This is a genomic window from Streptomyces sp. SolWspMP-5a-2, assembly GCF_900091845.1.
Taxonomy (GTDB): domain Bacteria; phylum Actinomycetota; class Actinomycetes; order Streptomycetales; family Streptomycetaceae; genus Streptomyces; species Streptomyces doudnae.
The window spans coordinates 1-57,490 of record NZ_FMCI01000266.1; the positions used below are offsets into that span (position 1 = coordinate 1).

Below are 57,490 nucleotides of genomic sequence, written 5' to 3' on the forward strand. Positions count from 1 at the left end.
GCGTCGAGGCCCGCGTAGTCGAGCGTGTCGCCCTCGCAGACGACGGCGGGGGCGTCCGGGGGCGCCGGCCGGGCGGAAGCGGGGCGCGGGCGGGGCGTCCTGTCCGGCGTCCGCGACGAGCCGGGCGCGTTCGGCGGCCGACAGCAGCGGGGCCTCGTCGACGCGGGTGCCGGGGTGGTCGACCAGGGTCTCCAGGAGGCGGCCGACGTGGTGGGCGAAGCGGGTGGCGGTGGCGGGTTCGAAGAGGTCGGCGGCGTACTCGACGTTGAGCGCGAACCCGCCGGGCCGTACGACGAAGGTGGCGGTCAGGTCGAACTTGGCGGAGCCCCAGGGGAGTTCGAAGGCGGTGGCGTCGAGTCCCGGGAGCCCGGCGCCGCCGGTGGAGGCGTCCTGGACGTCGACCATGACCTGGAAGAGCGGGTTGCGGGACAGGTCGCGTTCGGGGCGCAGCCGTTCCACGACCTTCTCGAAGGGCACCTCCTGGTGGTCGAAGGCGCCCAGGACGGCGTCCCGCGCCCGGTCCACGAGCGTGCCGAGGGTCGGCCGCCCGGACAGGTCGGTGCGCAGGGCGACGGTGTTGACGAAGAAGCCGATCAGCGGCTCCAGTTCGAGGCGGGCGCGGCCGGCGACGGGGGTGCCGACGGTGATGTCGGTCTGCCCCGACCAGCGGGCCAGGGTCGCCTGGGCGGCGGCGAGCAGCACCATGAAGCGGGTGGCGCCCCGGGATCCGGCGTGGGCGTCGACGCGGTCGAGGAGGGCGGTGGGCAGGGGGACCTCGACGGCGCCGCCGCGCCCGGTGAAGACGGCGGGCCGGGGCCGGTCGGTGGGCAGTTCCAGGACCGGTGCGGCCCTCAGCGTCTCTTCCCAGTAGGCGAGTTGGGGCTCCAGGGCACCCGCGTCGGCGCGGTCGCGCTGCCAGACGGCGAAGTCGCCGTACTGGACGGGCAGCGGGGGCGGCGCGGCGGCGGTGCCGGTGCGGCGGGCGTGGTAGTGGAGGGCGAGTTCGTCGAGCAGGACGCCCTTGGACCAGCCGTCGGTGACGGCGTGGTGCAGGGCGAGCAGCACGACGTGGTCGTCGTCGGCGAGTTCCCACACCCCGGCCCGCAGCAGCGGGGGCCGGTCGAGGTCGAAGGGGCGGGCCGCGTGCGCCCCGGCCAGCTCCCGCACGGCGTCCAGGCGGCTCTGCTCGTCGGGCGCCCCGGGCGCGGTCCGCCACAGCAGCGGGACGGGCAGGGGGTCGCAGATCCGCTGGGCGGGGCGTCCCTCGGACTCGACCAGCGCGGTGCGCAGCACCTCGTGGCGGGCGACGAGGTCGTCCAGGGCCTGCTGCCAGGCGGCGCGGTCGAGGCCGCCGCGCACCCGCCAGCAGTAGTGGAGCAGGTAGGAGTCGCCGCGGTCGGAGGCACGGTCGAGGAACCAGAGGCGTTCCTGGGCGAAGGACAGGGGCAGCGGGCCGCCGCGGTCGACGGGCAGCACCTCGGCGCTGCCGGTGACGCGGGCGGCACTGACCCGGGGGGCGAAGCCGCGGACGGTGGGGTTCTCGAACACGGAGCGCAGTTCGATCTCGCGGCCGAGGCGCTGGGCGATCCGGGAGACGGCCATGGTGGCGAGCAGGGAGTGGCCGCCGAGGTCGAAGAAGCTGTCGTCGATGCCGATCCGGTCCAGGCCGAGGACGTCGGCCCAGACCTCGGCGACGATCCGCTCGGTCTCGTCGCGGGGCGCGGTGTGGGCGGGGTCGGCGGCGGAGCGGGCGTGCGCGGGGTCGGGCAGGGCGGAGCGGTCGAGCTTGCCGGAGACGCCGACCGGCAGGGCGTCCAGGACGACGAACTCCGACGGCACCGCGTGCTGCGGCAGATGGCGGGCGCACCAGGCGCGCAGGGCGGCCCGGTCGGGCGGGGTGGTCGCGTCGGGCGCGGGGACGGCGTAGCCGACGAGGCTGCGTCCGGTGGCGCGGTCGGGGCGGGCCGCGGCGGTGGCGACCAGCGGGCAGGCCCGCAACACGCTCTCCACCTCGCCGAGTTCGATGCGGAAGCCGCGGATCTTGACCTGGTCGTCGTCGCGGCCGAGGAACTCCAGGTCGCCGCCCGCGGTCCAGCGGACCAGGTCGCCGGTGCGGTAACGGCGGCTGCCCGGTGGGCCGTCGGGGTCGGGCACGAAGCGTTCGGCGGTCAGGGCGGGCCGGTTGAGGTAGCCGCGCGCCACCTCCGTTCCCCCGATGAGGAGTTCACCGCCGACGCCGACCGGGACGGGTTCGCCGTCGGCGCCGACGACCCGCACCCGCCGGTCGCCGAGCGGGCGTCCGATGGGGACGGTCCCGGCGGGCGGGTCGTCGGCGTCGTAGGTGGTGGCGGTGATGGTGGTCTCGGTGGGGCCGTAGGCGTTGCAGACCCGGACCCAGGGCACGGCGGCGCGCCAGGCGGCGAGGGTGTCGGGCGGCACGGCCTCGCCGCCGAGGACCAGCAGCCGCAGCGGGGCGAGGGCGGCGGCCTGGCGGCGGTCGAGGGAGAGGGTCAGCTCCGACCAGTAGGTGGGCGGCACGTTGACGACGGTCAGGGCGTGCCGCCGGACGATCTCGGGGACCTGGGTGGGCAGCCAGGGCTCGTCGGGGCGCATGACGACGGTGGCTCCGGCGCCGAGGGCGGGCAGCACCTGGTCGAGGGAGGCGTCGAAGGCGAAGGACGCGAAGGCCAGCACCCGGTCGGCGGCGGTGATGCCGAGCCGCCGGCGGACGGCGGCGACGTGCGAGGCGAGGGCCGCGTGCTCGACGCCGACCGCCTTCGGTCGGCCGGTGGACCCGGAGGTGAAGATGACGTGGGCCAGTTCGCGGGGGTCGGGGCGGTGGCGCGGGCCGTCCGGGTCGGGGACGACGGTGGTCACGTCGAGGGTGAGCGGGGCGAGCCCGTCGGCGTCGGGGGCCGTCGCCCGGTCGGTGAGGACGCAGGCGAGGCGGGCCTCCTCGGCCATGAACCGCAGCCGCTCGGCGGGGAGTTCGGGGTCGAGGGGGACATAGGCGCCCCCGGCCCGCCAGATGCCGTCCAGCGCGGCGACCGACCACAGGGAGCGGCGCAGCAGGACGCCCACCGGGGCGCCGGGCGGGAGCCCGGCGGCGCGCAGCGCGGTGGCGAGTCCGCCGGTCATGGCGTCGAGTTCCGCGTAGGTGACGCTGTCGGCCCCGCAGTGCAGGGCCGTCGCGCCGGGCGCCCCGCGGAAGGTGACCTGCGGTGGCGGCGTGTCCGTGCGGTCGGGCGCGCGGTGCCAGGCCGGGAGGGGGTCGCCGCGGTGGCCGGGCCGGGCGGGCAGGGCGCGGGCCAGGTCGCGCACGGGGGTGTCGGGGTCGGCGAGGACGGCCCGCAGCAGGGCGACGTAGGCGTCGGCGAAGGCGCGCATGGTGGCGGTGTCGAAGAGGGCGGTGGCGTACTGCAGGAGGGCGGCGACGCTGCCGTCGGTGCGCAGGGTCAGGTCGAGGAAGACGTCCAACGGGGTCTCGGCGAGCGGCGGTTCGACGAGGGAGACGTCGAGGCCGTCCATCAGGACCGGTCGGAGCGGGGTGTTGAGGAGGGTGAACGACGCCTGCGCCAGGGGGTGCCTGGAGAGGTCGCGGGAGCCGCCGAGGGCGCCGACCACGAGGTCGAAGGGGGCCTCGGCGTGCGCGAGGTCCACCGGCACCCGGGCACGGACCCGGTCCAGGAGCGCGCTGAAGCCGGGGGCCTCGGACAGGTCGGTGCGCAGGACGACGGTGTTGACGAGCGGTCCGATCAGGTCGGCGGCGCCGCGCGGGGCGCGTTCGGCGAGGGTGCTGCACACGGCGACGTCGGTGCGGCCCGCCCAGTGGCCCAGGAGCGCCTGGTAGGCGGTGAGCAGCAGCAGGTAGCGGGTGACCCGGCGGGAGCGGGCGAAGGTGTCGACGTCGGCGACCAGGTCGGCGGGCAGGTCGAAGCGGACGACATCCCCGGCGCCGTCCCAGACGCGCGGCCGGGGCCGGTCGGTGGGCAGGTCGAGCGGAGTGAGTCCGGTGAGGCGCTCGCGCCAGTGGCCGAGCAGCCGCTCCAGGCGGGCGCCGGACAGCCGCCGGGTCTGGGCGTCGGCGAGGTCGGCGTACCGGACGGCGGGCGGCGCGACGCTCTCGCCCCGGTACCCGGCGGCGAGTTCGCTCAGCAGGACGCCCCAGGACCAGCCGTCGACGGCGATGTGGTGCACCTCGACCAGCAGCAGGTGCTCGTCGGGGGCGACCCGGGCGAGGACGGCCCGCATCGGGTGCTGGGCCGACAGGTCGACGGGGCGGCCGAGGTACCGGGCGAAGAGGTCGTCGGGGCCGGTGGCCGCGGTGCGCTCCAGGACCGTCGCCGCGGGGGTGTCGACGACCGGGACCGGTTCGCCGTCGACGGCGGTGAACCGGGTCCGCAGCACCTCGTGGCGGGCGGCGATCCCGGCCAGCGAGCGCTCCAGGCGGTCGGCGTCCAGGTGTCCGCGCAGGCGCAGGACCAGCGGCAGCATCGATCCGGTGGAGGAACCGGCCAGTTGGTCCAGGAACCACAGCCGGCGCTGCGCGAAGGATGCCGTGCGGGTGTCGACGTCGGTCGGTGCCCCCTCCGGGGCCGGGCCTGCTGTCACTGTGGGCCTCCAAGCCGTGTTTTGCAGCAGCCTGCCGTCGGCGGGGCGGGTGGCCATAGGGAAGAAGACGCAGCACCACGAGCAGTCCCGGCTGCCGTACCGGCGGCACACCCGCCCGCCCGCACCAGCAGCCCGGCCTCCCACCCGCGTCCCCGGGCCCGTGTCCCGGCCCGGAGGACGACCCCGGGAACAGGAACTGGGACGGTGGCCCACCGCCCGTCGCCCCTCGCCTCCGGCCCCTCGCCCCTCGCCCCTCGCCCCCGGGCCAAGGTGGCGAGGCGCCGGGGACCAAGGTGCCGGGGACCGGGGACCGGGGACCGGGGACCGTAAACCCTGGACCGGAAGCCCCGGGCCACGGACCGGCGCCCCCGTCTCCTACGGGACCAGCACCACCCGGCCGAAGACCTCGCCCGCGTCCATCGCCCGGTGCGCCCGCGCGGCCTCCGTCAGCGGGAGCACCTCGTGCACCACGGCGGTCAGTTCGCCGCGCACCGCCGCCGCGAACTGCGCGGACCGCACGGCCCGCCGGTCGGCCGGGGAGACGGTGTCCAGGCTGAACGTGGCGAAGGACAGCGAGGAGCGGAAGGCGGCCATCAGCCGGGTGCCGAAGTCGGCGGGCGGCTGCCCCCCGACCGCGCCGACGGCGACCAGCCGGCCGCCCGGCCGCAGCCGGTCGAGGAACGACGGCAGCCCGTCCCCGGCCACGATGTCCAGGACGACGTCGTACCCGGCGGGCGTCTCCGGGCCGCCCTCCCCCGCACGGTCGAGCACCACCGTCGCGCCGAGCGCGCGCAGCCGCTCACCGCGCTCCGCCGACGACGTGGTGACCGCCACCGCGGAGGCGCCGCCGCGCGCGGCGAGCTGCACCGCCATGACGCCGATGCCGCCCGCGGCGCCCCGCACCAGGACCGCGTCACCGGGGGCGAAGCGGGCGTGGGCGAGGCCGAAGTGGGCCACCGCGCCCGAGCCGCCGAGCGTCACCGCGTCGACGGCGGAGAGCCCCGGCGGCAGCGGCAGGACGTCGGCCGCCGAGGCGAGGGCCCGCTCCGTGCAGCCGCCGCCGGTGCCGGTGAACCCCCACACCCGGCGCCCGGTCAGGGCGGGGTCGACACCGGCGCCGACCGCGTCGACGGTGCCCGCCACCTCGCTGCCGGGGACGTGCCCCTCGGTGAACCCGTAGGCGGCGAGGGCGCCGCTGCGGATCAGGGTGTCGGCGCCGCCGACGCCGATCGCCTCGGTGACGATCCGCACCTGCCCCGGGCCGGGTACGGGGACCGGCACGTCGACGACGGCCAGCCCGCCGGGGTCGCCGTACCGCTGGATCACGATCGCCCGCATGTCCGTCTCCTGTCTCCTGGCTCGCGCTTCCGGGGCGCCGCCGGTCCCCCGCCGCCGGGCTGTGGCGCCCACGTCCCGGACGCTAACGGACGCCCCCGTCCGCTTCGCTAAAGTGAGAGCGGTGACCGATCATCTGCCTCAGGCCCTGCGCTCCGACGCCCGGGACAACCGCGCCCGCGTCCTGGACGCGGCCCGCGCCCTGTTCTCCACCGAGGGCCTGGACGTGCCCATGCGGGAGATCGCCCGGCGCGCCGGGGTCGGACCCGCCACCCTGTACCGCCGCTTCCCCACCAAGCAGGCGCTGGTGACGGAGGCGTTCGAGGACCAGCTACGGGCGTGCCGGACGGTGGTGGACGAGGCGTCCGCCGATCCCGACGCCTGGCGCGGCTTCTGCCTGGTGATCGAGCGGATCTGTGAACTGCACGCCCGCGACCGGGGGTTCACGGAGGCGTTCGTGTCGGCCTTCCCGGGGGCGCGGGACATCGCGGCGGAGCGGGCGCGCACCGTGCGGGCGGTCGCCGAGCTGGCCCGGCGCGCGCAGGCGACCGGACGGCTGCGGGCGGACTTCGTGCTGGACGACCTGATCCTGGTGCTCATGGCCAACCGGGGCATCCACGCCGCGTCGCCCGCCCACCAGGTCATGGCGTCACGGCGGTTCGCGACGCTGCTCATCCAGGCGTTCGCGGCGGGCCCCGGGACCGCGCCGCTGCCCCCGGCGGCACCGCTGACGACACCGGCGCCCCGGCGGGCCGACCACTGATCCCGTGCCCGCCCGGCAGGCCGGGGGCCGGGCGGGTGACGGTGGCCGGGGTGGTGTCCGGTCAGCGGTCCCCGGTGCCGAACAGCCGTCGCGCCAGCGGGTCCCCGTCCAGGAACTCCGCGAGCGCCCGCCGGTCGGGGGCGGTGGCGGGACCCCGGCGGGCGACCGCGTAGGCGGCCGCCGCGTTGGCGCCGGACGCCGCCGTCACCGGGTCGTGGCCCTGGCCGATCAACGCCAGGAAGGCGCCGACGTGCGCGTCGCCCGCGCCGTTGCTGTCGACGGCGTCCACCGGGAACCCCGGCACGTGGACGGGAGGCTCGCCGGGCGGGGCGAGCCAGCAGCCGTCCTTGTCCGCGCGGACGACGGCGCCCGCTCCCGGCGCGAGCCGGTCGCGCAGCGCGGTCACCGCGGCGCGCGGGTCGCCGAGGCCGGTCAGCAGGCGGGCCTCGCGGGCGTTGGCGCTGAGCCAGTCGGTGCGGGCGAGGACCGGCGCGAGGACCGTCCCGGGGATGTCGGCCACCAGCGGCGCCGGGTCGAAGCAGACGGTCACGCCGGCGGGCAGCGACGCCGTGAGGTCGGCGAGGAGCGGGCCGTTGCCGGGCAGCACCAGGGCGTATCCGGAGAGCTGGAGCAGGTCGCCGGGGCGCAGGCGCGCGGCGAGGACGTCGGTGTCGGCGCGGGTCAGGGTGGCCTCGACGCCGAAGCTGGTGACGAAGGTGCGCTCCCCCTCGCCGTCGACCAGGGCCACGGTGAACCCGGTGTCGCCGTCGGTGCGGGGCGCCAGCAGGGTCGTGACGTGTTCGGCGGCCAGGGCGGCGCGGACCAGGTCGCCGTGGGGTCCGGTGCCGTGCGGGCCCGCGAAGACCGCTTCGGTGCCCAGGCGGCGCGCGGCGACCAGGGTGTTGAAGCCGCCGCCCGCGGTGGTGCCGGTGTGGGTGCCGATGACGTCGCCGCCGCGTTCGGGCAGCGCGGGGACCTCGATCACCACGTCGGCGATGACGTTCCCGGCGAGCACGAGCCGTCCGCTCATCGTCCGGCCTCCTGGAGGGTGGTCGGGGTGGCCGTGCCGCCGTCCCGGCCCGGGGCGCCCGCGCGGGGGCCGAACAGCGCGTACACGGCGGCTCCGACGGCCATGGCGACGGCCCAGCCGAGCCCGTTGACGCCGAACCAGGTGTCCGCGAGGGGGCCCGCGAACCAGACGTCGGTGGCGCTGGTGGCGGCCTTGGTGAACAGCAGTCCGGCCACGATCGCGGCGGCCCAGCCGATCACGGCGGGCAGGTGGAAGCCGCCCGCGTACCAGTAGCGGCTGGTGCGGGTGGTGTCCATGAGCGCCTCGGGGTCGTAGTCGCGTCCGCGCAGCGAGTCGACGGCGATCACGCCGATCCACGCCGAGATGGGGACGGCGAGCAGGGTGAGGAAGGTGGAGAAGGGGCCGTAGAAGTCGTCGGCGATCAGCATGAAGTAGATGCCGCCCGCGAACATGAGCACCACATCCAGGGCGACCGCGAGGGCGCGCGGCACCCGCAGGCCCAGCGTGATCATCGTCAGCCCGGCGGAGTAGGTGGACAGGTGGTTGGACATCAGCAGCCCGCCGAAGGCCGCGATCAGGTAGGGGATCGCCATCCAGGACGGCAGCATCGCGTTGATCGCGGCGACCGGGTCGGAGGCGGTGGCGAGACTCGCGTCGCCCGCGGCGAGCAGCGAGCCGAGGGAGATGAGCAGCACCAGCGGGATGCCCGCGCCGAACGCGGAGGCGACGACCAGGCGTCGGCCGGGGATCGCGCGGGGCAGGTAACGGGCGTAGTCGGCGCCCGCGTTGGCCCACCCGATGCCGGTGCCGGCGGCGATGAACCCGATGCCCGCGATCACGCCGGTGGTCGGTCCTGCGCTGGTGTGCAGGACCGTGGACCAGTCGACGGTCGCGACCAGGAAGCCCATCACGATCAGGTTCAGGACGCCGAAGACGACGGTGGCCCACTTGTTGATCCACATGATGGTGGCGTGGCCGAGTCCGCTGATCAGCAGCGTGCAGACGATGAAGACCAGCAGGCAGACGAGGGTGAGCACGGTGTTCTGGGTGACGCCGAACGCGGTGTCGAGCAGCGCCAGCAGCGCGTAGGCGGCGGTGGTCGTGGTGATCGTCTCCCAGCCGACCCGGCTCATCCAGGTGATCAGGGTCGGTCCCGCGTTGCCCCGCTGCCCGAAGACCGAGCGGGAGAGGGTGAGCGCGGGGGCGCCGCCCTTCTTGCCCGCCATGCTGAGGGCTCCCACCAGCGCGAAGGATCCGAAGGAGCCGACCAGCGCGACGAGCGCGGCCTGCCAGATGTTCAGTCCGCGGAAGGCGACCAGGGTCGCGCCGAGCGGCAGCCCGAGGATGCTGATGTTGGCGGCGAACCAGGTCCAGAACATCTGGCCTGCCTGGCCGTGCCGTTCGCTGTCGGGGACCGGTTCGATCCCCCGGGTCTCGATGGCACCGACGCGATCGTTCGTCTTCGAGACGGTCATGACGGAACCTCCTTGCGGGTGCGGGTGCGGGATGGGGACGGCGGGGCGATCGGGCGGTGCGTGGGGCTCTGTGGGGAGTGGTGTGGTTCAGCGCAGGGCGAGGAGCCGGGTGGTGAGGGGTTCGAGGTCGAGGGCGTTGACGGTGCGCAGGGTCTCGACGGCGTCGGCGGGCAGCCCCGCGAGGCCGGTGACCGAGCCCGCGACGGCACCGGCGATCGCGCCGATGGTGTCGCTGTCGCCGCCGAGGTTGGCGGCGAGCAGGGCGGCCCGCCAGGGGTCGCCGTCCGCGACGGCGAGCACCGCGAAGGCGGCGGGCACCGACTCCTGGCTGGCCACGCTGGTGCCGACGAGGGCGCAGATCCGGTCCAGGGCCTCGGCCTCGGGGAGGTCGCGCACCAGCTCGCCCGCCCAGGCGACGCGGGAGGCGATGTCGGCCCCGGCGATCCAGTGCCCGCGCCGGGCACCGGCCCGCGCGGCGGTGACGGCGGCCTCGACGGCGTCGTCGAGGGTGCCGCCGCCGACACCGGTGGAGACGGCGGCGGCGACCGCGGCCGCGCCCGCGATGCCGAGGGTGGTGTCGTGGGTGACCTGGCAGGACTCCGCGACCCGGTCGAGGAAGGTGTCGAGCGGCGCGGCCGGGAAGGCGATGCCGACGGGGGTGACGCGCATGGCGGCGCCGTTGGTGGTGCCGTTGCGGCCCGCCTCCCGGGGCGGGACCCCGCGGGCCACCGCGTCGAGGGCGGCCTTGGTGGAGGGGCCGAGGAGGTCGAAGGAGCCCTTGGCCTTCATCTCCTTCTCCCAGTCGAGCAGTTCGTGGGCCAGCCGCAGCGGGTCGATGCGGCCGTTCCCCTCGTCGAGGAGCCTGCCCACGATGACGGCCTGGTCGGTGTCGTCGGTGACGGACCCGGCGGGCATGCCCGCGCTGACCGGGTTGTCGGGGCGGGCGGGTTCGAAGCCGGTGACGGTGCCGTAGACGCGGACGACGTCCTCGCGGGACATCACCTGCGTGGGCATGCCGAGGGCGTCGCCGAGGGCGAGTCCGTAGAAAGCGCCCAGGGCGCGGTCGAGTCGGTCGTTCACGGTCGGCCTCCTCGGCCCGAGCGGACGTGCAGTTCGAATCTGGCGGGGTCGAGCAGGCTGCTGACGTGCTCGACGACCGAGCCGTCGGCGGCGCGGTAGACCTGAGCGAGGCGCAGGAAGGACTCGCCGTGCGGACGGTGCAGGATCGCGGCCTCGGCCCGGTCGAGCCCGCGGACCGACACGACGCCTTCGCCCGAGTCGGTGATCCGGCCCGCCGCGACCAGCGCCTGGTTGAGGGAGCCGCCGTCGAGCCCGCGCGCGGGCAGTCCGGCGAGGGCGTCGGTGACGGGGACCCTGCTGTGTTCCAGGGAGACGCCCTGCCCGTCGGGGAGGCGTCTGACCCGGTCCAGGGCGAGGAACGCGGTGGAGGCGAGCCCCAGCGAGGCGGCCAGCTCCGGGTCGGCCGTCTCCTCGAAGCGGAGCGTCTCGGTGGTCAGCTCGGTGCCCTGCGCGGCCAGCGCCCGGGTCCAGCCGAGGCGGTTGTCGAGCGGCGTGCCGTCGAAGGTGACGAAGGAGCCGATCCCGGCGTGGGTGGCGATCAGCCCCTCCTCGCCGAGGACCTGGAGGGCCTGCCGCAGGGTGGTGCGACTGACCCCGAACCGCTGGGTGAGCGCGTGCTCCCCCGGGAGTCTGGCCCCGTCGGAATGGACCCCGGAACGAATCTCGTCGGCGAGCACGCGGGCGATGCGATGATGCTTGTGTACCTGTCCAGGCATGTCTAGACAGTAGGTGAACACGTTTCCGCGGTCCAGAGCCAGCGGGAAACTTTCCGGCCGGGCCGGACGAATCAACCGCCCCCGCGGGCCCCCACCCCGCGCACCACACGCGGGGACGCCGAGCCCGCACCGCCGGAGAGGCGATCAACAAACCGCAGGGCAGACGGCCCGACCCTCGTCGGCACCGCCGCCGCTCTCATCCGCTTCCGGGGACTCGCCAAGGACGTCGGCTGAACGTGATCCGTGAAGCACGACGTCGATCGGCGGGGCCAACAGCCGGCCTTCTTCTTTTCAGCGAGTACGCCATCCCGCTTCACCGCCGACGCGACACCGCCAACTCGATGAGACAGCGCTTGACCACCCGCCCGCCATAGCGTCCGTCGATCAGGCTCGCGACGCATTCCAGCAACCCGTTCCTGGCGGTTTCCGGAAGGGCTCGGTGGCCGGAATAGGTCTGCAGCAGTTCCAGGTACTCCGATGTCGCGTAGGTGAGGTCGCGCTCGTGGCGGCGGAATTCCGTGGGGCCGAACGCGCCGCTCCGCTCGACCTCCAGGGCGTGGTCCGAGCCGTCGACGTCGGCGGCTCGCGGCGGCCGCACCCCCGGCGGTGTCTCCGGATCGAAACGCTCGTAGCAGCGCTGGACCTCCACGAAGAACTCCTCGGTGCCGCCGCTGACATGCTGGGTGCGCACCACCGCGAGCGCCCCGTCCGTCCGCAGCGCCTCGGCGGCCTTCGCCGTCCGCACCGCCGGGTCGATCCAGTGGAACGCGGTCGCCGCGAGGACGACGTCGAACGGTTCCGCGGGCAGCGGCCAGCTCTCGAAATCCGCCGTGACGATCTCCACCCCCGCGGCCCCGTCCAGGTTGCGGCGGGCCACCGCGGCCATGCTCGGACCCGCCTCGACGGCCGTGATCCGGCAGCCCCGTCCGGCCAGCGGCACCGTGGCCTGGCCGGTCCCGCAGCCGATCTCCAGCAACCGGCACCCAGGGCCCGCACCGGCGAACTCCGCTAGGTCCTCGTACAGTTCCGCCGGATAGCCGGGACGGGCCAGGTCGTACAACTCCGCGTCCTCGTCGAACGTCCGGCCGAGGCGCGCTCTCCGGGATTCCTCGGGCTGGTCGTCGCGCCTCGCGCGCGAGGTGTCGTCGGGCATGTGCAGCAGGTTAGGGGCTGTCCCGTGAATCGTTTCCGCATTGCCCGGACTCAGGCGGTCGCGGGGTGCACCCCTCGATTCGGGCCGCCTCGATCCAGCGCCCCGGCACGGGAATTCACCCCGGGCGCGCCAAAAGCAGTTCCGGACAGCGGACCGCGCGCCCGCGCAGCCGCCGTCGGCGGTCCTCACGAGGGTTTGCCGCGGCATCCTCGACGCCCGCCTCGTTCCTCCGACACCCACCCCGCCTCGACGTTCCCGGCGGGCGGCCCGGCGACCGGAACGGCCGCCCTCCCCCGTCGCGCCCTCTCCCCTCAGCCTCCCTCCGCCCGCCCGAAATACCTCCGGCACGCATCTTGACCCCCTTCCTCCCGCGGCCTTAGCGTTCCGGCGTTCGCCATCGATTGAATCGATTCAATCCCGCTGTTCCTCTCCTCTCCCACCCGTCCCACCTCCACCTGGGGATGCACTCATGCACGAATCCGTCCCGCAGCGCGGCGGCACGACCCGCCGCACCGTCCTCACCGCCGGGCTCACCGGGGCCGCCGCGATCACCTTCGCGGCCGGGCCCGCGGCCGCCGTCGCGCGGGCGCTGCCCGCCTCGGCCTCCCGCCCCCTCACCGCCGCCTGGTTCGCCCGGCCCGCGGCCCAGGTGCGGCCCAAGTTCCGCTGGTGGTGGCCCGACGGGCTGGTGGACCCGGTCGAGATCGCCCGGGAGATCGACCAGATCGCCGACGCCGGTTTCGGGGGCATGGAGATCGCCGCCGTGCACCACAGCGTGAAGGACAAGTCGGTCCTCGACCCGGAGCACCACGGCTGGGGCAGCAGACCCTGGCGGGACGGCGTCGAGGCCGCCCTGCGGCGCGCCGCCCGCCGCGGAGTCACCATCGACCTGACCGTGGGTCCCAGTTGGCCCGCCGCCGTCCCGGGCCTGAGCCCCGACGACCCCGCGGCCGCGCAGGAACTCGTCCTCGGCCGGGTCGCGTTGACCGGCGGCGCCGCCTACCGCGGTCCGGTGCCCGCGCCGGGCCACGACCCGGCCGCCGGAGTGAGCAGGCAGCGTCTGATCGCGGTCCAGGCCGCCCGCGTCGACACCGCGAACTCCACCCGCAAGGAGACCGGCCTCGACGCGGCCACCGTCCGCGACCTCACCCGCTCGGTGGTCGACGGCGCCCTGAGCTGGACCCCGCCGGACGACGGCGACTGGGTGCTGCTCTCCTACTGGCAGCGGGGCTCGGCCCAGCAGCCCGAGTCGGGGCCGCACTCGGTGCCCGCCGCCCACGTGGTCGACCACTTCGCCGCCGCCGGCACCGCCGCCGTCACCGGTCACTGGGACCGGCACATCCTGACGCCGTCCCTGCGCACCCTGCTGCGGGCCGCGGGCGGGGCCTTCTTCGAGGACTCCGTGGAGCTGGAGACGGACGGTCTGAACTGGACGTCGCGGCTGCCGGAGGAGTTCGAGCGGCACACCGGGCGCCCTCTGCTGCCGTACCTGCCCGCGATCGTGCTCGACCGGAGCAACCAGGTCTTCGCCTTCGAGGCGCAGCTCACCCGGCAGATCCGGCACGACTTCTGGGAGACCGTCTCCCTGCTGTTCAACCGCCACCACCTGGGCGCCCTGCGGGACTGGGCGCACGGCCTGCGCATGGAGCTGCGCTCGCAGCCCTACGGACTCCAGACGGACGCCATCGCGTCGGCCGCGGTGCTGGACATCCCGGAGGGCGAGTCCCTCGGGTTCAAGAACCTGGACGACTACCGCTGCCTGGCCGGGGGCCGGGACATGGCCGGGCACACCGTGCTGTCCTGCGAGGCCGGTGCCTACAACGGCTCGGCGTACAGCACGACATGGGACCGTTTCCTGCGCACGATGGGCGGCGCCTACGCGGCCGGTGTCAACCAGACGGTGCTGCACGGCTTCTCCTACGCCACCGCGCCGAAGGTGGCGTGGCCCGGCTTCGCGGCGTTCAGCCCGTACAACGGGTCGGCCGGGTACGGCGAGTCGTGGGGGCCGCGCCAGCCGACCTGGCGGCACGTGTCCGACGTGGCCGGTCATCTGGCCCGTGTCCACCAGGTGTTGCAGACCGGGAAGGCCCGCGCGGACGTCGCGGTGTTCCGGCAGACCGGCTACACGGCGACCGGGATCGGCGCGTCCTGGTTCACCTCGACGGGCGTCCCGCTGGGCTGGACGCACCAGTTCCTCAGCGGCCCGCTCCTCTCGCTGCCGTCGGCGACCGTGCGCGGCGGGCGGCTCGCCCCCGAAGGCCCGGCCTACAAGGCCCTGTTCGTCGAGGGCGACTTCTTCTCCGCGTCGGCCCCCACCCTCTCGCTGGACGACGCCCGTTCCGTCCTCGCGCTCGCCCGCGCGGGGCTGCCGGTGGTGCTGCTCGGCGACTTCGACCGCCCGGTCACCCCGGGCGTGCCCGCGGCCGGTGAGAACGCGCGGCTGACCGACGTCCTCGACCGGCTGCTGGCGCTCCCGAACGTGCGGCGGATCACCGACAAGACCGCCGTCGGGGACGCGCTCGCCGCGCTGAAGGTCACCGCCGACGTGCGGCACTCCGTCGCCTCGACGCTGCTCAACGCCCACCGGGTGACCGGTGACGCCGACTTCTACTACTTCTGCAACGGCAAGCACGCCGAGACCGTGAAGCCCCCGGTGGCGCCGATCGACCACGAGGTCACGGTGCGCCGCACCGCCCGCGGCTCCTCGCGCGCGACCGCCGTGCCGTACCTCCTCGACCCGTGGTCGGGCACGGTCGTCCGGCTGGGCCGGTACACCCGGGACGGTGACGATTTCACGCTGCGGCTGCGGCTCCAGCCGGGCCAGAACGCGATCGTCGCCCTCGGCGGTCCCGGTCTCCTCGGCGACCGGGACGGACGGCGCCCGTACGCCACCGGCACGGACGCGGACGAGGTCCGCTTCGCCCCCGGCGGGCTCGCGGTACGGGCCACGGCGCCCGGACGGTACGTCACCCGGCTCTCCACGGGCCGGTCCGTGACCACGTCCTTCCCCTCGGTCCCCGAACCGGTGACCCCGTCCTCCTGGCGTCTGGAGGTGGAGGACTGGCGTCCGGGCACGTCGGCGACGGAGACCGAGCGGATCCGCCGGGAGCTGGTCCTCGACACCCTGCTGCCGTGGTCCGGCATCCCCGGACTGGCCGACTCCGCGGGCATCGGCCGCTACCGGACGACGGTGGTGCTGCCCGCCCACTGGGACGCCTCGCACGGCGCGACCCTGCAACTCGGGCAGGTCAGCGACACGTTCAGGGTCACCGTCAACGGCAGGGCGCTGCCGCCCGCCGACCGTCTCGACCCGGTGGTCGACCTCGGCGGGGCGCTGCGCCGGGGCCCGAACGAGATCGTCGTCGAGGTGGCGGTCCCGCTCATCAACCGGCTGCGGGTCGCGCAGCCGGAGGTGTTCGGGGGTGTCGGCCGCCAGGACCACGGTCTCGTCGGGCCGGTGCGGATCGTGCCCTATCGGCAGACGGTCATCGCGTGAGACCCAGGCCCGGCAGCCCGTTGTCCTTGGCGAGGGCGGCGAACGTCCAGCGGTTCGCGTTGAGGGCGTCGGTCGGCAGCGGCAGGGGTCCTCTGCCGAGGCGGCGCGAGTGGTCGAAGGGGATGTGCGTCTCGGTGCGCCAGCCGCGCTCGGCGAGGTCGGCCACCGAGTCGGGGCGCGGGTCCGGGTCGAACAGGGCGATCATGTCGATGCCGATGCGTTCGTCGGCCGCCGCGTAGATGGGCGACGAGCGCACGGCCTCGGTCTCGATGCTCAGCTTCACCTCGTAGGCGAAGGTGGAGCCCGCGGCGCTGTACGCGTCGATGATGTCGATGAGACGGCTCTCCGCGGTCGCGGGCAGGTACAGGAACAGGCCCTCCGCCATCCAGGCGGTGGGCAGGTCCGGGTCGAAGCCCGCCGCGGAGAGCGAGTCGATCCAGTCGCGCCGCAGGTCGGCGGCGATCGGGACGCGGTGGGCGCGCGGGGTCGCGGCGGCCGGGTCGAGGGCGTCCAGCGCGCGCTGCTTGAAGGCGAGCACGGACGCCCGGTCCAGTTCGTAGACGGTGCAGCCGGGCGGCCAGGGCAGCCGGTGCGCCCGCGCGTCCAGTCCGGCACCGAGCACCACGAACTGGCGCACGCCCGACTGCGCCTGTTCCAGCAGGTGGTCGTCGAAGACCCGGGTGCGCAGGCCGAAGTAGCGGGCGAGGCGGCCCCAGAGCGGGTCGGCCTCCCCCGCGGGCACGTCGTCCGGGTGCAGCGGCCAGTCCCCGTCGGCGGCGGCCGTGCGCACGAAGTGCGCGGCGTAGGGGTCGTGGGCCAGGGCGTCCGTGCGGCAGGTCTCGATCGCCCGCGCGGCGGCGACCATCAGCGCCGTGCGCCCGACCCCGGCGACCACCCCGGGGCCGGGCCTAGGTCCGGGCTCGCCGCCCCTGTCCTCCGCGCGTGCACTGGTCGTTGTGGTCATCGAGCGTTCTCCTCGCGGGGTCTGTGCGCCGTCGCCGTACCGGGGGCGCCGCGGCCCGCCGGGGGTGCGGGCGGCGCGGCGCGCGGGGGGCCCGTCCGGGGCCGGGCGTCAGACGACGGCGCCGGTCACGAGGTGGTCGCCGGCGATGCCGGCCTTCTGCGGGTCGTAGTAGTCCATGATCCCGTCGGCCCAGGTCCGCACCGTGATCCGGTCGTCGGCGTCGGGCCCGAAGGCGTCGAAGAGGCGGTCGACGTTGGGGCGCCGGAAGCCGATCGCGAGCATCAGGTCGGTGAACAGGGGCCGTTCGATGAGCCCGTCGCCGTCCGGGTCGCCGAGGGCGGAGAGCGCCTCGGCGAACTCGGCGATCGTCGCCTCGAAGCGCTCCGGCGTCAGCACGCAGGCGGTGTACTCCTCCAGGCTGATCACCCCGTCGCCGTTGGCGTCGAGTTCGGTCACCAGCGTCGTCCAGTACCGCTCGAAGGACGCCCGCAGCCGCTGCTGCGCCTCGGGCGCCGACGCGCCCGCCCGAGCGACGACCCGGTCGGCCATGAGCGCGAAGTCCTCGGCCTCCAGGATGCCGTTGCCGTTCGCGTCCAGCAGCGTGAAGACGAGTGCGACCCGCTGGGTGGCCTCTGCGCGCATGAGTCCGTCACCTTCTCTGAAGATCTCTCCCGGCCGGTTCCGGCCCACCGGTGACTGCCCCGGCGGCACGCGCATATACGGGCGACCCCGCCGATTCACCGGATAGGTAGAAAACACCCGGATACGGCTGCGGGCCCGGGGCCTGACGTGCAGCGCCGGGCGGGCCGCGGGCGGCCCGGAATCCCCCGTTCCGGCGGGCCGTTCCGGGGCCGCGCGTCCGGTGTCGCGGCCCGCCGTGCGCAAGGCTCGGGCGGGCCGCGGTCGAGGGGCCGGGGCCGGGTCAGGTCCCGGTCGCGGGGCGGTCGCCGGGGCCCGAGAGGTCGATGGCGCGGTCCACCTCGGCCGGGCGCAGGACGCGCAGGACACCTTCGAGGAGGTAGTAGTCGGCGTAGGGCAGGGAGATCTCGATCCCGTCCTCGGCCGGGCGGTTGCGGGTGCAGCGCGCCACGACGGCCTGGGCCCGGGTGGACGCCCTGGTGAGGCAGGTCTCGGCGAGCGCGGTCAGCAGGCGCAGCGCCACCGCGCGGTACGCGGCGCGGCCGGAGACGGCGGCCAGGTCGAGGAGGCCGCAGGCGAGGATCGCCCCGGCCGAGGCGTCCTTGACGTCGTGGGGCTGCTGCGGGGCACGGAAGTCCCAGACCGGGACGTGGTCGGGGCCGAGGGCGGCCACCGCGTAGTCGGCGAGCCTCCGGGCGGTGGCGAGGAACCCGGCGTCCCCGGTGCGCCGGTACAGGGTGGTGAACCCGTAGACGCCCCACGCCTGTCCGCGCGACCAGGACGAGGCGGGGCTGTAGCCCTGGACGGTGCCGGGGCCGAGGGCGGCGCCGCTGTCGGGGTCGAAGTCGTAGACGTGCGGCAGGGATCCGTCCGGGCGGGGGAAGACGCGCTGGACGGTCCTGCCGTGCTCGACGGCGATGTCCAGGTACCTCGGGTCGCCGGTCTGCCGGGTCGCGAAGGCCAGCAGGTCGAGGTTCATCATCGTGTCGATGATGACCCGCCCGGCGTCGGCCGGGTCGTCGAGGGCGCCCCAGGCGCGCAGGAAACGGCCACGCGGGTTGTAGCGCCGGACGAGCGAGTCGGCGGCCCGGACCGCGCCGGTGCGCCACTTCTCCTCGCCGGTCAGCCGCCAGGCGGTGACCCAGGAGGGGGTGAAGAGGAAGCCGAGGTCGTGGGTCGAGGTGTCGTTCTGGCGGGGCGCGAGCCGCGCGGCCCAGGTGAGCGCCTGCGCGCGGAAGGCGTCGTCGCCGCTGTGCAGCCAGGCCATCCAGAGGGTGCCGGGCCAGAAGCCGCCGACCCAGTCGCCGTTCTGCGCGTAGACCCACTTCTCGAACCGGGTGCCCACCGGGAATCCGGTGACGGTCGGGGCGGTGGCGCGGACCTTGGCGACGGCGTAGTCGGCCGCGTCGCGCAGGGTGCGCAGGGCGGGTGCCGGTGGCGGCGGAGCGGCGGTGGCCGGGGCGGTGGAGGCGGTCAGGGCCGCGGCCCCCGCTGTCGTCGAGACGAGGACCTCGCGCCGGGACATGCTCATGGGCTCTCCTCCAACTGGCCTGCGGTGGACGGAAGACGACCGAGCCTGGCACGCGCACCCCGGGCCTGAACACCCACGTGAAGCATGTTCATGATGGTGAACGCGACTGCGGGCCACGGGAGTTCGGAGGGTAAAGCGCAGGCATGGTCCGGACCAAGGTCCTGCCTTGGACTAGACCACTCCATTGACGTGATCATCTCAGCCTCGCCACCCTGGGACCCCTCCCCCACTGGAGGTACAGAGTGAAGCGACTCCGCGCATGCCTCGCCGCGGTCACGGCGGTCACCGCCGCGGCCGCCGCGACGACCGCGCTGGTGGCGACCGACGCGTCCGGCGCGACCACGGCACTGAGCAACCGGTGGTACGCCGCCGCCCCCTACCTGATGCCGCGCGACAACAACCCGCCGGACCCGGCCGCCATCATGGACGCGACCGGCCTCAAGGCGTTCCAGCTCGCCTTCGTCCTCGCCCCCAACGGCGGTGGCTGCACGCCCACCTGGGACGGCACCGCGCCCGTCTCCTCGGACACCGCGGTCCAGTCGACCATCGCCGCGATCCGGGCCAAGGGCGGTGACGTGTCCGTCTCCATCGGCGGCTACGGCGGCACCAAGCTCGGCCAGGCATGCGCCGACCCGGCCGCCACCGCCGCGGCCTACCAGCAGGTCGTCACCAAGTACGGCCTGCACGCCATCGACTTCGACCTGGAGGAGCCGGAGTACGAGAACACCGCGGCCATCAGGAACGAGATCGGCGCCGCGAAGATCCTCCAGCAGAACAACCCCGGGCTCTACGTCTCCGTCACCACCGCGGGCACGGCCGACGGCACCGGCTGGTTCGGCAAGCAGATGCTGCTGGAGGCCAAGTCCCAGGGCTTCACGCCGAACAACTTCTCCATCATGCCGTTCGACGGCGGGTTCGGCGGTGCCTCCGCCCAGACCGCCGCGCTCACCAACTTCAACCAGATCCTCCAGTCCACCTTCGGCTGGGACCAGGCGACCGCCTACGCCCACGAGGGCTTCTCCGGCATGAACGGCCGCAGCGACACCGGGGAGTTCTTCACCCAGGCCGACTTCGGCACCGTCCTGGACTACGCCACCTCGCACCACATGGACCGCTTCACGTTCTGGTCCCTCAACCGCGACCGCCCGTGCACCCCGGTCGACAACAACGGGACCACGTCCGGCACATGCTCCAGCGTGGCGCAGAACGCGTGGGACTTCGCGAAGTACTCGGTCACCTTCGCCGGCGCCACCCCGCCGGACTCGCCCCCCACCACGACGCCGCCCGCGGACCCGGGCACCGGCTGCGGCACGGCATGGAGCGCGAGCGCCGTCTACACCGCGGGCGACGAGGTCTCCTACGGCGGCCACACCTGGAAGGCCAAGTGGTGGACGCAGAACGAGACGCCGGGCGCGGCCGAGTGGGGCCCCTGGCAGGACGAGGGCGCCTGCTGACCTGAACACCGGGCCCGGCCGCCCGGCCCCCTCGTCACCGGGGGGGGACCGCGCGGCCGGGCCCTTCGTCACGCACCGTCCGCGGTCGCGGCGCGCCGTCACGCCCGCGCGGACTGCTCCTCCGGCAGGTCGCCGGGGGCCGCGTCGGGGGCCGCGGGCCGTCCCGGCGCGAACACCGCGGAGACCACCGCGGCGACGGCGCAGAACGCGGCGGTGACCAGGAACGCCCGGTCGTAGCCGTCGACCAGGAGCCTGGTCGCCGCCTCCGGCGAGGACGGGGTGCCGTGCAGCGCGGCCACCGTGGTGAGGACCGCCAGGCCCAGGCTGCCGCCGATCTGCCGGGCCGCGTTGATGAGGCCGCTGATCAGTCCGGCCTCGTCGCGGGCGGCGCCGGTGGTGGCGAGGGAGGTGTTGGCGACCATGCACAGGCCGACGCCGGTGGACGCCACCAGGGACGGCAGCAGGAAGCCGTCGAGGAAGGTCGAGTCGGCGTGCATCCGGCCGAACAGGAGCATGCCGAGCCCGCCGAGGGCCAGTCCCGCGGTGAGCACGACCCGGGTGCCGAAGCGGGCCGTGAGGCGGCCGGAGAGCATCGAGCCGACGACGGTGCCGAAGCAGAACGGCAGGAAGGCGGCGCCCGCCCGCAGCGGCGAGTAGTGCAGCACGTTCTGCAGGAACAGCGAGGCGAAGTAGAACCCGGCGACCGTGGCCGCGCCGATGAACAGCACGACCAGGTTCGCGACCCAGACCGGGCGGGCGCGGAACACGCCGAAGCGGACCAGGGGGTGGGCCGCGCGCAGCTCCCAGGCGGCGAAGGCGGCGCCGGTGACCGCGGCGACCGCGAAGGACACCAGCGCCCCGGTGGTGCCCCAGCCGTGCTCGCCCGCCCGGATCAGCCCGTTGACCAGGGCGGTGACGGCGACGGTCGCCAGCAGCGCGCCGGGCAGGTCGAGGCGGCGGGCGCGGGTGGCGCGGCCGTCGTGGACGGCGATCCAGGCGAGGACGAGGCCCACCGCCACGATGGGCACGTTCACGAACAGCACCCAGCGCCAGGACAGCCAGTCGGTCAGCACCCCGCCGAGCAGCACACCGAGCGCGCTGCCCGCGGCGGCGACCATCGCCCAGATGCCCACGGCCCGTGACCTGCCGCGACCCTCGGGGAAGGTCACCATGATCACGGCCAGGCTGAGCGGCGCCAGCAGCGCCCCGGCGAGTCCCTGGCCCGCGCGGGCCGCGACGAGCTGGCCCGGGGTCTGCGCGAAGCCACCGACGACCGAGGTGACGCCGAAGACCACGAGCCCGAGCATCATCGCGACCCGGTGTCCGACGAGGTCGGCGAAGCGTCCGCCGAGCAGGAGCAGGCCGCCGAAGACGAGCGTGTAGGCGTTGACGACCCAGGAGAGTCCGCCGGGGGCGAAGCCGAGGTCGGCGGCGATCGAGGGCAGCGCGACGTTCACGACGCTCACGTCGAGCACCACCATCACCTGGGCGACGCAGGCCGCGGCGAGGACCAGGCCGGCGTGCCGTCCCGGCGGGGTGGGGTCGGGTCCTGGGCCGCGCACGGCCGTCGGCTGTGTCTCGTTCACGGCGTGGTTCTCCTGTCGTTCGCGCGCACACGGGTCGGTGCGACGCGAACAATGTACGCGTAAGGCTTACCTAACTTCTACTCCGTTCCTTCGATGGGAAAATGAGTGCATGAGCGACCCCGCGCAGACCGCCACGCCCGAGCCGTCCCGGCAGTCGCGGGGGGTGCGCAGGACCCAGCCGCGACCGGGCCTGACCCCCGGCGCGATCACCCGCGCGGGCCGCCTGCTGATCGAACGCGAGGGACTGGACGCGCTCACCATGCGGGCCGTCGCCGCCGAACTGGGCACCGCGGCCACCTCGCTCTACCGCCATGTCGCCGACCGGGACGCGCTGCTGCTGGCGATCCTGGAGGAGATCGCGGCCGGGCTGCCGGTCGAGGTGCCGGGCGCCACGCCCCGGGAGCGGCTGCGCCACCGGCTGACCACCGCGCACGACTACATGGCCGCGCACATCTGGGTGCTGCACATCCTGATCCGGGGCGAGCTGGTCGCCCGCAACGCGCTGCCGTTCAGCGACGCCTGCCTGGCCGACTTCCTCGCGGCGGGCCTCGGCGAGCGGCAGGCGTCGCTCGCCTACCGGGCCTGCTGGCACCTCACCACCGGGGAGCTGCTCAACGAGCATCCGCTGACCCCGCCGCGCGAGCCGAACCAGCGCCAACTGGCCATGGCGTCCTTCGATCCGGCCGCGCTGCCCGCGCTGGCCAGGGTGCGCGGTCTCCCGCGGGAGGGCGCCGACACCTACCGGACCGCGCTCGACGCCCTGCTGACGGCCTTCCTGCCGGACGGGGCGTGACGCCCCGCCGGGCCGGGGTCAGCCCCGCGGGTCCCCGGCCGCCCCGCACAGCCGGGCACCGGTCGCCGCGCGCACCCGGTCGAGGGTGACGCCGGGGGCGAGTTCCGCGACGGCGATCCCGTCCGGGGTGACGTCGAAGACGCCGAGGTCGGTGATGATCCGGTGCACGCAGCCCTGTCCGGTGAGCGGCAGGGCGCACTCCCGGACGATCTTCGGGCTGCCGTCCCGCGCGGTGTGCTCCATCAGCACCAGGACGCGGCGGGCGCCGTGCACCAGGTCCATGGCACCGCCCATCCCCTTGATCATCTTTCCGGGCACCGTCCAGTTGGCGAGGTCGCCGCGCTCGGAGACCTCCAGGCCGCCGAGGATCGCGGTGTCGATGTGGCCGCCGCGGATCATGCCGAAGGAGAGCGCGGAGTCGAAGAACGCGGCGCCCGGCGCGACGGTCACGGTCTCCTTGCCCGCGTTGATCAGGTCCGGGTCCACCTCGTGGCCGCGCGGGTAGGGGCCGACGCCCAGGACGCCGTTCTCGGAGTGCAGGACGACGTCCACGCCGGGCGGCAGATGGCTGGGGACCAGGGTCGGCAGGCCGATGCCGAGGTTGACGTAGGAGCCGTCGGTCAGTTCGGCGGCGGCCCGTGCGGCCATCGCGTCGCGGTTCCAGGGCATCAGTCGCGCACCGTCGCCTTCTCGATGGACTTGTCGGCGGCCTCGGCGGGGGTGAGCGCCACCACCCGCTGGACGAAGACGCCGGGCAGGTGGATCTCGTCGGGGTCCAGGTCGCCGGGGGCGACCAGCTCCTCCACCTCGGCCACCGTCACGGCGCCCGCCATGGCGGCGAGCGGGTTGAAGTTGCGGGCCGAGCGGTGGAAGACGAGGTTGCCCGCGCTGTCTCCCCTGGCCGCCCTGACCAGCGCGAAGTCGGTGGTGATGGCGGGCTCCAGGAGGTAGGTGCGGCCGCCGAAGTCGCGGCGCTCCTTGGGCGGTGAGGCGACCGCGACGGTGCCGTCGGGGCCGTGGCGCCAGGGCAGTCCGCCGTCCGCTATCTGGGTGCCGACACCGGCCGGGGTGTAGAAGGCGGGGATGCCGCAGCCGCCCGCGCGCAGCCGTTCGGCGAGGGTGCCCTGCGGGATCAGTTCGACCTCCAGCTCACCGGCCAGGTACTGGCGGGCGAACTCCTTGTTCTCACCGACGTAGGAGGCGGTCACCCGGCTGATCCTGCGGTCGGCGAGCAGCACCCCGAGGCCGTGGCCGTCGGTGCCGCAGTTGTTGGAGACGACCGCGAGACCGGTCGCGCTGCCCCGGTGCAGGGCGCGGATCAGCGCGGTCGGGATGCCGCAGAGGCCGAAGCCGCCGACGGCGAGGGTCGCCGCGTCGGGGATGTCGGCGACGGCGCTCGCCGCGTCGGTCACCTTGTTCACCGGGCCTCCCCGGCCGCCGTGACCCGTCCGGTGACCTCGCCGAACCCGATGCGGGTGACGCCGGGCCCCGGCGCGGTCGCGGTGATCGTCACCTCGTCGCCGTCCTCCAGGAAGGTGCGGGTGGTGCCGTCGGGGAGGGTGAGGGGCTGCGCGCCGTTCCAGGACAGCTCCATCAGGGAGCCGCGCTGGCCGGGTTCGGGGCCGCTGACGGTGCCGGAGGCGTAGAAGTCGCCGGGGCGCAGCGAGGCGCCGTTGACGGTGAGGTGGGCGAGCATCTGGGCCGGGGTCCAGTACATGGCGGTGAACGGCGGGCGGGCCACGAGGTGTCCGTTGAGGCGGACCTCCAGGCTGAGGTCGAGCCCCCAGTCGGCGCCGTCGCGCAGGTACTCCTGGAGCGGCTCGGTGCGGGTGGGCGGGGGTGTGCGGGCGGCGGAGAGCGCGTCCAGCGGGACGATCCACGGGGAGACGGAGGTGGCGAAGGACTTGGCGAGGAAGGGGCCGAGCGGCACGTACTCCCAGGCCTGGAGGTCGCGGGCGCTCCAGTCGTTGACGAGGCAGACGCCGAAGACGTGGTCGGCGAAGTCGTCGACGCCCACGGAGGTGCCGAGCGGGGTGCCGGTGCCGACGACGAAGCCGACCTCGGCCTCGATGTCGAGCTTGCGGCTGGGTCCGACGGTGGGCGCGCCGGTGCCGGGGGGCCTGGTCTGGCCGCGCGGGCGGGTGATGTCGGTGCCGGAGACGACGAGGGTCCCGGCCCGGCCGTGGTATCCGATGGGCAGGTGCTTCCACTGCGGGGTGAGGGGTTCCTGCCCGGGGCGCAGCATGCGGCCAATGTTGGCCGCGTGGTGCTCGGAGGCGTAGAAGTCGACGTAGTCGGCGGCCTCGAAGGGCAGCAGGAGGCGGACGTCGGCGCGGCGGTGCAGGGCGGGCGCGGCCTCGGCGCGGCAGGCGGGGTCGGTGAGCAGGTCGAGGAGGTCGGCGCGGACCCGCTGCCAGCGGGACCGGCCCTGGGCGAGGAAGGCGTTGAGGGAGGGCCGGGCGAAGGTGTCGTCGCCGAGCGCGCGGGCCAGGTCGAGGACGTGGTCGCCGACGGCGACGCCGACCCTGGGGGGTCCTCCGGCGGGCGCGAACACCCCGTAGGGCAGGTTGGCGAGGGGGAAGGGCGAGCCGTCGGGTATCGGGACCCAGCTGTCGGGGGTCATCGGGTGCGGTCCTTTCGGGCGGGATCGAGGACGGTGGCGGCCTCGGTCACCGGGGTGGCGGTGGAGCAGGAGCCGTAGGAGACGAACAGGGCGCGGACGGCGCGGCCGTCGGGCAGCGCGCCGATCCGGTCGGCGAGCGCGCCGGGTTGCGTGGTCTCCAGGTCGGCGCGGACGGCGTCCGGGTCGGGGCGGTCCAGGGCGGTCGCGGTGGCGAGGAGCAGGTTGAGGTAGCCGTGGTGGGTGAAGCCGGTGGCCGGGTCGTGGTGGCGGACCGCGCGGTGCAGTCCCGCGGTGGCCTTGAAGGGGACCCCGGCGCGGGCGCAGGCGGTGAGGAAGCGGGCGGTGGTGCCGGGGTCGGGGAAGAGGTCGGCGCGGACGCCGCCGCAGCGCAGCTTGGCGCCGGTGACCCGGGCGCCGGTGCGGGGCAGGGCGGCGAGCAGGTCGTCCGCGCCGGCGGGGGTGGCGGGTTCGAGGAAGACGGGGACGTCGGTGGCGCGCAGCGCGTCGAGGACGGCCCGCACGGCGTCGGCGGCGCCGGTGCCGAACAGCCGGACGGGGGCCTCGGCCAGGGCGAGGGTGAGCCGTGGGTCGTCGGCGATCACGGCGGCGGCGTCGCGCAGGCGGGCCGCGGGGTCGTCGGCCGGGGCGCCGTCGGCGATCAGTCCGACGGAGATCCGGTCCCCCGGCCGCAGTTCGGCCCGTACCGCGGCGAGCCGGCTCACCGGGACGAGGAGCCGGTGGCTGTGCATCGGGTGGCCCGCGGCCAGGTCGGCACGGTGGCGGCGGACGGCGTCGGCGGGTGGGAGCGCGGTGGGCGGGAAGAGTCCCGCGTCGTCGACGAGGCGTTCCAGGAGGGCGTTCACGCGGCGGGCCCGCGTCCGGCCCAGGTCCAGGCGTAGCCGGGGTCCTCCGCGGCGAGGGCGCCCTCGCCGAGGGCGAGCGGGCGGAACGTGTCGACCATGACGGCGAGTTCGTCGAAGTGGTCGGCGCCGATGCTGCGTTCGTAGGCGCCGGGCTGCGGTCCGTGGGCGTGGCCGCCGGGGTGGAGGGAGACGGAGCCCTGGCCGATGCCGGAGCCCTTGCGGGCCTCGTAGTCGCCGCCGCTGTAGAACATCACCTCGTCGCTGTCGACGTTGGAATGGTAATAGGGCACGGGGACGGCGAGGGGGTGGTAGTCGACCTTGCGGGGGACGAAGTTGCAGACCACGAAGTTCTCGGCCTCGAAGACCTGGTGGACGGGCGGCGGTTGGTGGACGCGTCCGGTGAGGGGTTCGAAGTCGTGGACGCTGAAGGTGTACGGGTAGAGGCAGCCGTCCCAGCCGACCACGTCGAAGGGGTGGGTGGCCTGCGTGAAGACGGTGCCGAGGATGCCGCCGTCCGGGCCGCGGTGCTTGACCAGCACGTCGACGTCCTCGCCGGTGGCGAGCAGGGGTTCGGTGGGGCCGTGCAGGTCGCGTTCGCAGAACGGCGCGTGTTCGAGGAGCTGGCCGTTGCGGGAGAGGTAGCGGCGGGCGGGCCCGATGTGGGAGTTGGCCTCGACGCAGTACAGGCGCAGCGGCAGGTCGCCGTCGGGGAGCCAGCGGTGGGTGGTGGCGCGCGGGAGGACGACGTAGTCGCCCGCGCGGACGGTGAGGGCGCCGAACACGGTCTCCACGCGGGCGGTGCCGCTCTCCACGTAGACGCACTCGTCGCCGAGGCCGTTGCGGTAGTACGGGGAGGGGGCGCCGGTGACGGCGTAGGAGATGCGGACGTCGGCGTTGCCGAGCAGCAGGCGGCGGCCGGTGACGGCGTCGGTGGTGCGCCAGTCGTCGTCGCCCCACAGGCTGTGCAGCGCCAAGTGCCGTGGTTTCAGCGGGTGGTTGGCGATGAGTCCCTGGCCGGGCACCTCCCAGGGGCGGGCGTCGGTGATCGCCGAGGGGATCTCCCGGTGGTAGAGGAGGGAGGAGTCGCTGGAGAAGCCCTCCTCCCCCATCAGCTCCTCGTAGCGCAGGCGGCCTCCGGCGTCGCGGTGCTGGGTGTGGCGCTTGGGCGGGACGTCGCCGACGCTCAGGTAGTGCGGCATGGTGGTTCCTCGGGTGGGTGCGGGGCCGGAGCGGGCCCGGCGGTCGGGGCGGCCGGGCCCGGGTGCGTCCGGTGCGGTGGCGCGGGTGCGTCAGACGGGGGTCTCGGCGGTGGCGCGGGGCTGGTCGCCGCTGTCGCGCTCGTCCCGGGGCGCCTTGAGGAAGGCGAGCATGACGGCGCACACGACGAGGCAGCCGATCGGGAAGTAGAGGCCGACGGTGACGTCGTCGGCGGTGGCGTTCTTGCCGATGACGTAGGGGCTGACGAATCCGCCGAGGGCGGCGATGGAGTTGATCCCGGCGAGGCCGACGGCGGTCTGCTCACGGGGCAGGACGCGGGCGGCGAGGGCCCAGTAGGGGGCCATGTAGCCGAGGACGCCGACGGCGACCAGGCTGAGGCAGACGAGGGCCGGGACGGGGCTGTGCCGGAAGGCGATGGTGCCCGCCAGGCCGAGGGCGCCGAGCAGCATCAGGCCGATGACGTGCAGACGGCGTTCGCCGGTGCGGTCGGAGTTGCGGGCGATCAGCAGCATGCCGACCGCGCCGACCAGGAAGGGGATGGCGCCGAGCAGGCCGATGTTGGTGGCCGAGTAGGACGGGTCGAGCTGCTGGACGATCTTCGGCAGGAAGAAGGAGAAGCCGTAGAGGCCGCAGGCGGCGAAGAAGTTGGCGAAGGCCAGGTAGAGGACCTTGCGGTTCTTCAGGGCCTGGAGCTGGTCGCGGACGGTCTCCTTGGCGGGGCCGCGCCCGGTGTACTCCTTGTCGATCTCCGCCTGGAGCCAGGCGCGTTCGTCGGGCGCGAGGAAGCGGGCGTCGGCGGGCCGGTCGGGCAGCCAGAGCAGGGTGGCGATGCCGATCAGGACGGCCGGGGCGCCCTGGAGGATGAACACCCAGCGCCAGCTGCTGAGGTCGAGCCAGTGGGCGTGGTCGAGGATCCAGCCGCCGGTCATGCTGCCGAGGATCATGGCGACGGGCTGGGCGAGCGCGAGCATGGCGATGGCCCGGCCGCGTTCCCGGCCGCGGTACCAGAACGTCAGGTAGAGCAGCAGTCCGGGGAAGAGTCCGGCCTCGGCGATGCCGAGCGCGATCCGGGCCACGTAGAGGTGGCCGACGCTGCTGACGAAGCCGGTGACGACGGTCACCAGGCCCCAGCTGATGGCGATGCGGGCCAGCCAGAGCCGGGCTCCGACCTTCTTCAGCATCATGTTGCTGGGGATCTCCAGGACCACGTAGGCCAGGAAGAAGATCGAGGCGACGGCGCCGAAGGTGGCGGTGGTGATGCCCAGGTCGTCCCGCATGCCGAGTTCGGCGTAGCTGATGTTCGACCTGTCCATGTAGTTGAACACGTAGAGCAGGCCGACGATCGGGAAGATCCGCAGCGTGACTTTTCTGATCGTTCTCGTGCCGGGGTCACTGCCCTCGACGGTGAGGTTCGTTCCCATGACGGCTCCTGATGAGGGGAAGGGTTCGGGGTCGGGGCGGGGTCAGGCGGTGGCGGCGGCGAGGCCCGCGAGGCGGCCCATGGTGAGGGCGTTGGCGACGGCGTTGCCGCCGCCGACGTAGCGCGGGCCGAGGACTCCGCCGCCCGCCTCGCCCGCCGCGAAGAGTCCGGGCACCGGGGTTCCGGTGCGGTCGAGGACGGCGGCGCGGTGGTCGATCTCCAGGCCGGTGTGGGTGCAGACGAGTTCGGCGGGCAGCACCCGGACCGCGTAGAAGGGGACGGCGGCGATGGGGTCGGGGCGCGGGTCGGCGCTCTTGGCCGCCAGGGAGTGCTCGCGCAGGAAGTCGGGGTCGGCCCCGGTGGCGGGCAGGCCCGCGTTCCAGCGGGTGACGGTGGCGGTGAGGGCGGCGGCGGGGACACCGATCCGCTCGGCGAGCGCGGGCAGGTCGGCGGCGCGGGCGACCCGTCCGGCCGCCGCCTCCTCCTCGACGCGGGCCGGGGTCCAGTCGGCGTAGCCGGTGGGCAGCCCGAGGCGTGCCTTCTCGTCGAAGACCGCCCAGACGGGTCCGCCCTGGGCGCGGATGATGCCGCCGGAGACGGCGTAGGAGGCGTCCTCGTCCATGAAGCGGCGCCCGGCCGGGTTGACGTGCACCCGGGCGGCGGGCGGGAACCCGGCCTGCCAGTGGTGGTGGCGCTGGAGGGTGGCGGTGGGCAGCAGCAGGCCCCAGCCGTCGCCGGTGAGGGCGCCGCCGGTCTGTTCGGCGAAGGCGAGGTGGTCGCCCCGGCTGCCGGGGGCGGCGACGACGAAGAGGGCGTCGCCCGCGTCGAGGGCCTCCGGGTAGTGGCGGCCCAGCAGGCCGGGGTGGTGGGCGAAGCCGCCGCTGGCGACGACGACGGCGCGGGCGCGCACCTCGACGCCGTCGGCGACGACGCCGGTGACCCGGCCCTCCTCGTGCAGCAGCCGCTCGACGCGTGTGCCGAGGACGGCCTCGATCTTGTGGGAGCGGCGGGCCCGGTCGAGGACCTGGACGAGGCCGTAGCCCTGGTCGCGGGGGACGTGGCCGCGCCACACGTCCTCGACGCCCGCGCGGGAGAGCCCGGGGGTGTGGGCGTCGCCGGAGCGGACGGCGGGCACGTCGAGGCCGAGGCCGATCATCCATTCGAGGGTCGGTCCCGCGGCGGCGCAGAAGGCACGGATCAGACCGGGCTTGAGCTGCCACTGGTTGAGGTCCATGTAGTGCTGGAAGTGGCGTTCGGCGCTGTCCTCGACGCCGAGGGCGCGCTGCACGCTGGTCCCGGCGGCGGTGATGAGCCCCGCGGAGAGCTGGGTCGAGCCGCCGAGTTCGCGCTCGGACTCGAACAGCAGGACGCGGGCGCCCTGTTCGGCGGCGCTGACGGCGGCGGCGAGCCCGGCTCCGCCGCCGCCCACCACGAGGACGTCGAGGTCGTCGAGGTCGGTCATCACAGGGCTCCTTCGGCGTCGTCGAGGATGCGGTGGTAGAGCCCGTTGGAGACCAGGCCGCCGTCGAGGGTGACCTCGCTGCCGGTCATGTAGGCGCTGCGGTCGGAGAGCAGGAAGAGGACGGCGTCGGTGATCTCGGCGGGTTCGGCGGGGCGTCCGGCGGGGATGCTGCGGGTCGCGCCGGCGACGAAGGCGTCGGACCCGGCGAGCAGTCCGGTCGCCACCAGGCCGGGGTGGAGGGAGTTGACGCGGATGTTCCAGGGGGCGAGTTCTCCGGCGGCGGACTTCGACAGGCCGGTCAGGCCCCACTTGCTCGCGGAGTAGGAGGGCGAGAAGTAGCCGATCTGGCCGGAGATCGAGGAGATGTTGACGATCGCCCCGCCGCCGCTGTCGCGCATCAGCGGCGCGCTCGCCCTGATGCCGAGGAAGGCGCCGGTGAGGTTGATCCGCAGGACCCGGTCCCAGACCTCCTCGGTGGTGTCCATGAAGCGCAGCCGCCGGGAGATCCCGGCGTTGTTGACGAGCCCGTCGAGGCGCCCGCAGGTCCGCCGGACGGCGTCGGTGACGGTGTGCCAGGCCGCGGAGTCGGTGACGTCGAGGCGGTGGGCGGTGGCCCGGCCCCCGGCGTCGGTGATCTCCCGGACGACGGGCGCGCAGTCCGCGACGTCGGCGAGGTGGACGTGGCTGCCGCGGCGGGCCAGCGCGCGGGCGTGCTCGGCGCCCATGCCGGCGGCGGCCCCGGTGACCAGCACGACCGCGGGGTAGCGGACCGGTTCGGGGTAGGCGGGGCGCTCGGGCTCAGACATGGCGGGAGCCGCCGTCCACGGCCACGCTGTGCCCGGTGACGTAGCGGGCGCTGTCGGAGAGCAGGAACAGCAGGACGCCGAGGACCTCCTGCGGGGAGCCGAGGCGGTGCAGGGGCACGCTGTCCAGGGCGTGCGCGAGGGCGGCCGGGTCGTCCTGGACCCAGCGGGTCATCTCGGTGTCGATGTAGCCGGGGGCGATGGCGTTGACGCGCAGGCCGAGGTCGCCGAACTCGACGGCGAGGGACTCGGTGAGGTGCGCGACGGACGCCTTGGAGGCGCAGTAGGCGGCGCGGCCCTTGCGGACCCGGACAGCGGAGACGGACGACATGTTGACGATGGCGCCGCCGGGCCGCAGGTGCCGGGAGGCGGTCTGCGCGCCGAACAGCACGCCCTGGACGTTGACCCGCAGCACGGCGTCGATCTGCTCGGCGGAGATGTCCTGGGCGGTGGCGTACGGGAAGATCCCGGCGTTGTTGACCCAGTGGTCGAGGCGGCCGAACTCGGCGGCGGCGAGCGCGGCGAGTTCCTCGTGCCCCGCCGGGTCGGTGACGTCGACGGCGGCGGGCACCACCCGGCCGCGCCTGCCGCCCTCCGGGAGGGTGGCGGTGTCGGCGTTGATCGTCTCGGCGGTGCGTTTCATGGCGTCGAGGTCGATGTCGGCGGCGATCACGTCGACGCCGCGCAGGGCGAGGCCCTCGCTGAAGGCGGCGCCCATGCCGCGCGCGGCGCCGGTGACGACGGCCGCGGTCCCGGCGAGTTCGGGGTAGTGCGCGGCGGGGCGGCGGTGGTCGACCTTGCCGGGGCCTGCGGCGGGCGTGGCGGGGCTGCTCATGGAGGGGTTCCTTCGTCGTCGGAGGGGGACCGCGGGCGGGCGGCGGGGTTCAGTGGGCGCGGGCGGGCGCGGGGGTGTCGTCGCGCCGGACGCGGCGGGCGGCGATCCGCCAGGTGCCGGCGTCCTCGACCACCCGGTCGGTGAGGGTGGTGAACCGCTCGGTGCGGGGGGTGCCGCCGTGCGGGGTGGCGATGATCTGGAGGTAGCCGAGGACGCGCAGGGTGTGCGGTCCCTCGCGCTCCACCACGAGGTTGGTGAGGACGTGCCGCCGGACCACGCCGTCGGCCGCCGCGGTGGCCGTGAACCGGTGCGCGAAGGCGGTCAGCGCCTCGGTGCCGGTGACGGGCTCCGGGTAGCTGGGCGAGTCGAAGGTGGCGTCGGCGGTGAAGGTGGCGGCCCACTCGGCGGCGTGTCCGCCGTCGATGAGATGGCTCTGCCGGTTGTAGAGCTGGTGGACGCGGGTCAGCAGGGCGCTGTCGGGTTCGGCGGGTGCGCGCGGTTCCATGCGGCGACGTTCCTTCGGCTCGGCCTCCCCGGGTCGGTCGCTGTCCCGAGCGGTCGGGGCGGGGAGGTTGTCCAGGCACTGCGCTGTGTGCGATAATCGCACTAGCAGTGCGAATAATGTGAGCGTAAGCAGGCTGACTGAAAGTCGTCAAGGGATGGCCGCGTGAACCCCACCTCCGCTACCTGGTCACCACCCGGGATCGTCCTCGACCCGGGGATGTCCAAGACCCTCCACCACGGGCTGCTGATCCTGCGGCTGCTGTCGGAGCACCCGGGCGGCCTCACCGTCGCGGACATCGCCGAGCGCGTCGGGGTGCACCGGACGGTCGCGCACCGCCTGGTGCGGACCCTGGAGGCGCACCAGCTCTGCCGCCGCGACCACCGGCGCCGGATCGTCCTGGGCACCGGCCTGGTGACCCTGGCCGAGCCGGTGGAGCAGGACCTGCGGACCCTCGCCAGGCCCCTGCTGGACGAACTCGCCGAGGCGACCCGGGCCACCGCCCACCTGATGGTCCGCGAGGGCACCCGGGACATGCGGGCGCTGATGGTGGTCGAGCCGCGCGGCGCCCGGGTCCACGTGTCGTTCAGGCCCGGCAGGACCCACCCGATCGAACAGGGCTCGGGGGGCCTCGCGCTGCTGGCCGACGGGCCGCACCGCCAGGGCGAGCGCCCGGAGGTCACGGCGGCGCGGGCCGCGGGGTACGCGGTCACCATGGGCGAGGTGATCCCGGCCGTGATCGGCGTCTCGGCGGCCGTCCCGAACCAGGGCGGCGACGCCACCACCAGCGTCGGCGTCTCGGTCTTCGAGCCGGACGGGATCGATGAGCTGGGCCGCACCGTGGCCGCCGCGGCGGCCCGGCTCGGGGAGCTGCTGGGCTGACCCGGCGCCGTCCGCGCGCCCCAACTGACCTGCCGCTGGCCGGAAGTGCACGCTCCGCCGCGCCACCGCACGCCCCCCACCGGCGTGTTCCGATTCCCGGACACCCTCTGGCCGGATCGGCGTATGGCGATAAACTGCGCCCGCGCGGTCCGATCCGCGCCTCATTCGTCCAGCCACACGGGAACCCGGCGCAGCGGTACGGCGTCCCTGTGGCTGTACATGGCACGGATATCTCTTGGGGGGCGGTCGCCGTGAGCACCGAGATCTACTTCAGCAACAACCACCGGGACCTCTGCGTCGAGCACGGCACCGGCGCCGGCTTCCAGTTCGAGTTCTCGTGCTCGCGCTGCCACGACACCTGGCGCTCGCCGTTCGAGCCGTTCCGGGCGGGGCAGATGGCGGGCTGGCTCTCGCGCGGGGTGAACGCCGCCTGGTCCATCGTCGGCGGCGCGGGCCAGGGGGTGTCCAACGCGGCCGACGGGCTGGCCGGGGCCAACTACGGCTCGCAGCGCGACGCCGCCTTCACCCGGGCGATAGAGAACGCGGAGGGCCACTTCGACCGGTGCCCCCGCTGCACCGACTACGTCTGCGCCCGCTGCTGGAACGCCGCCCAAGGGCTCTGCCTGCACTGCTCGCCCGACACCGCGGCCGAGGCGCAGGCCGCCCAGCAGCGCGGCCTCAACGACATGGTGAGCCAGCGCTCCTACGACCTCGGCCAGCAGCGCGGCCAGGGCTACGACGTGAACACCCCGCGCCAGCTCGTCTGCCCGCAGTGCGCGGCGGAGACCAGGGGCGGCGCCTTCTGCCAGGACTGCGGCCACCGCCTCGCGCAGAGCGCGAGCTGCTCGGGGTGCCGCCAGGACGTCCCCGAGGGCGCCGCGTTCTGCCCGTCCTGCGGCACCCGCAGGTGACCCGGTCCCCGGGCCACCCGCCGGGGGAACCGTCAGCCGACCGTCCTGATCAGCTTCTTGTTGACGAACTCCTCGATGCCGGGGCGGCCGAGCTCCCGCCCGAACCCGGAGCGCTTGACGCCCCCGAAGGGCAGCTCGGCCCCCTCGGCGCCCACCCCGTTGACGAAGACCATCCCGGCCTCGATGCGGTGCGCGACCCGCTCCGCCTGCGCCGGGTCGGTGGTGAAGACGTAGGAACCGAGGCCGTACGGCGTGTCGTTGGCGATGCGGATCGCGTCGTCCTCGTCGGCGGCCGGGAACACCATGGCGACCGGGCCGAAGAGTTCCTGCCGGGCCGCGCTGTGCTCGGTGGTCAGACCGGTGAGGACACCGGCCGGGAAGTGCGCGCCCTCGCGGGTGCCCGTGCTGTGCAGGGTGGCGCCCTCGGCGACGGCCGCGTCGACCTGCCTGCCCAGGTTCTCGGCCGCCGCCACCGACGACAGCGGCGCCCCGGTCGCCTCCTCGATGAGCCGCGCGGTGAACCGTTCCACGAACGGCGCGTACAGCTCCTCGACGACGACGAAACGCTTGGCCGCGTTGCAGGCCTGCCCGGTGTTGTCGAGCCGGGCGGAGACCGCCGCCCCGACGACCGAGTCCAGGTCGTCGGTGGACAGCACCACGAACGGGTCGGAGCCGCCGAGTTCGAGGACCGCCTTCTTCAGGTGCCGTCCCGCGATCTCCGCGACGGCCGCCCCGGCCCGCTCCGAGCCGGTGAGCGAGACGCCCTGCACGCGCGGGTCGGCGATCACGTCGGCGATCTGCTCGTTGGTGGCGTACACGTTGACGTAGGCGCCCGCCGGGAAGCCCGCCTCCGCGAACAGCTTCTCCAGCAGGGCGGCGGAGCCCGGACACTGCGGGGCGTGCTTGAGGACGATGGTGTTGCCGAGCGCGAGGTTCGGCGCCGCGAACCGGGCGACCTGGTAGGCCGGGAAGTTCCACGGCATGATGCCGAGCAGCACGCCGACCGGGCTGCGGCGGATGACCGCGGTGCCGGGACCGGAGGTGACGTCCAGCGGCTCGTCGGCCAGGAACTCCTCGGCGTGGTCGGCGTAGTAGTGGTAGATGTCGGTGCAGAACCCGACCTCGCCCTCCGCCTCGGCCAGGGGCTTGCCCATCTCCCGCACGATGCTCGCGGCCAGTGCGTCGCGGTGCTCGGCGTGCAGGTCGCCGAGCCTGCGCAGCAGCGCGGCACGGTCGGCGACGGAGCTGGAGCGGCCCCAGGCGGTGGCCCGGTGGGCGGCGTCGACGGCCGCGCCGACCTCGGCGTCGGTGGCGGTCGGGTAGGTCTCGGCGACCTCGCCGGTGCGGGGGTCGGTGACGGCGTACATGGTGCCTCCAGGAACGGGGGTGGGGGACGGCGGGTTCACGGTTCGAGGATGGTCCGCACACCCGTGCGGGAGCGCAGGTCGTCGAAGGCCTGCGCGGCCTCCGACAGCGGGCGGACCGTCCCGATCAGATCGTCCAACGGCAGGCGGCCCGCGAGGTGGAGGCGGGCCAGCCTCGGGATGTCGAGCTCGCCGACGCTGGAGCCGTAGTTGCAGCCGAGGATGCGTTTTCCCTGGTCGGCGAGGTCGAACAGGTCGAAGGCCGCGGTGGCGCCGATGGCCGCCATGCCCACCAGGACGGCGGCGCCGCCGGAGGTGAGCATCGCGGGCAGGGTCTGCACGACCTTCGGGCTGCCGATCGCCTCGAAGGCGTAGTCGGCGCCGCCCAGGTGTTCCCGGCACCAGGCGGCGACGTCGTCGCGGGAGCCGTCGAGGGTGTGGGTGGCGCCGAACCGCCGTGCCACAGCGAGCCGTTCGGGCGAGAGGTCGACGGCGACGATCGGGTCGGCGCCGACCAGCGCCAGGCCCATCACCACCGAGAGGCCGACCCCGCCGGTGCCGACGACGACCGCCGACTCCCCGGGCCTGACCCCGGCCGTGTTGACGACGGCGCCGACGCCGGTGGTGATGGAGCAGCCGAGCAGCGCGCCGACGCTGAACGGGAGTTCCTCGGGGACCTTCACGGCCGCCGTCTCGGGCACGACCAGCCGTTCGGTGAAGGCGCCGAGCCCGAGGTAGGGCCAGATCTCCGCGCCGTCCGCGCCGGTGAAGGGGGTGGTGCCGTCGGGCAGGGTGTTGGCGACGGCGCGGGTGCCGGTGCAGAGCCAGCCCTGTCCCGCGACGCACTTGCGGCAGCGCCGGCAGGGCGCGAACCAGGACAGCACCACGTGGTCGCCGGGACGCACCGAGGTGACGCCCGGTCCGGTGCCGGTGACCACGCCGGCGGCCTCGTGGCCGAGGACCAGCGGGCGGTCGGTGGGCCAGTCGCCGGAGACGATGTGCAGGTCCGAGTGGCAGACACCGGCGGCGCGGACCTCGATCTCGACCTCGCCGGGTCCGGCGGGCCGCAGCGCGACCTCGCGGGTGCCGAGACCGGAGGCGGGATCGAACACGACGGCCGGGGAGTACGTCGACGGCATCAGAGGGCCTTCGTCTCTTCGCTGGTGGCACCGGCGGTGGGACCGGCGGTGAGCTTGGTGTGCGGCTTGGCGGCGACCACGTAGACGAGGCCGATGACGAAGAGCGCGGAGAAGACCAGGATCACGGCCCACACCTGCACCCAGCTCCCGCCGGCGGGCGCGAGTTCCTCGCGCGGCCAGGCGATGTTGACGGCCTCGAACAGCAGCCACAGGACGGCGACGACGTTGACGGCGAGTCCGGCGCGGCCCAGCCGCAGCTGACCGGCCGCCGGGTTCCAGCGCCCGCGGAGCCGGGCGGTCAGCGCCACCACGGCGACGGCGAGGAAGACGAAGTAGAACCCGCCGGAACCGAACGCGATGAGGGTGGCCGCCGCGTTGCCGTTGAGGCCGAGGAGCAGCCCGAGCGCGGCGAGGACGGCGGTGGCGATGAGGGAGACGTACGGGATCTGGCGCGGCCCGACCGTGGAGAGGGTCTTCGAGAAGGGGAGCTGGCGGTCGCGGGCGAAGGCGTAGACGGCGCGGCCGATGTACGTCTGGATGGAGATCGCGCAGGCGAAGAACGCGATCAGGACGACGACGATGAACGGCTTCTCGCTCCAGCCGCCGAGGCCGTCGGTCACGGCGTGGAAGACGGGGTCGGCGATCGCGCCGGAGACGGCGTCGGCGGGCCTGCGCAGCGCGAGCGTCACGGCGAGCCCGGTGAGCAGCACGGTGAAGGCGACGAAGAGGTAGGCGCGCAGCAGGGCCCGCGGCACGCTGCGGCGGGGCTGCTCGGTCTCCTCGGCGACCTGGGTGGTGGCGTCGAAGCCGAGGAAGGCCCAGCCCGCGACGGCGAGGCAGGTCAGCAGACCCGCGGTGACGGAGCCGCCGGAGACGTCCTGGGCGCCGAGGGTCTCGAAGAGGATCGAGAAGCCGTTGTGGCGCACGAACAGCAGCAGGATCAGGCTGACCGCGATGGAGGCGACGCCCTCGGCGACGATCCCCGCGTTGAGGAAGTGCTTCACGGGGTTGACGCCGAGCAGGTTGATGCCGAGCGCCACGACGACGAAGACCACGCCGAGCAGCACGTGGACGGCGGTCGAGGGGGCGTCGTGTCCGGCCAGCATGGCGAGCCAGGTCGCCCCGAGGTAGGCGACGGTCGTCAGCGAGGCGATGGCCGAGGCCAGGTAGATCCAGCCGACCAGCCAGCCCAGGCGCGGTCCGCCGAGGCGGCGCACCCACTGGTAGACGCCGCCGGTGATCGGGAACTGCGAGGACAGCTCGGCGTAGACCACGGCGACCAGCAACTGGCCGAGGAAGGCGACCACGACGGCCCAGATCCAGCTGGGGCCCGCGAAGGCGAAGCCGAGCTGGACCACGGCGTAGATGCCGACCACCGGGGAGATCGTCGCGAAGCCGATCGCGAACACCGCCCACGCGGAGAGGCTGCGTCTCAGCTCCTGCCGGTAGCCGTACTCGGCGAGTTCACCGGCGTCGGTGCGGTTGTCGTCCACATGGGTCTCCTGACAGTGATGCGCGCGCGGGTGCCCGGTGCCGTCGGCCGGGTGCGGAGCGAGGGGGTCCGGCAGGGGTCCGGGGCACCGGCGGTCCGGGTACGGGCCCGCTGCCGCCCGGGGGCGGTGCGGGGTGGGGGTCCCGGACGGCGGGCGGTGGTGCCCGGAGGTCCACACTTATTGGTCGCACGACCAATTGCTTTATTGGTCGCATACTCAATAGCATGTCCGGCATGACGTCAAGGGGCTCCGGCAAGCGGGTTCGCAAGGCACCGGCCGAACGGCGGGAGGAGATCGTCGCGGCCGCCGCGCTGGTGGGGCTGACCGAGGGGCTCGAGTGCGTCACCCTGCGGCGGGTCGCCGACGAGCTGGAGGTGCGGCCCGGACTCGTCGGCCACTACTTCCCGGCCGCCGACACCCTGGTCGCCGAGGCGTTCACCGCCGCCACCCTGCAGGAGCTGGACGCGCTGCTGCCGCCCGCGGGGAGTCGTCAGGACGGCGCCGCCGCCGACCCGGTGGCGGTCCTGCGCCGCTTCTTCGCCCTGACCGGCAGCGCCGACTTCGACAACGTCAGCCGCCTCTGGCTCAACGCCCGCCATCTCTCGCGCTACCGCCCGGCGCTGCGCGAGCACGTCGTGGCGCAGGAACTGCTCTGGTGCCGCCGGATCGAGGAGATCATCACCGCCGGGACCGGCTCGGGCTCCCTCACCTGCGCCGACCCGTCGACGGCGGCGCTGCGCGTCCTGGTGGCGATCGACGGCGCGAGCGCCTACATCAACACCAGCGCCGACCGGCGGGGCGCGGTCCCCGGCCGCCTGGCCGCGGCCCTCGCGGAGGCGGAACTCGGCCTCGTGCCCGGCACCCTCGCGGCGGCGGAGGCGGAGGACCGCGCGGACGGACCGGGCGAGGCCGGGGACTGACCGGCCACGACGCCCGGGGGCACCTGCGCCGCTCCCGGATCCCGGCGGACCCGGCGTGGTGTCCGCACCGACGGGCACCCGCCGGGCACCGCGGGTCCGGCTACGCCGACGCGCGGACGATCAGCTCGGGGGCGAAGACCAGGGAGGTCGGGGCGGTGCGCGCGCCGCGGATGTGGTCGTCCAGGAGTCCGGCCATCGCGGACGCCATGTCCTCGACCGGCTGGCGGACCGTGGTCAGCGGCGGGCGGCAGCCGACGGCCGCGCTGGAGTCGTCGAAGCCGACGACCGCCACGTCCTCCGGGACCCGGCGGCCGTGCTCGGCGAGCACCTGGCAGACGCCCTGGGCCATCAGGTCGTTCCCGGCGAACACCCCGTCCAGGTCCGGGTGGCGGGCGAGCAGGCGGGTGATCGCCGTCCGGCCGCTCTCCAGGGTGAAGCCGCCCTCCGCGGTGGGGACCCGGGGTGGCCGCCGCGGGCCATCGCGGCGCGGAACCCGTCGAGGCGCTCGGCGCTCGCGGGCACCGCGAGCGGCCCCGAGACGGTGGCGACCCGGCGGCGGCCGCCCGCCAGGAGGTGCTCGGCGGCGAGCCGCCCGCCGTCCCGGTGGGCGAGGTCGACGTAGCTGAGCGGCACGGGCCGGGCGGGGCGGGCGAACAGCACCGCGGGCACGGCGGCCTCCGCGAGCCGGGCGGGCAGCGGGTCGTCGGCGTGGGTGGAGACCACCAGCGCGCCGTCCGCGCTGCCCTGCCGGAGGTAGCGGACGACCTGTTCCCGGCTCTCCTCGGTCTCGGCGAACATCAGCACCGGGTGCATGGACCGCGGGCGCAGGAAGCCGACGACGCCGCTGACCACCCGGCCGAAGAAGGGGTCGGCGAAGACCCGCGCGGTGAAGACGTCCTGGGTCTCCTCCGAGGCGTCGCCCGCCCCGGAGACGACCAGGGCGACCGTCTCGGTGCGCCGGGTCACCAGGGACCTGGCCGCCCGGTTGGGGGCGTAGCCGGTGCGGGCGATGGCCTGCCGGACGAGGTCCTGGATGGCGGGGTCGACGTTGCGGACGCCGTTGACGACCCGGGACACGGTGGCCCGGGAGACCCCCGCCTCCCGGGCGACGTCCTCCAGGGTCGGCGCCTGTCTGCTCATGACGGCACCCTAACGGGCGCTCCCGGCGCCGGTATAGAGCGCTCTCCCGGGAGCGGCCCGGCTACCCGGGCGGCAGGACGCGCACCTCGGCGCGGAGGGGAAGCTCCCCGGCGCAGCGGCCCGCGAGGACCGAGCACGCCCCCGGTTCGACGCGCCAGCCGTACCCCTCGCACCAGTGGCGCAGCGCCTCGGCCGGGACGGTGACCGCGGCGGTGGCGGTCCGTCCCGGGTCCGCGCGGACGGCGGCGTACCCGGCGAGCCAGCGCACCGGGTACTCGACGTCGGCTCCGGGGCGGGCGAGGTAGACCTGCACGACCTCGCGGCCGGGTCGGCCGCCGGTGTTGCGCACCCGGACCCGGACCGTGAAGGGGGTACCCGCCGGGACGTCTCCGGGCGCGGTCAGCTCCTCGTACTCCCAGGTGGTGTAGCCGAGGCCGTGGCCGAACCAGTAGGCGGGGGCGCGGCCGTCGCGCAGCCAGCCCCGGTGGCCGACGTGGAGTCCCTCGTCGTAGCGGAGGCGGCCGTCGCGGGGGACGGTGTCGGTGACGGGGGCGTCGGTGAGGGCGGCCGGCCAGGTGGTGGGCAGCCGCCCGCCGGGTTCGTGGCGTCCGACGAGGACGTCCGCGACGCCCGCCCCGCCCTGCTGGCCGGGGAACCAGGCGAGCAGCACGGCCGCGACGTCGTCGCGCCAGGGCAGTTCGACCGGTCCCCCGCTGTTGACGACGGCGGCCGTGCGCGGGTTGGCGGCGGCCACCGCGCGGACCAGGGCGTCCTGCTGGGGGCCGAGGGCGAGGCAGGTGCGGTCGGCGCCCTCGGACTCGTCGTGCGCGGTGGTGCCGACGACGACCACGGCCGCGTCGGCGCGGGCCGCGGCGCGGGCGGCCTCCCGGATCGCCGCGGCGGGGTCGTCGGCGGGCGGCGCGGCGGTGACGACGACGGCGCGGCCGGTGTCCGGCGCGAGGGTCCTGCGGGTGACCAGGAGGGCGGGGCGGTCGGCTTCGAGGCGGGCGGTGACGGTGCGCACGGGCGGGTTGACGTGGACGACGGCGGGGTCGTCGGTGTGCCGCGGGGCGTCCTCGTCGAGGAGGGTGCGCCCGTCGAGCACGAGGGTCAGGCGGCCGAACCCGCCGATTCCGAGGGTCCACTCCCCCGTGACGGTCGGCCGCAGCAGGGCGCTGATCTCCACGGTGTGCGCGTCCGGTCCGCACGGCGGCTCCAACTGCCGTCCGGACAGCCGGTGTTCGGCGTGGAGTTCGGCTCCCGAGGGGTCCAGGACGCGCAGCAGGAGGCCGGGTGCGCCGGTGCGCGGGTCGGCGCACAGGCCGGGGGCGAGCGGCGGTGGGGGTCCGGCCGGGGCGGGGCCGGGGGCGTGCACGATCCGGGCCCGTCCGGCGAGGGCGGCCCGCAGCCCGTCGAGGACGGAGACCTCCTCGTGCGGGAAGACCGCCGAACTGCCGCCGCCCGCGGTGCGGGTGGCGGCGGCGTGGGCGCCGATCACCGCGACGGTGCCGAGCCGGTCGGGGTCGAGGGGCAGCAGGCCCCGGTCGGCGAGCAGGACCGCCCCGGCGGCGGCCGCTCTGCGCAGCAACTCTCCCTCGTCAGAACGGTGTTGGAGTGCGGTGGTGGTGGGGCGCGGGCCGAGGGCGCCGGTCCACCCGGCGAGCCGGAGCAGGCGGCGCACCTTGTCGTCGACGGCCTCCGGCGGCACCTCCCCCGCCGCCACCGCCCGCGCCAGGGCGGCGCCCCAGACCTCGGAGGGCCCCGGCATGACGAGGTCGAGTCCGGCCCGCGCGGTGTCCGCCGTGCTGGTGACCGCGCCCCAGTCGGACACCACGACACCGGTGAAGCCCCACTCCCCCTTCAGCGGCTCGGTGAGCAGTGGACTCGCCGCCATGGAGGCGCCGTTGACGCCGTTGTAGGCGGCCATGACCACCCGGACCCCGGCGGCGACCGCGGCCTCGAAGGGGGCGAGGTAGACCTCCCGCAGGGCGCGCGCGCCGACCCGCACGTCCACGGTGAGCCGGTCGGTCTCGGAGTCGTTGGCCACGTAGTGCTTGGCGGTGGCCGCGATCCCGTGCGCCTGGACGCCCCGGATCAGCGCGGCGCCGATCCGGCCGGTGAGCAGCGGGTCCTCCGAGAAGCACTCGAAGTGGCGCCCGGCGAGCGGGCTGCGGTGCAGGTTGAGGGCGGGGGCGAGGAGCACGTCGACGCCCTTGCGGCGGGCCTCGGCGGCGAGCAGCCCGCCGAGTTCGGCGACCAGGTCCTCGTCCCAGGTGGCGGCGAGCGCGGAGGGCGACGGCAGCAGCGCCGAGGTGTCCCGCTCGTCCCACGACTCGCCGCGCACTCCCGCCGGGCCGTCCGACATCACCACCTCCCGCAGCCCGATCGCCGGTTCGGCCCGGGTGCGCCAGGTGCTCGCCCCGGTGAGCAGCGCCGCGCGGGCCTCGGGCGTGAGCTTGTCCAGCAGCCGTTCGCGTTCGTCGTCGGTCGTCGCCACGCCCGCCGTCCTCTCCCGCTCGTCCTCAGTTGTAGACGCCGAACTCGTAGAGGGAGTAGCCCCATCCGGTGCCGCGCTGGGTGCCCAGGATCCGTACGTAGCTGCCGGTTCCGGTGACGTCGAGGTCGTCGACACCGCCGTCCCCGTCGGTCACCGCGCGGACGGTCTGCCAGTTCTGCCCGTCGTCGCTCGTCTGGACGCTGTACGCCTTCGCGTAGGAGGTCTCCCAGACCAGTTGGACGTGCCGGAACGAGGTGCGGGCGCCGAGGTCGACCCGCAGCCACTGCGGATCGCTCCAGTCGCTGGCCCACCGGGTGTTCTGGTCGCCGTCGACGGCGCCCGCCGGGGTGCACGGGCAGTCGCCGCCGCCGGTCTGCCAGGAGGACGCCGTCGCGGGCTTGCCGAGGGCGACGTTGGTGCCGCCGACGGCGGGCGGCACGACCCGGATCGAGCGGGTCTCGACACCGACGTTGCCCTTGCCGTCGTGCGCCTTGACGTAGATCTTCCAGACGCCGGGGCGGCCCGGGGCGGTGACCCGCAGGCGTCCGCCGCCGAGGTCGGTGGCGGGCAGCGTGACGAGCTGCTTGCTCTGGTCGACGTAGTTGCTGTTGGCGAGGACCTCGTAGGAGACCGGGTCGCCGTCCGGGTCGGTGGCCCGCACGGCGAGGGTGAGGTCGCGGCCGGCCGGGACCCGGGCGGCGTCGCCCTCGACGCTCAGGTCGGTGATGACCGGCGGGGTGTTGTCGCGGGAGGTGTCGGCGCCGTACGCCTTCTTCACCGCGTAGTAGGACAGGCGCCGTTCGCCCGCGGGCAGCAGGTTGAACCAGATGCCGCCGAAGTCGTACTCGGTGCCGTAGTGGAACATCGTCGCGCCGAGGGCGACCCCGCGGTGGCCGGTGACGCAGTTCCACGCCCGGGTGTAGCCGGCCGCCTTGTCCTGGTCGCGGGGTTCGGCCGGGACGCCGTTGGCGTCGTCGGGTACCTCCCACTCCCCCGCCGGGCCGGTCTCGGTGACGATGTACGGCTTGGTGTAACCGCCCTGCTGCCAGGTGGACTTGATGTCGCAGACCGCGTTGTAGGAGTTGACGGCGTACAGGTCGAGGTCGGGGGCGTTGCGCCGGTAGTAGGGCCAGGCCCCGGTCCACGCGTCGGTGGAGGTGACCGGGTGGTCGGGGTCGATGCCGTGGATCTTCTTCGCGACGTCGTTGACGAACGTGGTGTACGCGTCGCGCTGGCGCTCCAGCTCGTCGCCGCCGTAGCAGTTCTGGAGGCCGAGCACGGACTCGTTGCCCACGTTCCACATCAGGACGCCCGGGTTGTCCTTGTAGGCGCGCACCCACTTGGGGAACTCGTCGAGCATCTGGTTCTTGTAGGCGGTGTCCGTCAGGTAGTTGACGCAGCCGCCGCTGCCGGGGCCGCCGCCCGGCTGGAGCCAGAACCCGGCGATGACCTTGATGCCGTGCGCGGCGGCCGAGTCGAGCAGCGGCTTGCTGCTCGCGTCGGTGCCCCAGGTGCGGATGGTGTTGACGCCCATCGAGCGCACGTCGGGCAGGTAGCGGTCGGCGTCGGCGACGGACGGCCCCCACGTGAGGCCCTTGATCTGGTAGGGGCTGCCGTCCACGGTGAGCTGCCAGTTGCCCTGGGAGCCGGTCACCTTGACGACGCTGCCCGCGGCGTGCGCCTGCTGGGCGGGGAGGGTGAGGGCACCGGCCGCGAGGAGGCACGCGGTGAGGGGTGCCGCGATGCGGCGGGCGGGCGTGCGGGGTCGGATCATGGTCTGTCTCCGGTGGGGGGAGGGGGCCCGGCCGGGGCGGGGGCGTGCCCGGCCGGGCCCGGTACGGGTCAGGGCAGTTCGTACTTCTCGTTGAGGGCCGCGCCCGCCTCGGGGTGCGTCTGGTCGTAGCCGCGCGCGTCGCACTGGAGGCCGCCGACGATGCAGTGGTCGACGAGGGCCTTGAGGGTGGCGTCGTCCCAGGCGTTGAAGAAGTCGTAGTGGAACGACCAGCTCGGCCCGCTGGACAGCTTCACCTGGGAGAGGTCGCCGTTGACCGGGAACGCCATCTTGAACTCGATCATCGGCAGCGCGACCGGGTGGTCGGCCGGGCACATGTTGTCGTTCGTGCCGGGCTTGACGACCGTGTAGGCCATGTGGCTCTTGTGGTCAGGCGAGTCGAGGTTGACGCCGTCCCAGCAACTGGGCGCCTGCATGCGGATGTTGACCTGCACGTCGGCGCGGCTCGGGCAGTTGGCCGGGAACTCGACGTTGAAGAAGCTGTCGCCGCACTCCCAGCCCTCGACGAACCCGGGGTGGGCGCGGAACTCCTGCGCGGTCTGGGTCGGGCTGCCCACCACGTACCTGAGCCCCTTCGGGAAGGGCCGCACGCTGGTGTAGTCGGTGACGCCCGCCTTGTAGTAGATGGTCTGCGGCCCGACCGGCAGCACCGGCTTGTCGCCCTTGAGCATGGTGGGCATCCAGTAGCCGGACTTGTCGCCCGGCGCCTTGCAGGTGGTGGTGCCCGCCGACAGCGAGGCGGTGGTGCTGGCCGCGGCGGTGGTGGTGTTGCCCATGAAGGTGTGGTCGTGGGACTTGCCGGCCTGGCCCGGGTAGACGATCGGATCGTCCGGCCGGGTGTGGCTGACCGCGCAGTTGGCCTGGAACTCGTGGAAGTAGCGGTGCGGCGGGTCCGCGGCGGGCGCGGCGGCGCCGTCGACCCGGGTGGCGGCGGGGATGTAGCCGTCGCCGTCCGCGTCCTCGGCGGACGTCCGGGTGGAGGCGGCCATGCGGTGGCCGGAGTGGGCGGCGGCGGGAGCGCTCAGAGCCGCGTCCGCGCGCGGGGTCGCGGCGCTCATGGCGACGCCGCTCAGTCCGAGCGAGGTCAGCAGCAGCGCTCCGGTGATCAGCGTTCCTGAGAGGATCTTCGATCTCCCTGGCATGGAGACCTCCTGAACACGTCGAGGGGAGACGGTGGGGGGCGGGTCGGCGAACTCGGCGGAGCGGACCGGCCGTTGCCGGGGAACACTCCGGGAGAGCGCTCTCCCGGATCGGAGTGTTGAGCCAGTGACGAACGGTGTCAAGGGATCGCGCGGAAGGATCAGCGGCCGCCCGCGCCGCCGGACGCCCCTCCTGGCCCGGTTAGCCTGAGCGGATGCGCGTGCCCCAGCCCACCGCGCGGAGCGCGCGCAAGGCCGCCTCCGCCGCCACCCGGAACCTGCCCTCGCTCGCCGCGGGCGAGGTCGACGTGCCGTTCGTCATCAAGGGCTACGAGGAGGTCGTGGCCCGCGACACGCGCTGGAACGAGCACTCGCACCCGTGGCACGAGCTGCTCTGGAACGAACACGGCGCCTCCACCGCCGTGGTGGGCTCCGACGTCTGGTGCATCACACCGACGCTCGGTCTGTGGATGCCCGCCGGGCAGCTGCACTCCGCCTCCGCGGTGGCCGGCACCAGCTTCCGCGCCCACTTCTTCCGCTACGGCACCACCTCCGCGCTGCCCGGCACCCCGGTGAGCGTGGAGATCACCCCGCTGCTGCGGCTGCTCCTGGAGCGGCTCGGCGAGCCGGGCCTGACGGACGGTTCGCGGGCGGTGACCGAGGCGATGGTCCTCGACGTGGTGCGGCCCTCGCCCCGGGCGCTGCTCGTGCATCTGCCCACCTCGGAGCTGCTGCGCCCGATCGTCGAGGCGGTCCGCGCCGACCCGGGCGACCAGCGGACGCTGACCGGCTGGGCGGCGGCGCTCGGCCGCAGCCCGCGCACGGTGACCCGCGCGTTCCAGGCGGAGACCGGCACCAGCTTCGCCCGCTGGGTGGCCGCGGTGCGCGCCCAGCACGCGGTGCGGCTGCTGGCCCAGGGGTTCGAGGTCGACGTGGTGGCGGACGTGGTGGGCTACCGCTCGGCGAGCGCGTTCGGCGCGGCCTTCCGGCGGACCACCGGCATGACGCCCGGCATGTTCCGGGCCCGCTGACACCCGGTACGGTCCGGGCCCACCGGGGCGCGACGCATTCCGGGCCCGTCGGCACCCGGCCGACGCGGATCGGCGCCCGGCCGTCCCGGATCGGCGTCCAGCCATCCCGGATCGGCGCCGGCCGTCCCGGATCGGCACTCGGCCGTCCCGGAGGGGCGTCCGGCGGGCCCGGCTGTCCCGATCGCTACACGGGCTGTCGAAAAGGCTCGATTGATGCGGACCGCCACGCTCCTTAAGCTACGCAGGCAAGGCTTACCTAAGTTGCTCTCCGCACCTCCGGTGTCCCCCTCCCACGCCCAGCGATCCGCCCTGTGGACCCGCGAGCCGGACACCCCCGAACCGAAAGTGGAATACGGGTCCATGAGAACCCCTCGCCTGCGCGTGCTCGCCACGGCCGCCGCGCTCCTGCTCGGACTGACGGCCTGCGGCGGCCAGTCCGACGACACCGGCAGCAAGTCCACCGCGAGCGCCGGCAGTTCCGCCGGGGCCGACCAGTTCCCGGTGACGATCAAGCACGCGCTCGGCACCACCGTCATCCCCGCCAAGCCCCAGCGCGTGGCCACGGTCAACTGGGCCAATGACGAGGTCCCGCTGGCCCTCGGGGTCGTCCCGGTCGGCATGGCCAAGGCCAACTTCGGTGACGACGACGACAACGGTGTGCTGCCGTGGGTCGAGGACCGGCTGAAGGAGCTGGGCGCGAAGACGCCGGTGCTCTTCGACGAGACCGACGGCATCGACTTCGAGGCCGTGGCCGACACCCGGCCCGACGTCATCCTCGCCGCCTACTCCGGGCTGACCAAGCAGGACTACACGACGCTCAGCGAGATCGCGCCCGTGGTGGCGTACCCGGACGCCGCGTGGGCGACGCCGTGGCGCGACATCATCCGCACCAACAGCAAGGCCATCGGCCTCTCCGCCGAGGGCGACAAGCTGATCGGCAAGCTGGAGGGCGAGATCTCCACGACCGTCGCCAAGTACCCCCAGCTCAAGGGGAAGACGGCGATGTTCATGACGCACGTCTCCTCCAAGGACGTCAGCCAGGTCGGCTACTACACGACCCACGACACCCGCACCCAGTTCTTCACCGACCTCGGCATGAAGATCCCGGCCAGCGTCTCGGAGCCGTCGAAGTCGACGGAGAAGTTCGTCCTCACCAAGAGCGCCGAGCGCATCGACGACTTCGACGACGTCGACATCATCACCGGCTACGGCGACGACAAGGGCGAGCTGCTCAAGGCGCTCAAGAGCGACCCGCTCACCTCGAAGCTCTCCGCGGTGAAGCAGGGGTCGATCTACCTGCTGCCCGGCAGCACCCCGCTGGCCACCGCCGCCAACCCGACGCCGCTGTCGATCCCGTACGTGCTCGACGACTACGTGGCAGCGCTCGCCAAGGCCGCGGACAAGGTCACGTGACGCTCACCGACACCCCCTCGCGCACGCCGGACGCCGTCATCGTGCGGCGCCCGGCGCGCGTGCGCGTCGGCTGGCTCCTCGTGGTGCTGGCCGTGCTGCTGCTCGTGGCGACCGCGTCCCTGGCGTTCGGCTCCCGGGACGTCGCCTGGTCCGACGTCTGGTCGGCGCTCGGCGGCGCGGACGGCTCTCTGGAGGAGGCCGCCGTCACCAAGCGGGTGCCGCGCACCCTGCTCGCGGTGACCGTGGGCGCCGCGCTCGGTCTCGCGGGCGCGGTCATGCAGGGCGTGACCCGCAATCCGCTGGCCGACCCCGGCATCCTCGGCGTCAACATGGGCGCCTCGCTCGCCGTGGTCACCGCGGTCGCCTACCTCGGGCTCGCCTCTGCGTCCGGCTACATCTGGGTGGCCATGCTGGGCGCCGCGCTGACCGCCGGATTCGTCTACAGCGTCGGCTCGCTCGGCCGCGGCGGCGCGACGCCGCTGAAGCTCGCCCTCTCCGGCGCCGCCACCTCCGCCGCGATCGCCTCCCTGGTGAGCGCCGTCGTCCTGCCCCGCAACGACATCTCCGACACCTTCCGGCTCTGGCAGATCGGCGGGGTCGGCGGCGCCTCCTACCGGCAGCTCGGCACGGTCCTGCCGTTCCTCGCCGTGGGCGCCGTGATCTGCCTGGCCTCCGGCCGCGCGCTCAACTCGCTGGCCCTGGGCGACGAACTGGCCGCCGGGCTCGGTGAGCGGGTGGCGCTGGTCCGGGGGGCCGCGGCGCTCGGCGCGGTCGTGCTGTGCGGCGCGTCGACCGCCGTCGCCGGTCCGATCGGCTTCGTCGGGCTGGTCGTCCCGCACGCCTGCCGCCTGCTGGTCGGCGTCGACCACCGCTGGCTGCTGCCGTTCTCCGCGCTGACCGGGGCCACGCTGCTGACCGCCGCCGACGTCGTCGGCCGGGTCGTGGCCCGCCCCTCGGAGATCGCCGTGGGCATCGTGACCGCGCTGATCGGCGCCCCCTTCTTCATCCACATCGTCCGCCGACAGAAGGTCAGATCGCTGTGAGCGCCCCCGCCGTCACCGGCCCCTCCGTCCAGCGGGCGGTCACCCGCGGGAGGGTCCGCCGCGGCCACCGGCGGCGCCTGATCGTGCTGACCCTGGCGGTGCTCGTCGTCGCCGCGTTCGCCACCACGCTGATGGCCGGGCACACCTACTACCCGGCCCGTGACGTGCTGCGGGTGATGACGGGCGAGCAGGTGCCGGGCGCGTCCTTCACCGTCGGCACGCTGCGGCTGCCGCGCGCGGTCCTCGCGCTGGCCGCCGGGTTCAGCTTCGGCGTCGCGGGCGTCACCTTCCAGACGATGCTGCGCAACCCGCTGGCCAGCCCCGACATCATCGGCATCAGCTCCGGGGCGAGCGCGGCGGCGGCCCTCGCCATCGTGACGCTCTCGCTCGGCGAGACCGAGGTGGCCGCGCTGGCCATCGCCGCCGCCCTAGGGGTGGCGCTGCTGGTGTACACCCTGGCCTTCCGGGACGGGGTGGCGGGCACCCGGCTGATCCTGATCGGCATCGGCATCTCCGCCCTGCTGGACAGCGTCACCTCCTACGTCCTGTCGCAGGCGGGCGAGTGGGACCTCCAGGAGGCGATGCGCTGGCTGACCGGCAGCCTCAACGGCGCGACCTGGCGGGAGACCGTGCCCGTCGTCTGCGCGGTGGTGGTGCTCGGCCCGGTGCTGCTGGCCCGCGCCCGGGACCTGACCGCGCTCCAGCTCGGCGACGACACCGCCTCCGCGCTCGGGGTGCGGGTCGAGCGCACCCGGATCACGGTGATCGTGGCGGCCGTCGGACTGATCGCGTTCGCGACGGCGGCGGCCGGTCCGATCGCCTTCGTCGCCTTCCTCTCCGGGCCGATCGCCGCCCGGCTGGTCGGCACCGGCGTCTCCCTGCTGGTCCCGGCGGGTCTGGTCGGCGCCCTGCTGGTCCTGGTCGCCGACTTCACCGGCCAGTACGCCTTCGACACCCGCTACCCGGTGGGCGTCGTCACCGGCGTCCTCGGCGCCCCCTACCTCGTCTACCTGATCGTCCGCAGCAACCGGGCCGGAGGCTCACTGTGACCGCGTCGCACACCCTCGCCACCGAGGACCTCACCCTCGGCTACGGCGACCGTGCCGTCATCGAGGGCCTGGACCTGACCCTCGCGGCCGGGGAGATCACCGTCATCGTCGGGGCCAACGCCTGTGGGAAGTCCACCCTGTTGCGGTCGATGTCCCGGCTGCTGGCGCCGCGTTCGGGCCGGGTCGTGCTCGACGGCCGGGAGGTGCACCGGCTGCCCGCCAAGGAACTCGCCCGCACGCTGGGCCTGTTGCCGCAGTCGCCGGTCACCCCGGAGGGCATCACCGTCCTCGATCTGGTCGGCCGCGGCCGCCATCCGCACCAACGCGCCTTCTCCCGCTGGTCGGAGCGGGACGACGCGGCGGTGGCCGCGGCACTGGAGGCGACCCGGACGACCGACCTGATGGACCGCTCGGTCGACGAACTCTCCGGCGGCCAGCGCCAGCGGGTGTGGATCGCGATGGCCCTCGCCCAGCGGACCGATCTGCTGCTGCTGGACGAGCCGACGACGTTCCTCGACATCAGCCACCAGATCGAGGTCCTCGACCTCCTCACCGACCTGAACCGCGACCGCGGCACGACGATCGTGATGGTCCTGCACGATCTGAACCTGGCCGCGCGCTACGCCGACCGCCTGGTGGCCCTCGCGGACGGCCGCCTGCACGCGTCCGGCACCCCGGCGCAGGTGATGACGGAGGAGACCGTGCGGGCCGTGTACGGCATGGAGAGCCGGATCATCGAGGACCCGCTGTCCGGCAAGCCGCTGGTGCTGCCGATCGGCAGGCACCACTCGGCGGCCGCCGAACACGCCCCGGTCTGACCGGAGTCGGGCCCCGGGTTCACGCCGTCCCGGGGACGAGCATCGCGGCGATCGCGGCGGCGAGCAGCGTCGCGTAGGCCCAGGCGTGGACCCGGTCGCCGATCCGCGGCGGACGGCGGCGCAGCACGGCGATCACCGGCAGCGCGCCGAGCAGCAGCGCCCCGGCGGCGCGCGGGTCCACCGTCCCGGCCAGGGACCCCCCGGCGGGTCCGGCGCTGCCGAGCAGCGAGACGGCGGCGGCGGGCAGCGCCAGGGCGAGGGTGAGGGGGTTGGCGAGGGCGGTCGCCGTCCGCATGGTGTGCCCCGCGCGCCGCATCGCGGGGACCGTCATGACGCTGCCGCCGACGCCGAGGAAGGCGGCGACCGCGCCGATCGGCGCCCTGAGCACGGCCGGGAGCCCGGTGCCCGCCTCGTCGTCCGCTCGCGCGTGGGGGCGCAGGAAGCCGGGGCGCAGCAGCAGGTCGGCGAGGGTGAGGGCGACGTAGGCGACGAACGCCCAGCGGACCGGTCCGGCCGGGGCGTACCGGGCGGCGAGCGCGCCGAGCGCCCCGCCCGCGGCCAGCAGCGCGATCAGGGTGCGGCTGCCGCGCAGGGCGGCGAGCACGGGGCGCGGGGTGACGGCGGTGGCGAACCCGGCGTTCACCACCATCACCGCCGCCGAGGTGGCCGTCGCCACCCGCAGGGCGTCCGGGCCGAGGGCGCGGTCGGTCCACAGCACGACGGGGACGGCGACGAAGCCGCCGCCGAAGCCGAAGACGACCGTGGTGAGGCCGGTGAGAACGCCGATGCCGAGCAGTGCGAGAAGATCCACGCGGATCAGTCCACCAGCCGCCGGGTGCGGCCCGCATGCGAAGGTCGGCGTCGTTCTTTCGCGTCCCGGCCGGGCGGGCCGGTAGGGTCGCCGGGGTGAGGAACGTCGCGCTGGACGGGCTCGACCGTCTGCCCCGGGCGGTGCTGCCGATCGGCACCGACTACCCGCCGGGCCTGCTCCTCGACTGGCACGAGCACCGGCGGGCCCAGTTCCTGCACGGGGCGACCGGGGTGATGGTCGTCGACACGGCCGAGGGGACGTGGACGGTGCCGCCGCGGCGGGCCGTGCTGATCCCGGCGGCGACCCGGCACCGGGTGCGGATGCTCGGGGTGAGCACCCTGAGCCTGTACGTCGAGCCGGACGCGGTGCCGTGGTGGCCGGGGGTCTGCACGGTCGTGGACGTGCCGCCGCTGCTGCGCGAACTGCTGCTCGCGGCGGTCGAGTTCGAGCCGGAGTACGACCTGTCGGGGCGGGACGGGCAGGTGGTGGCGCTGCTGCTGCACGAGATCGCGGCGCTCACCCCGCTGCCGTTCCATCTCGGGATGCCCGCCTCCCCCGCGTTCGCCGCGCTGTGCCGGGCGTACCTGGCGGAGCCCGACGTGGCGGTGACCAACGCGCGCTGGGCGCGGGAGGCGGCCCTGAGCGAGCGGGCGCTGACCCGCCGGTTCAGGGAGCAGACGGGGGAGAGCCCGGCGGGCTGGCGGTCCCGCGCGCGGCTCCTCGCGGCGCTGCCGCTGCTGCGGTCGGGGACGGTGACCGAGGTGGCCGGGCGGCTCGGCTACGCCTCTCCGGCCGCGTTCACCGCCGCCTTCACCCGGACCTTCGGGTCGCCGCCCTCCCGGTTCCGCGGGCGGTGAGGGTCTCCCGGCCGTCCTCGTCCTGCACACGCACGGCGAGGGCCCCGCGCCGCCCCGGCTCAGCGGGCGGCGCGGGGCCCCTCACGGGTCCCGGCGCGGGGATCCTCGCGGATCAGATCGCGGAGAGGGTGAGGGTGAAGCCGGTCGGGGCGGTGTCCTGGATGTAGGACGCGAAGTCCGCGACGTCGTCGAAGGCGAAGCCGTACGCCTTGCCGTCCTCGGTCGCCGCGTGGATCGCCTTGGCGTAGTGGTTGGTCAGCTCGCCCTGGTAGAAGGCGGCCGGGTCGGTGCCGGGCTGCGCGGTGTCGCTGAGCAGCGTCGAGCGGTTGAACCCGGCGCCCAGGACGGCGGCGACGGGGCCGGTGGTGCCGTCGTTGGGCGCGGCGAGGTTGCCGTCGCAGAACAGGACGTCCCGGGTGGAGGGCTTGGCGAAGGAGACCGAGGCGGGCCCGTCGAAGGTGAACTGCTCGCCGCGGACCCGGCCGGTGAAGGTGCCCGCGTTGGTGGTGACGGTGAGGTCCTTGCCGGTGTACGTGGACCAGACCTCGTCGATGTAGGGCGCGAAGTAGTCCTTGGCGAACAGCCCGGCGTCCAGGCCGTGTCCGGGCGCGATGATCCGGGTGTCGTCGACCACCAGCGGGGCGAAGTCCTCTATCTTGCGGACGGCGTCGAAGGCCGCGGCGCGACCGCCGGAGCGCAGGGTGCCGGTGGTCTGGTCCTTGTCGCCGGTGAGCCGGATGGCGAGCGGCACGCTGAACATGTCGACCATGGTGGTGTTGCAGAACATGCCGGCCGCGTTGTGGGTGAACTCGGCGCAGTCGTGCAGCACCCCGTAGTTGGGGTCGGACTCGACCCATCCGGCCGGGTACTGGAGCGCGGCGGCTCCGGCGCCGTCGGTGACGGCCTTGAGCTTCAGCTTCTCGCCGAGCGCCACGTAGATGCGGCCGGACATGTACGGCAGGGACAGCTTGGTCTCGCCGCTCCCGGCGAGCGGGATGGCGTAGTCGGTGAAGCCGTCGGCGCCGTTGTCGGAGACGGCGATGGGGGCGACGGTGCCGTCGGGCGTGAGGCGGACCTGCTTGCCGTCCACGTTGCCGACGACGTACAGGTGGACGGAGGCGTTGTCGAACGAGCCGCTGTTGTTGACGATGGTCACGGGGAGCGCGTCGGCCGCCGCGCGGGTGGTGCCGCCCTGGTCGGCGAGCGCGTAGGGGGCGATGGCCGCGACGGCGGGGACCGCGACGGCTGCGCCACCGAGGGCGAACATCATCTTGCGGCGGGTCAGGTTGCGCTGGTGACGGGGCGTCATGGCGAGAACACACCTTGTCTGTGGGGGGACGTTCAGGTCCTGCTCCGGGCGGCTCGCTCCGCTCGCACGGGCACCCTGCCTTTTTGAGAGCGCTCTCACGATGACGGTGCGGGCCGCCGCCGGTCCCCGACGATACGCACGTTCGTTGCTGCCGCCAACCGGAACGCGAATCTTTCATATGCCGCTGAACTGCGGCCTGTTGGGAAAGCGGCCACAGATGGCGAAGCCTTAAGGCGTGTTTAATCTTCGCTTAAGCAGGACAGGGCCCGGCGGGACGCTCCCCCGTCTCCGGCCGCCCCCGGCGCGGCCGGAGACGGCTCCCGCGCACCCGGCGGTCACTCCATGCCGCGCCTGCCCGGTGTCCAGAACGGCTTGGTGAGCACGGACCTGCGGTCCCAGCCCAGCTCCTTCACCAGCGTCTGCCGCACCTTCTGCACCGTCTTCGCCTCCCCCGCGACGTAGGCGATCCCGCCCGGCGCGGGAGCGAGGGCGCGGACCGCGTCGGGGAGCGTGCCGGCGCCCCTGGTGACCCAGTCGAGCCGGTCGGCGTGGCGGAGCGGCAGCCGGTCCCCCGGGCCCGCGGTCTCCACGCAGCCGGAGACCCGGGCCCCCTCGGGGAGCGCGGCCAGCATCGCGCCGAAGGCGACGGACGCGGTCTCCTCGCCCACGAAGACGTGGTGAGCGGCGTCCGGGCGGAGGGTGAACGTCCCCTCGGGCTTGCCCAGGCGGACCTGTTCGCCGACCTCGGCCCGGGTGCCCCACCTCGCCCCGGGCCCGGCACCCTCGTGGTCCAGGACGCACAACTCGACGGCCCCGATGGGTTCGTAGCGCCAGACCGAGTACGTGCGGCGGGTGATGCCCGTGCCGACCAGGACCCTGACCTGCTGTCCGGGGCGGACGTCGAGCCCGGCGAGGGCGTCGGCCTCGATCCGCAGCAGGCGCATCCGGGTCGCGACGGGTTCGGCGGCGGTGACCGTGCCCCGGACCGTCAGCAGGTCGAGGACGGAGTTCAACAGAGCGGGCAAGGAGGGCTCCTGGGCAGGACGGCAGAGCAACTGCGCTGCAAGCGGCGCCAGTTGACTGTTCGAGGGCGGGACAGAACGCGATAGTACGCGATGGGCGGCGAACGCGATACTGCGCGTTCAGGCGGGGGCGTCGCGACCGGCGGGCGGGGGCGTCCCGCGGCGGCTACCGGCGGGTAGGCTCGGCCGCATGGTTGCGCATCGGATGATCGACGTGAACGGGATTCGGCTGCACATCGCGGAGGAGGGCGAGGGGCCGCTGGTGGTGCTCCTGCACGGCTTCCCCGAGTCCTGGCACTCCTGGCGGCGGCAGTTCGGCCCGCTGGCCGCCGCGGGGTTCCGGGTGGTCGCCCCCGACCAGCGCGGCTACGGACGCAGCGACCACCCCGAGGACGTCGACGCGTACAGCATCCTGCACCTCGTCGGCGATGTGGTGGGCCTGATCGGGGCGCTGGGCGAGAAGCGGGCGTACGTCGTCGGGCACGACTGGGGGGCGCCGGTCGCCTGGCACACCGCGCTGCTCAGGCCCGATCTGGTGCTGGGGGTGGCCGGGTTGAGCGTGCCGCCGCCGTTCCGCGGGTCGCGGCCCCCGCTCGCCGCCATGGAGGAGCGGTTCGGCGGCCGGTTCTACTGGAACCACTTCGCCCGGCCGGGGGTCGCCGACGCCGAGTTCGGCCGCGATCCGCGCACCGCCCTGCGGAAGTTCCTGTACTCCGCCTCCGGTGACGCGCCCGGCGCGGGCTCCGGCAGGCAGCCGCTGGTGGAGCCGGGGCAGAACTGGATCGACGCCATGCGCGACCCCGGCACGCTGCCCGCGTGGTGCACCGAGGACGACCTCGACGCGCTCACCGAGAGCTTCTCCCGGGGCTTCACCGGCGCCCTCAACTGGTACCGCAACCTCGACCGGAACTGGGAGCTGACCGCGCCCTGGCACGGCGCCGTCGTCTCCCGGCCCGCGCTGTACGTGTACGGCGACCGCGACGTCGTCCCGGCGTTCCCCGGCACGCCCGAACTCATCGCGCGGCTGCCCGACCTGCTGCCCGACCTGCGGCGACCGCCCCTGAAGCTGGCGGGCTGCGGCCACTGGACCCAGCAGGAGCGGCCCGACGAGGTCAACGCCGCGCTCCTCGACTTCCTCGGCGAGCCGGCCGGGCACGGCGGCTGAGCGGTCGCCCCGCGGCCCCCGCGCCGACGCCGGCCGGGGCTGCGGTCGCGGGTCCTGACCGGTGGGGCGCACACTACGAAGTGGTAACGCGCGGCAACGCGGGCGGAGTCGAGGCGGTCTAGCGCACCATGAAGATCTCTTTCCTGCTGCACAACGCGTACGGGATAGGAGGCACGATCACCACCACCTTCAACCTGGCCCAGGCCCTGGCCGCGCGGCACGAGGTGGAGATCGTGTCGGTGCTGCGCCACCGGGAGGAGCCGAACCTCACGCTGGACCCGCGGGTCGCGTTACGGCCCCTGGTGGACCTGCGCCGGGAGGCGGACGATCCGCGCCATCACCGTCCGTCGCGGGTGTTCCCGCGCGCCGAGTACCGCTACCGGCAGTACAGCGAGCTGACCGACCTGCGGATCGGGGAGCACCTCGCCGGGACGGGCGCGGACGCCGTCGTCGGCACCCGGCCGGGACTCAACGTCCACCTCGCGCTCCAGGCGCCGCGCCGGGTCGCGCGGATCGGGCAGGAGCACCTCACCCTGGACAACCACCCGCCCCGGCTGCGGCACGCGCTGCGCCGGGCGTACGGGCGGCTCGACACGGTGACGACGGTGACGGAGGCGGACGCGGCGGCCTACCGGCGCAAGATGCGGCTGCCCGGGGTGCGGGTCGAGGCGCTGCCCAACAGCGTGCCCGATCCCGTGCTGCCGACCGCCGACGGCACCGCGAAGGTCGTCGTCGCGGCCGGGCGGCTGGTCCCGGTCAAGCGCTACGACCTGCTCGTCGAGGCGTTCGCGGTGGTCGCCGCCGCCCGCCCCGACTGGCAGTTGAGGATCTACGGCAAGGGCGAGGAGCACGACCGGCTGCGGCGGCTCATCACCGACCTGCGGCTGTGGAACAACGTGTTCCTGATGGGCCCGGCGACCCCGATGGAGGCGGAGTGGGTCAAGGGCTCGATCGGGGTCGCGGCCTCCAGCTTCGAGCCGTTCGGCATGACCATCGTCGAGGCGATGCGCTGCGGCCTGCCGGTGGTGAGCACCGACTGCCCGCACGGGCCGCGCGAGATCATCGAGGACGGCGTGGACGGGCGCCTGGTGCCGGTCGGGGACCGGGCGGCGCTCGGCGCGGCCCTGCTGGAACTCGTCCAGGACGACGAGCGGCGCGGCAGGAGCGGCCGGGCCGCGCTGGCCAACGCGCGCCGGTTCGCGCCGGGGCCGGTGGTCGAGCAGGCCGAGCGGCTGCTCGCGGACGCGGTCGCGGCGCGCCGCTCGGGCCGCCGGGCGGCCGTCCGGCGGGCCTCGGTGCGGGGTGCGTTCGCCGGTCGCGGCTTCGCGGCCCGGGACGCCGCG

At 74.5% G+C, this 57,490-nt stretch carries 45 protein-coding genes and 1 pseudogene (1 of these 46 cut by a window edge); 15 read left to right on the forward strand and 31 right to left on the reverse strand.

Annotation, left to right across the window (positions count from 1 at the left end):
• Together GA0115242_RS26855 and GA0115242_RS26860 are read right to left on the reverse strand one after the other, a co-directional pair.
• On the reverse strand, positions 1–4,611 hold a 4,611-nt coding region (locus GA0115242_RS26855), incomplete at its 3' end, for a non-ribosomal peptide synthetase (protein ID WP_202555815.1).
• Between the two features lie 375 nt (positions 4,612–4,986).
• The gene (locus GA0115242_RS26860; protein ID WP_093832865.1) at positions 4,987–5,949 is read right to left on the reverse strand and encodes a zinc-binding dehydrogenase; all 963 of its coding nucleotides are present in this window, start codon (positions 5,947–5,949) and stop codon (positions 4,987–4,989) included.
• 121 nt (positions 5,950–6,070) lie between these two features.
• Here GA0115242_RS26860 and GA0115242_RS26865 point away from each other — a divergent pair, with 121 nt between their 5' ends.
• On the forward strand, positions 6,071–6,709 hold the full coding sequence (locus GA0115242_RS26865; RefSeq protein WP_176729922.1) for a TetR/AcrR family transcriptional regulator: 639 nt from the start codon (positions 6,071–6,073) through the stop codon (positions 6,707–6,709).
• Between the two features lie 61 nt (positions 6,710–6,770).
• Here the strand turns inward: GA0115242_RS26865 and GA0115242_RS26870 are convergent, their stop codons facing one another.
• The 5 genes from GA0115242_RS26870 to GA0115242_RS26890 form a co-directional block, all read right to left on the reverse strand.
• Positions 6,771–7,739, reverse strand: coding sequence for a PfkB family carbohydrate kinase (locus GA0115242_RS26870; protein WP_093832869.1), 969 nt, complete (start codon positions 7,737–7,739; stop codon positions 6,771–6,773).
• Positions 7,736–9,214 carry a purine-cytosine permease family protein gene (locus tag GA0115242_RS26875; protein ID WP_093832871.1) on the reverse strand — a complete coding sequence of 493 codons (1,479 nt, stop codon included), beginning with the start codon at positions 9,212–9,214 and terminating at the stop codon, positions 7,736–7,738. Before GA0115242_RS26875 ends, GA0115242_RS26870 begins: the two co-directional genes overlap by 4 nt.
• A gap of 87 nt (positions 9,215–9,301) precedes the next feature.
• Entirely contained in the window at positions 9,302–10,294 is a 993-nt protein-coding gene (locus tag GA0115242_RS26880) for an ADP-ribosylglycohydrolase family protein (protein WP_093832873.1), read from the reverse strand.
• Positions 10,291–11,010, reverse strand: a complete 720-nt coding sequence (locus GA0115242_RS26885; RefSeq protein WP_093832875.1) for a GntR family transcriptional regulator — start codon at positions 11,008–11,010, stop codon at positions 10,291–10,293. The genes GA0115242_RS26880 and GA0115242_RS26885 overlap by 4 nt, the downstream gene beginning before the upstream one ends.
• 313 nt (positions 11,011–11,323) lie before the next feature.
• Positions 11,324–12,163, reverse strand: a complete 840-nt coding sequence (locus tag GA0115242_RS26890; RefSeq protein ID WP_093832877.1) for a class I SAM-dependent methyltransferase — start codon at positions 12,161–12,163, stop codon at positions 11,324–11,326.
• Between the two features lie 469 nt (positions 12,164–12,632).
• On the opposite strand from GA0115242_RS26890, the gene GA0115242_RS26895 reads away from it, so the two are divergent.
• Positions 12,633–15,659: a glycosyl hydrolase gene (locus tag GA0115242_RS26895; protein WP_093832879.1), complete on the forward strand. Its 3,027-nt coding sequence runs from the start codon at positions 12,633–12,635 to the stop codon at positions 15,657–15,659.
• Here the strand turns inward: GA0115242_RS26895 and GA0115242_RS26900 are convergent.
• The 3 genes from GA0115242_RS26900 to GA0115242_RS26910 form a co-directional block, all read right to left on the reverse strand.
• Entirely contained in the window at positions 15,649–16,554 is a 906-nt protein-coding gene (locus GA0115242_RS26900; protein WP_305134488.1) for an SAM-dependent methyltransferase, read from the reverse strand. The genes GA0115242_RS26895 and GA0115242_RS26900 overlap by 11 nt on opposite strands.
• Positions 16,555–16,731: 177 nt before the next feature.
• The gene (locus tag GA0115242_RS26905; protein ID WP_093832883.1) at positions 16,732–17,265 is read right to left on the reverse strand and encodes an EF-hand domain-containing protein; all 534 of its coding nucleotides are present in this window, start codon (positions 17,263–17,265) and stop codon (positions 16,732–16,734) included.
• 280 nt (positions 17,266–17,545) lie between these two features.
• A complete protein-coding gene (locus tag GA0115242_RS26910) occupies positions 17,546–18,793 on the reverse strand; it encodes a glycoside hydrolase family 88 protein (protein WP_093832885.1) in 1,248 nt (415 codons plus the stop codon).
• Between the two features lie 242 nt (positions 18,794–19,035).
• Here GA0115242_RS26910 and GA0115242_RS26915 point away from each other — a divergent pair, with 242 nt between their 5' ends.
• Complete coding sequence (locus tag GA0115242_RS26915) at positions 19,036–20,247, forward strand: carbohydrate-binding protein (RefSeq protein WP_161353300.1); 1,212 nt, start codon at positions 19,036–19,038, stop codon at positions 20,245–20,247.
• A 98-nt stretch (positions 20,248–20,345) separates the two neighbouring features.
• Here the strand turns inward: GA0115242_RS26915 and GA0115242_RS26920 are convergent, their stop codons facing one another.
• A complete protein-coding gene (locus tag GA0115242_RS26920) occupies positions 20,346–21,833 on the reverse strand; it encodes an MFS transporter (protein ID WP_256089761.1) in 1,488 nt (495 codons plus the stop codon).
• Positions 21,834–21,942: 109 nt separating this feature from the next.
• Between GA0115242_RS26920 and GA0115242_RS26925 the strand changes: the two genes are divergently transcribed.
• Positions 21,943–22,626: a TetR/AcrR family transcriptional regulator gene (locus tag GA0115242_RS26925; RefSeq protein WP_093832887.1), complete on the forward strand. Its 684-nt coding sequence runs from the start codon at positions 21,943–21,945 to the stop codon at positions 22,624–22,626.
• A gap of 18 nt (positions 22,627–22,644) precedes the next feature.
• On the opposite strand, the gene GA0115242_RS26930 is transcribed toward GA0115242_RS26925, so the two are convergent.
• The 10 genes from GA0115242_RS26930 to GA0115242_RS26975 all read right to left on the reverse strand — a co-directional run bounded on the left by GA0115242_RS26930 (position 22,645) and on the right by GA0115242_RS26975 (position 32,355).
• Entirely contained in the window at positions 22,645–23,295 is a 651-nt protein-coding gene (locus GA0115242_RS26930) for a 3-oxoacid CoA-transferase subunit B (RefSeq protein WP_093832889.1), read from the reverse strand.
• Positions 23,295–24,047: a CoA transferase subunit A gene (locus GA0115242_RS26935; RefSeq protein ID WP_093832891.1), complete on the reverse strand. Its 753-nt coding sequence runs from the start codon at positions 24,045–24,047 to the stop codon at positions 23,295–23,297. Before GA0115242_RS26935 ends, GA0115242_RS26930 begins: the two co-directional genes overlap by 1 nt.
• Positions 24,044–25,249, reverse strand: coding sequence for a fumarylacetoacetase (fahA, locus tag GA0115242_RS26940; RefSeq protein WP_093832893.1), 1,206 nt, complete (start codon positions 25,247–25,249; stop codon positions 24,044–24,046). Before fahA ends, GA0115242_RS26935 begins: the two co-directional genes overlap by 4 nt.
• Positions 25,246–26,112, reverse strand: coding sequence for a hypothetical protein (locus GA0115242_RS26945; RefSeq protein WP_256089762.1), 867 nt, complete (start codon positions 26,110–26,112; stop codon positions 25,246–25,248). The genes fahA and GA0115242_RS26945 overlap by 4 nt, the downstream gene beginning before the upstream one ends.
• Positions 26,109–27,311, reverse strand: a complete 1,203-nt coding sequence (locus GA0115242_RS26950; protein WP_093832895.1) for a homogentisate 1,2-dioxygenase — start codon at positions 27,309–27,311, stop codon at positions 26,109–26,111. The genes GA0115242_RS26945 and GA0115242_RS26950 overlap by 4 nt, the downstream gene beginning before the upstream one ends.
• 90 nt (positions 27,312–27,401) lie before the next feature.
• Positions 27,402–28,751 carry an MFS transporter gene (locus GA0115242_RS26955; protein ID WP_093832897.1) on the reverse strand — a complete coding sequence of 450 codons (1,350 nt, stop codon included), beginning with the start codon at positions 28,749–28,751 and terminating at the stop codon, positions 27,402–27,404.
• 42 nt (positions 28,752–28,793) lie between these two features.
• Complete coding sequence (locus tag GA0115242_RS26960) at positions 28,794–30,212, reverse strand: FAD-dependent oxidoreductase (protein WP_093832899.1); 1,419 nt, start codon at positions 30,210–30,212, stop codon at positions 28,794–28,796.
• Positions 30,212–31,018: an SDR family NAD(P)-dependent oxidoreductase gene (locus tag GA0115242_RS26965; RefSeq protein WP_093832901.1), complete on the reverse strand. Its 807-nt coding sequence runs from the start codon at positions 31,016–31,018 to the stop codon at positions 30,212–30,214. The genes GA0115242_RS26960 and GA0115242_RS26965 overlap by 1 nt, the downstream gene beginning before the upstream one ends.
• Positions 31,011–31,850 carry an SDR family NAD(P)-dependent oxidoreductase gene (locus GA0115242_RS26970; RefSeq protein WP_093832903.1) on the reverse strand — a complete coding sequence of 280 codons (840 nt, stop codon included), beginning with the start codon at positions 31,848–31,850 and terminating at the stop codon, positions 31,011–31,013. Before GA0115242_RS26970 ends, GA0115242_RS26965 begins: the two co-directional genes overlap by 8 nt.
• 49 nt (positions 31,851–31,899) lie before the next feature.
• Positions 31,900–32,355: a nuclear transport factor 2 family protein gene (locus GA0115242_RS26975; RefSeq protein ID WP_093832905.1), complete on the reverse strand. Its 456-nt coding sequence runs from the start codon at positions 32,353–32,355 to the stop codon at positions 31,900–31,902.
• Between the two features lie 216 nt (positions 32,356–32,571).
• On the opposite strand from GA0115242_RS26975, the gene GA0115242_RS26980 reads away from it, so the two are divergent.
• Together GA0115242_RS26980 and GA0115242_RS26985 are read left to right on the forward strand one after the other, a co-directional pair.
• Entirely contained in the window at positions 32,572–33,234 is a 663-nt protein-coding gene (locus GA0115242_RS26980; RefSeq protein WP_093832907.1) for an IclR family transcriptional regulator, read from the forward strand.
• A gap of 251 nt (positions 33,235–33,485) precedes the next feature.
• Positions 33,486–34,145: a double zinc ribbon domain-containing protein gene (locus tag GA0115242_RS26985; protein ID WP_093832909.1), complete on the forward strand. Its 660-nt coding sequence runs from the start codon at positions 33,486–33,488 to the stop codon at positions 34,143–34,145.
• 32 nt (positions 34,146–34,177) lie between these two features.
• On the opposite strand, the gene GA0115242_RS26990 is transcribed toward GA0115242_RS26985, so the two are convergent.
• Genes GA0115242_RS26990 through GA0115242_RS27000 form a run of 3 tightly spaced genes read right to left on the reverse strand, consistent with a single transcriptional unit; the run spans position 34,178 to position 38,141 of the window.
• Positions 34,178–35,512: an NAD-dependent succinate-semialdehyde dehydrogenase gene (locus GA0115242_RS26990; protein WP_093832911.1), complete on the reverse strand. Its 1,335-nt coding sequence runs from the start codon at positions 35,510–35,512 to the stop codon at positions 34,178–34,180.
• A gap of 35 nt (positions 35,513–35,547) precedes the next feature.
• Positions 35,548–36,648 (reverse strand): alcohol dehydrogenase catalytic domain-containing protein, encoded by a 1,101-nt coding sequence (locus GA0115242_RS26995; RefSeq protein WP_093832913.1) that lies wholly within the window; start codon positions 36,646–36,648, stop codon positions 35,548–35,550.
• Complete coding sequence (locus tag GA0115242_RS27000; protein WP_093832915.1) at positions 36,648–38,141, reverse strand: APC family permease; 1,494 nt, start codon at positions 38,139–38,141, stop codon at positions 36,648–36,650. The genes GA0115242_RS26995 and GA0115242_RS27000 overlap by 1 nt, the downstream gene beginning before the upstream one ends.
• Before the next feature lie 233 nt (positions 38,142–38,374).
• On the opposite strand from GA0115242_RS27000, the gene GA0115242_RS27005 reads away from it, so the two are divergent.
• Entirely contained in the window at positions 38,375–39,061 is a 687-nt protein-coding gene (locus GA0115242_RS27005; protein ID WP_093832951.1) for a TetR/AcrR family transcriptional regulator, read from the forward strand.
• Between the two features lie 100 nt (positions 39,062–39,161).
• Here the strand turns inward: GA0115242_RS27005 and GA0115242_RS27010 are convergent.
• The 4 genes and pseudogenes from GA0115242_RS27010 to GA0115242_RS27025 all read right to left on the reverse strand — a co-directional run bounded on the left by GA0115242_RS27010 (position 39,162) and on the right by GA0115242_RS27025 (position 45,632).
• Positions 39,162–40,201, reverse strand: a pseudogene (locus GA0115242_RS27010) (LacI family DNA-binding transcriptional regulator).
• A gap of 61 nt (positions 40,202–40,262) precedes the next feature.
• Positions 40,263–42,698: a glycoside hydrolase family 3 C-terminal domain-containing protein gene (locus GA0115242_RS27015; RefSeq protein WP_093832917.1), complete on the reverse strand. Its 2,436-nt coding sequence runs from the start codon at positions 42,696–42,698 to the stop codon at positions 40,263–40,265.
• Between the two features lie 25 nt (positions 42,699–42,723).
• Positions 42,724–44,472, reverse strand: a complete 1,749-nt coding sequence (locus GA0115242_RS27020; protein WP_093832919.1) for a discoidin domain-containing protein — start codon at positions 44,470–44,472, stop codon at positions 42,724–42,726.
• 68 nt (positions 44,473–44,540) lie between these two features.
• Positions 44,541–45,632 (reverse strand): DUF1996 domain-containing protein, encoded by a 1,092-nt coding sequence (locus tag GA0115242_RS27025; RefSeq protein WP_093832921.1) that lies wholly within the window; start codon positions 45,630–45,632, stop codon positions 44,541–44,543.
• Between the two features lie 212 nt (positions 45,633–45,844).
• Here GA0115242_RS27025 and GA0115242_RS27030 point away from each other — a divergent pair, with 212 nt between their 5' ends.
• The 5 genes from GA0115242_RS27030 (at position 45,845) to GA0115242_RS27050 (ending at position 50,983) form a co-directional block, all read left to right on the forward strand.
• Positions 45,845–46,660, forward strand: coding sequence for an AraC family transcriptional regulator (locus tag GA0115242_RS27030; protein ID WP_093832923.1), 816 nt, complete (start codon positions 45,845–45,847; stop codon positions 46,658–46,660).
• 360 nt (positions 46,661–47,020) lie between these two features.
• Positions 47,021–48,073: an iron-siderophore ABC transporter substrate-binding protein gene (locus GA0115242_RS27035; protein WP_093832925.1), complete on the forward strand. Its 1,053-nt coding sequence runs from the start codon at positions 47,021–47,023 to the stop codon at positions 48,071–48,073.
• The gene (locus GA0115242_RS27040; protein WP_093832927.1) at positions 48,070–49,116 is read left to right on the forward strand and encodes a FecCD family ABC transporter permease; all 1,047 of its coding nucleotides are present in this window, start codon (positions 48,070–48,072) and stop codon (positions 49,114–49,116) included. The genes GA0115242_RS27035 and GA0115242_RS27040 overlap by 4 nt, the downstream gene beginning before the upstream one ends.
• Positions 49,113–50,165, forward strand: a complete 1,053-nt coding sequence (locus GA0115242_RS27045) for a FecCD family ABC transporter permease (RefSeq protein ID WP_093832929.1) — start codon at positions 49,113–49,115, stop codon at positions 50,163–50,165. The genes GA0115242_RS27040 and GA0115242_RS27045 overlap by 4 nt, the downstream gene beginning before the upstream one ends.
• On the forward strand, positions 50,162–50,983 hold the full coding sequence (locus GA0115242_RS27050) for an ABC transporter ATP-binding protein (RefSeq protein ID WP_093832931.1): 822 nt from the start codon (positions 50,162–50,164) through the stop codon (positions 50,981–50,983). The genes GA0115242_RS27045 and GA0115242_RS27050 overlap by 4 nt, the downstream gene beginning before the upstream one ends.
• 19 nt (positions 50,984–51,002) lie before the next feature.
• On the opposite strand, the gene GA0115242_RS27055 is transcribed toward GA0115242_RS27050, so the two are convergent.
• On the reverse strand, positions 51,003–51,794 hold the full coding sequence (locus GA0115242_RS27055; protein ID WP_093832933.1) for a sulfite exporter TauE/SafE family protein: 792 nt from the start codon (positions 51,792–51,794) through the stop codon (positions 51,003–51,005).
• A 95-nt stretch (positions 51,795–51,889) separates the two neighbouring features.
• Here GA0115242_RS27055 and GA0115242_RS27060 point away from each other — a divergent pair, with 95 nt between their 5' ends.
• On the forward strand, positions 51,890–52,651 hold the full coding sequence (locus GA0115242_RS27060) for an AraC family transcriptional regulator (RefSeq protein WP_093832935.1): 762 nt from the start codon (positions 51,890–51,892) through the stop codon (positions 52,649–52,651).
• Between the two features lie 112 nt (positions 52,652–52,763).
• Here GA0115242_RS27060 and GA0115242_RS27065 read toward each other — a convergent pair whose 3' ends face one another.
• Positions 52,764–53,960, reverse strand: coding sequence for a glycoside hydrolase family 64 protein (locus tag GA0115242_RS27065; protein WP_093832937.1), 1,197 nt, complete (start codon positions 53,958–53,960; stop codon positions 52,764–52,766).
• Positions 53,961–54,295: 335 nt separating this feature from the next.
• Entirely contained in the window at positions 54,296–54,985 is a 690-nt protein-coding gene (locus GA0115242_RS27070; RefSeq protein WP_093832939.1) for a siderophore-interacting protein, read from the reverse strand.
• 202 nt (positions 54,986–55,187) lie between these two features.
• Between GA0115242_RS27070 and GA0115242_RS27075 the strand changes: the two genes are divergently transcribed.
• A complete protein-coding gene (locus GA0115242_RS27075; RefSeq protein ID WP_093832941.1) occupies positions 55,188–56,147 on the forward strand; it encodes an alpha/beta fold hydrolase in 960 nt (319 codons plus the stop codon).
• Positions 56,148–56,275: 128 nt separating this feature from the next.
• Positions 56,276–57,490, forward strand: the 5' portion of a protein-coding gene (locus tag GA0115242_RS27080) for a glycosyltransferase (protein WP_093832943.1). Its footprint extends 51 nt past the window's final position; 1,215 of the gene's 1,266 nt are visible here — the first part of the coding sequence; its start codon is at positions 56,276–56,278; its stop codon lies off the right edge, out of view.

Coding starts and splice junctions, on each gene's coding strand:
- GA0115242_RS27030 (WP_093832923.1), top strand. CDS start 45,845: ATGCGCGTGCCCCAGCCCACCGCGCGGAGCGCGCGCAAGGCCGCCTCC.
- GA0115242_RS26875 (WP_093832871.1), bottom strand. CDS start 9,214: ATGACCGTCTCGAAGACGAACGATCGCGTCGGTGCCATCGAGACCCGG.
- GA0115242_RS26910 (WP_093832885.1), bottom strand. CDS start 18,793: ATGAGCATGTCCCGGCGCGAGGTCCTCGTCTCGACGACAGCGGGGGCC.
- GA0115242_RS26990 (WP_093832911.1), bottom strand. CDS start 35,512: ATGTACGCCGTCACCGACCCCCGCACCGGCGAGGTCGCCGAGACCTAC.
- GA0115242_RS26870 (WP_093832869.1), bottom strand. CDS start 7,739: ATGAGCGGACGGCTCGTGCTCGCCGGGAACGTCATCGCCGACGTGGTG.
- GA0115242_RS26860 (WP_093832865.1), bottom strand. CDS start 5,949: ATGCGGGCGATCGTGATCCAGCGGTACGGCGACCCCGGCGGGCTGGCC.
- GA0115242_RS27035 (WP_093832925.1), top strand. CDS start 47,021: ATGAGAACCCCTCGCCTGCGCGTGCTCGCCACGGCCGCCGCGCTCCTG.
- GA0115242_RS26905 (WP_093832883.1), bottom strand. CDS start 17,265: ATGCGCGCAGAGGCCACCCAGCGGGTCGCACTCGTCTTCACGCTGCTG.
- GA0115242_RS26965 (WP_093832901.1), bottom strand. CDS start 31,018: ATGTCTGAGCCCGAGCGCCCCGCCTACCCCGAACCGGTCCGCTACCCC.
- GA0115242_RS26975 (WP_093832905.1), bottom strand. CDS start 32,355: ATGGAACCGCGCGCACCCGCCGAACCCGACAGCGCCCTGCTGACCCGC.
- GA0115242_RS26890 (WP_093832877.1), bottom strand. CDS start 12,163: ATGCCCGACGACACCTCGCGCGCGAGGCGCGACGACCAGCCCGAGGAA.
- GA0115242_RS26960 (WP_093832899.1), bottom strand. CDS start 30,212: ATGACCGACCTCGACGACCTCGACGTCCTCGTGGTGGGCGGCGGCGGA.
- GA0115242_RS26885 (WP_093832875.1), bottom strand. CDS start 11,010: ATGCCTGGACAGGTACACAAGCATCATCGCATCGCCCGCGTGCTCGCC.
- GA0115242_RS26980 (WP_093832907.1), top strand. CDS start 32,572: ATGTCCAAGACCCTCCACCACGGGCTGCTGATCCTGCGGCTGCTGTCG.
- GA0115242_RS27075 (WP_093832941.1), top strand. CDS start 55,188: ATGATCGACGTGAACGGGATTCGGCTGCACATCGCGGAGGAGGGCGAG.
- fahA (WP_093832893.1), bottom strand. CDS start 25,249: ATGACCCCCGACAGCTGGGTCCCGATACCCGACGGCTCGCCCTTCCCC.
- GA0115242_RS26925 (WP_093832887.1), top strand. CDS start 21,943: ATGAGCGACCCCGCGCAGACCGCCACGCCCGAGCCGTCCCGGCAGTCG.
- GA0115242_RS27065 (WP_093832937.1), bottom strand. CDS start 53,960: ATGACGCCCCGTCACCAGCGCAACCTGACCCGCCGCAAGATGATGTTC.
- GA0115242_RS26895 (WP_093832879.1), top strand. CDS start 12,633: ATGCACGAATCCGTCCCGCAGCGCGGCGGCACGACCCGCCGCACCGTC.
- GA0115242_RS26930 (WP_093832889.1), bottom strand. CDS start 23,295: ATGCCCTGGAACCGCGACGCGATGGCCGCACGGGCCGCCGCCGAACTG.
- GA0115242_RS26955 (WP_093832897.1), bottom strand. CDS start 28,751: ATGGGAACGAACCTCACCGTCGAGGGCAGTGACCCCGGCACGAGAACG.
- GA0115242_RS26995 (WP_093832913.1), bottom strand. CDS start 36,648: ATGCCGTCGACGTACTCCCCGGCCGTCGTGTTCGATCCCGCCTCCGGT.
- GA0115242_RS26950 (WP_093832895.1), bottom strand. CDS start 27,311: ATGCCGCACTACCTGAGCGTCGGCGACGTCCCGCCCAAGCGCCACACC.
- GA0115242_RS27005 (WP_093832951.1), top strand. CDS start 38,375: ATGACGTCAAGGGGCTCCGGCAAGCGGGTTCGCAAGGCACCGGCCGAA.
- GA0115242_RS27025 (WP_093832921.1), bottom strand. CDS start 45,632: ATGCCAGGGAGATCGAAGATCCTCTCAGGAACGCTGATCACCGGAGCG.
- GA0115242_RS26970 (WP_093832903.1), bottom strand. CDS start 31,850: ATGAGCAGCCCCGCCACGCCCGCCGCAGGCCCCGGCAAGGTCGACCAC.
- GA0115242_RS27020 (WP_093832919.1), bottom strand. CDS start 44,472: ATGATCCGACCCCGCACGCCCGCCCGCCGCATCGCGGCACCCCTCACC.